Source organism: Acidisoma sp. C75, from assembly GCF_054665095.1.
In genome coordinates, this window is sequence record NZ_BAAFHD010000008.1 from 1 (window position 1) to 56,821 (window position 56,821).

49 protein-coding genes and 1 tRNA gene are annotated in these 56,821 nt (G+C 66.7%); 29 read left to right on the forward strand and 21 right to left on the reverse strand.

The features are described 5' to 3' along the window. Positions 1 to 131 precede the first annotated feature (131 nt). A complete protein-coding gene (locus ACYQ7X_RS11580; protein ID WP_459697187.1) occupies positions 132 to 1,781 on the reverse strand; it encodes a glycosyltransferase in 1,650 nt (549 codons plus the stop codon). 509 nt (positions 1,782 to 2,290) lie between these two features. Here ACYQ7X_RS11580 and ACYQ7X_RS11585 point away from each other — a divergent pair. From ACYQ7X_RS11585 to ACYQ7X_RS11625, 9 genes are read left to right on the forward strand one after another with little or no spacing between them, the layout of a single operon-like run. Further along, on the forward strand, positions 2,291 to 2,998 hold the full coding sequence (locus tag ACYQ7X_RS11585) for a GntR family transcriptional regulator (protein WP_459697188.1): 708 nt from the start codon (positions 2,291 to 2,293) through the stop codon (positions 2,996 to 2,998). Next, positions 2,995 to 4,020, forward strand: a complete 1,026-nt coding sequence (locus ACYQ7X_RS11590) for an ADP-ribosylglycohydrolase family protein (RefSeq protein WP_459697189.1) — start codon at positions 2,995 to 2,997, stop codon at positions 4,018 to 4,020. Before ACYQ7X_RS11585 ends, ACYQ7X_RS11590 begins: the two co-directional genes overlap by 4 nt. Continuing rightward, entirely contained in the window at positions 4,020 to 4,982 is a 963-nt protein-coding gene (locus tag ACYQ7X_RS11595; RefSeq protein WP_459697190.1) for a PfkB family carbohydrate kinase, read from the forward strand. The genes ACYQ7X_RS11590 and ACYQ7X_RS11595 overlap by 1 nt, the downstream gene beginning before the upstream one ends. Positions 4,983 to 4,984: 2 nt before the next feature. Further along, positions 4,985 to 6,064 carry an ABC transporter substrate-binding protein gene (locus ACYQ7X_RS11600; RefSeq protein WP_459697191.1) on the forward strand — a complete coding sequence of 360 codons (1,080 nt, stop codon included), beginning with the start codon at positions 4,985 to 4,987 and terminating at the stop codon, positions 6,062 to 6,064. A gap of 1 nt (position 6,065) precedes the next feature. Beyond that, the gene (locus ACYQ7X_RS11605) at positions 6,066 to 6,935 is read left to right on the forward strand and encodes an ABC transporter permease (RefSeq protein ID WP_459697192.1); all 870 of its coding nucleotides are present in this window, start codon (positions 6,066 to 6,068) and stop codon (positions 6,933 to 6,935) included. Then, positions 6,922 to 7,752 (forward strand): ABC transporter permease, encoded by an 831-nt coding sequence (locus ACYQ7X_RS11610; protein WP_459697193.1) that lies wholly within the window; start codon positions 6,922 to 6,924, stop codon positions 7,750 to 7,752. The genes ACYQ7X_RS11605 and ACYQ7X_RS11610 overlap by 14 nt, the downstream gene beginning before the upstream one ends. After that, the gene (locus ACYQ7X_RS11615) at positions 7,749 to 8,828 is read left to right on the forward strand and encodes an ABC transporter ATP-binding protein (protein WP_459697194.1); all 1,080 of its coding nucleotides are present in this window, start codon (positions 7,749 to 7,751) and stop codon (positions 8,826 to 8,828) included. The genes ACYQ7X_RS11610 and ACYQ7X_RS11615 overlap by 4 nt, the downstream gene beginning before the upstream one ends. Then, entirely contained in the window at positions 8,825 to 10,759 is a 1,935-nt protein-coding gene (locus tag ACYQ7X_RS11620) for an MGH1-like glycoside hydrolase domain-containing protein (protein WP_459697195.1), read from the forward strand. Before ACYQ7X_RS11615 ends, ACYQ7X_RS11620 begins: the two co-directional genes overlap by 4 nt. Positions 10,760 to 10,762: 3 nt before the next feature. Then, positions 10,763 to 11,314 (forward strand): cysteine hydrolase family protein, encoded by a 552-nt coding sequence (locus ACYQ7X_RS11625; RefSeq protein ID WP_459697196.1) that lies wholly within the window; start codon positions 10,763 to 10,765, stop codon positions 11,312 to 11,314. 75 nt (positions 11,315 to 11,389) lie between these two features. Here the strand turns inward: ACYQ7X_RS11625 and ACYQ7X_RS11630 are convergent, their stop codons facing one another. Next, the gene (locus ACYQ7X_RS11630) at positions 11,390 to 12,220 is read right to left on the reverse strand and encodes an amidohydrolase family protein (protein ID WP_459697197.1); all 831 of its coding nucleotides are present in this window, start codon (positions 12,218 to 12,220) and stop codon (positions 11,390 to 11,392) included. Positions 12,221 to 12,225: 5 nt separating this feature from the next. Further along, positions 12,226 to 13,308, reverse strand: coding sequence for an aldo/keto reductase (locus tag ACYQ7X_RS11635; RefSeq protein ID WP_459697198.1), 1,083 nt, complete (start codon positions 13,306 to 13,308; stop codon positions 12,226 to 12,228). 205 nt (positions 13,309 to 13,513) lie between these two features. Between ACYQ7X_RS11635 and ACYQ7X_RS11640 the strand changes: the two genes are divergently transcribed. Continuing rightward, positions 13,514 to 14,443: a 3-hydroxyacyl-CoA dehydrogenase gene (locus ACYQ7X_RS11640; protein ID WP_459697199.1), complete on the forward strand. Its 930-nt coding sequence runs from the start codon at positions 13,514 to 13,516 to the stop codon at positions 14,441 to 14,443. A gap of 120 nt (positions 14,444 to 14,563) precedes the next feature. Continuing rightward, the gene (locus tag ACYQ7X_RS11645) at positions 14,564 to 15,499 is read left to right on the forward strand and encodes an NAD-dependent epimerase/dehydratase family protein (RefSeq protein ID WP_459697200.1); all 936 of its coding nucleotides are present in this window, start codon (positions 14,564 to 14,566) and stop codon (positions 15,497 to 15,499) included. Here ACYQ7X_RS11645 and tssG read toward each other — a convergent pair. The 7 genes from tssG to tssD all read right to left on the reverse strand — a co-directional run bounded on the left by tssG (position 15,487) and on the right by tssD (position 23,142). Beyond that, positions 15,487 to 16,500, reverse strand: coding sequence for a type VI secretion system baseplate subunit TssG (tssG, locus tag ACYQ7X_RS11650; RefSeq protein WP_459697201.1), 1,014 nt, complete (start codon positions 16,498 to 16,500; stop codon positions 15,487 to 15,489). The genes ACYQ7X_RS11645 and tssG overlap by 13 nt on opposite strands. After that, on the reverse strand, positions 16,497 to 18,236 hold the full coding sequence (gene tssF, locus ACYQ7X_RS11655) for a type VI secretion system baseplate subunit TssF (RefSeq protein ID WP_459697202.1): 1,740 nt from the start codon (positions 18,234 to 18,236) through the stop codon (positions 16,497 to 16,499). The genes tssG and tssF overlap by 4 nt, the downstream gene beginning before the upstream one ends. A 3-nt stretch (positions 18,237 to 18,239) precedes the next feature. After that, a complete protein-coding gene (gene tssE, locus ACYQ7X_RS11660) occupies positions 18,240 to 18,671 on the reverse strand; it encodes a type VI secretion system baseplate subunit TssE (protein WP_459697203.1) in 432 nt (143 codons plus the stop codon). Positions 18,672 to 18,694: 23 nt separating this feature from the next. Next, positions 18,695 to 20,179: a type VI secretion system contractile sheath large subunit gene (tssC, locus tag ACYQ7X_RS11665; protein WP_459697204.1), complete on the reverse strand. Its 1,485-nt coding sequence runs from the start codon at positions 20,177 to 20,179 to the stop codon at positions 18,695 to 18,697. A 42-nt stretch (positions 20,180 to 20,221) separates the two neighbouring features. Then, positions 20,222 to 20,728 (reverse strand): type VI secretion system contractile sheath small subunit, encoded by a 507-nt coding sequence (gene tssB / locus ACYQ7X_RS11670; protein ID WP_459697205.1) that lies wholly within the window; start codon positions 20,726 to 20,728, stop codon positions 20,222 to 20,224. 12 nt (positions 20,729 to 20,740) lie between these two features. Further along, a complete protein-coding gene (locus ACYQ7X_RS11675; RefSeq protein ID WP_459697206.1) occupies positions 20,741 to 22,498 on the reverse strand; it encodes a TssA family type VI secretion system protein in 1,758 nt (585 codons plus the stop codon). 140 nt (positions 22,499 to 22,638) lie between these two features. Next, entirely contained in the window at positions 22,639 to 23,142 is a 504-nt protein-coding gene (tssD, locus tag ACYQ7X_RS11680) for a type VI secretion system tube protein TssD (protein WP_459697207.1), read from the reverse strand. Between the two features lie 412 nt (positions 23,143 to 23,554). On the opposite strand from tssD, the gene ACYQ7X_RS11685 reads away from it, so the two are divergent. The 7 genes from ACYQ7X_RS11685 to ACYQ7X_RS11715 all read left to right on the forward strand — a co-directional run bounded on the left by ACYQ7X_RS11685 (position 23,555) and on the right by ACYQ7X_RS11715 (position 33,538). Continuing rightward, on the forward strand, positions 23,555 to 25,207 hold the full coding sequence (locus tag ACYQ7X_RS11685; RefSeq protein WP_459697208.1) for an FHA domain-containing protein: 1,653 nt from the start codon (positions 23,555 to 23,557) through the stop codon (positions 25,205 to 25,207). Continuing rightward, a complete protein-coding gene (tssJ, locus tag ACYQ7X_RS11690) occupies positions 25,204 to 25,662 on the forward strand; it encodes a type VI secretion system lipoprotein TssJ (protein ID WP_459697209.1) in 459 nt (152 codons plus the stop codon). The genes ACYQ7X_RS11685 and tssJ overlap by 4 nt, the downstream gene beginning before the upstream one ends. 90 nt (positions 25,663 to 25,752) lie before the next feature. Then, a complete protein-coding gene (gene tssK / locus ACYQ7X_RS11695; RefSeq protein WP_459697210.1) occupies positions 25,753 to 27,090 on the forward strand; it encodes a type VI secretion system baseplate subunit TssK in 1,338 nt (445 codons plus the stop codon). Beyond that, complete coding sequence (gene icmH, locus ACYQ7X_RS11700; protein ID WP_459697211.1) at positions 27,087 to 27,983, forward strand: type IVB secretion system protein IcmH/DotU; 897 nt, start codon at positions 27,087 to 27,089, stop codon at positions 27,981 to 27,983. Before tssK ends, icmH begins: the two co-directional genes overlap by 4 nt. 37 nt (positions 27,984 to 28,020) lie before the next feature. Further along, complete coding sequence (tssM, locus tag ACYQ7X_RS11705; RefSeq protein WP_459697212.1) at positions 28,021 to 31,692, forward strand: type VI secretion system membrane subunit TssM; 3,672 nt, start codon at positions 28,021 to 28,023, stop codon at positions 31,690 to 31,692. Between the two features lie 57 nt (positions 31,693 to 31,749). Then, positions 31,750 to 32,466, forward strand: a complete 717-nt coding sequence (locus tag ACYQ7X_RS11710; RefSeq protein ID WP_459697213.1) for a PP2C family protein-serine/threonine phosphatase — start codon at positions 31,750 to 31,752, stop codon at positions 32,464 to 32,466. Position 32,467: 1 nt separating this feature from the next. Further along, the gene (locus ACYQ7X_RS11715) at positions 32,468 to 33,538 is read left to right on the forward strand and encodes a serine/threonine-protein kinase (protein ID WP_459697214.1); all 1,071 of its coding nucleotides are present in this window, start codon (positions 32,468 to 32,470) and stop codon (positions 33,536 to 33,538) included. Between the two features lie 5 nt (positions 33,539 to 33,543). Here ACYQ7X_RS11715 and tssH read toward each other — a convergent pair whose 3' ends face one another. Both tssH and ACYQ7X_RS11725 read right to left on the reverse strand, forming a co-directional pair. Continuing rightward, positions 33,544 to 36,270, reverse strand: coding sequence for a type VI secretion system ATPase TssH (gene tssH / locus ACYQ7X_RS11720; protein ID WP_459697215.1), 2,727 nt, complete (start codon positions 36,268 to 36,270; stop codon positions 33,544 to 33,546). A gap of 90 nt (positions 36,271 to 36,360) precedes the next feature. After that, positions 36,361 to 36,753, reverse strand: a complete 393-nt coding sequence (locus ACYQ7X_RS11725; protein WP_459697216.1) for a DUF4280 domain-containing protein — start codon at positions 36,751 to 36,753, stop codon at positions 36,361 to 36,363. 229 nt (positions 36,754 to 36,982) lie between these two features. Between ACYQ7X_RS11725 and ACYQ7X_RS11730 the strand changes: the two genes are divergently transcribed. The 4 genes from ACYQ7X_RS11730 (at position 36,983) to ACYQ7X_RS11745 (ending at position 43,922) form a co-directional block, all read left to right on the forward strand. Beyond that, complete coding sequence (locus ACYQ7X_RS11730) at positions 36,983 to 37,759, forward strand: lytic transglycosylase domain-containing protein (protein WP_459697217.1); 777 nt, start codon at positions 36,983 to 36,985, stop codon at positions 37,757 to 37,759. Between the two features lie 89 nt (positions 37,760 to 37,848). Further along, on the forward strand, positions 37,849 to 40,875 hold the full coding sequence (locus ACYQ7X_RS11735) for a type VI secretion system Vgr family protein (protein ID WP_459697218.1): 3,027 nt from the start codon (positions 37,849 to 37,851) through the stop codon (positions 40,873 to 40,875). A 79-nt stretch (positions 40,876 to 40,954) separates the two neighbouring features. Then, positions 40,955 to 42,166, forward strand: a complete 1,212-nt coding sequence (locus ACYQ7X_RS11740; RefSeq protein WP_459697219.1) for a DUF2169 family type VI secretion system accessory protein — start codon at positions 40,955 to 40,957, stop codon at positions 42,164 to 42,166. 469 nt (positions 42,167 to 42,635) lie between these two features. Beyond that, a complete protein-coding gene (locus ACYQ7X_RS11745) occupies positions 42,636 to 43,922 on the forward strand; it encodes an MFS transporter (protein WP_459697220.1) in 1,287 nt (428 codons plus the stop codon). 90 nt (positions 43,923 to 44,012) lie between these two features. Here the strand turns inward: ACYQ7X_RS11745 and ACYQ7X_RS11750 are convergent, their stop codons facing one another. Next, the gene (locus tag ACYQ7X_RS11750; RefSeq protein ID WP_459697221.1) at positions 44,013 to 44,711 is read right to left on the reverse strand and encodes a pirin family protein; all 699 of its coding nucleotides are present in this window, start codon (positions 44,709 to 44,711) and stop codon (positions 44,013 to 44,015) included. A 122-nt stretch (positions 44,712 to 44,833) separates the two neighbouring features. Between ACYQ7X_RS11750 and ACYQ7X_RS11755 the strand changes: the two genes are divergently transcribed. From ACYQ7X_RS11755 to kch, 3 genes are all read left to right on the forward strand, one after another. Then, positions 44,834 to 45,754: a LysR family transcriptional regulator gene (locus ACYQ7X_RS11755; RefSeq protein WP_459697222.1), complete on the forward strand. Its 921-nt coding sequence runs from the start codon at positions 44,834 to 44,836 to the stop codon at positions 45,752 to 45,754. Between the two features lie 115 nt (positions 45,755 to 45,869). After that, a complete protein-coding gene (gene adhP / locus ACYQ7X_RS11760) occupies positions 45,870 to 46,901 on the forward strand; it encodes an alcohol dehydrogenase AdhP (protein ID WP_459697223.1) in 1,032 nt (343 codons plus the stop codon). A gap of 131 nt (positions 46,902 to 47,032) precedes the next feature. Then, on the forward strand, positions 47,033 to 48,322 hold the full coding sequence (kch, locus tag ACYQ7X_RS11765; RefSeq protein WP_459697224.1) for a voltage-gated potassium channel protein: 1,290 nt from the start codon (positions 47,033 to 47,035) through the stop codon (positions 48,320 to 48,322). A gap of 33 nt (positions 48,323 to 48,355) precedes the next feature. Here kch and ACYQ7X_RS11770 read toward each other — a convergent pair whose 3' ends face one another. The 4 genes from ACYQ7X_RS11770 to ACYQ7X_RS11785 form a co-directional block, all read right to left on the reverse strand. Then, positions 48,356 to 49,369, reverse strand: coding sequence for a zinc-dependent alcohol dehydrogenase family protein (locus tag ACYQ7X_RS11770; protein WP_459697225.1), 1,014 nt, complete (start codon positions 49,367 to 49,369; stop codon positions 48,356 to 48,358). Positions 49,370 to 49,407: 38 nt separating this feature from the next. Beyond that, a complete protein-coding gene (locus ACYQ7X_RS11775) occupies positions 49,408 to 50,883 on the reverse strand; it encodes a protein adenylyltransferase SelO (RefSeq protein WP_459697226.1) in 1,476 nt (491 codons plus the stop codon). Positions 50,884 to 50,912: 29 nt separating this feature from the next. After that, positions 50,913 to 51,767 (reverse strand): class I SAM-dependent methyltransferase, encoded by an 855-nt coding sequence (locus ACYQ7X_RS11780; RefSeq protein ID WP_459697227.1) that lies wholly within the window; start codon positions 51,765 to 51,767, stop codon positions 50,913 to 50,915. Between the two features lie 126 nt (positions 51,768 to 51,893). Next, on the reverse strand, positions 51,894 to 52,478 hold the full coding sequence (locus ACYQ7X_RS11785; protein ID WP_459697228.1) for a TetR/AcrR family transcriptional regulator: 585 nt from the start codon (positions 52,476 to 52,478) through the stop codon (positions 51,894 to 51,896). A gap of 191 nt (positions 52,479 to 52,669) precedes the next feature. Between ACYQ7X_RS11785 and ACYQ7X_RS11790 the strand changes: the two genes are divergently transcribed. From ACYQ7X_RS11790 to ACYQ7X_RS11800, 3 genes are all read left to right on the forward strand, one after another. Further along, positions 52,670 to 53,614, forward strand: a complete 945-nt coding sequence (locus tag ACYQ7X_RS11790; protein WP_459697229.1) for an SDR family NAD(P)-dependent oxidoreductase — start codon at positions 52,670 to 52,672, stop codon at positions 53,612 to 53,614. A gap of 64 nt (positions 53,615 to 53,678) precedes the next feature. Next, positions 53,679 to 54,236 carry a chromate transporter gene (locus ACYQ7X_RS11795; protein ID WP_459697230.1) on the forward strand — a complete coding sequence of 186 codons (558 nt, stop codon included), beginning with the start codon at positions 53,679 to 53,681 and terminating at the stop codon, positions 54,234 to 54,236. Further along, positions 54,233 to 54,754, forward strand: coding sequence for a chromate transporter (locus ACYQ7X_RS11800; RefSeq protein WP_459697231.1), 522 nt, complete (start codon positions 54,233 to 54,235; stop codon positions 54,752 to 54,754). The genes ACYQ7X_RS11795 and ACYQ7X_RS11800 overlap by 4 nt, the downstream gene beginning before the upstream one ends. A gap of 24 nt (positions 54,755 to 54,778) precedes the next feature. On the opposite strand, the gene ACYQ7X_RS11805 is transcribed toward ACYQ7X_RS11800, so the two are convergent. From ACYQ7X_RS11805 to ACYQ7X_RS11815, 3 genes are all read right to left on the reverse strand, one after another. Next, complete coding sequence (locus ACYQ7X_RS11805; RefSeq protein WP_459697232.1) at positions 54,779 to 55,105, reverse strand: NIPSNAP family protein; 327 nt, start codon at positions 55,103 to 55,105, stop codon at positions 54,779 to 54,781. A 75-nt stretch (positions 55,106 to 55,180) separates the two neighbouring features. Then, positions 55,181 to 55,492 (reverse strand): hypothetical protein, encoded by a 312-nt coding sequence (locus ACYQ7X_RS11810; protein WP_459697233.1) that lies wholly within the window; start codon positions 55,490 to 55,492, stop codon positions 55,181 to 55,183. Positions 55,493 to 55,647: 155 nt separating this feature from the next. Next, positions 55,648 to 55,723 (reverse strand) — tRNA-Ala (locus tag ACYQ7X_RS11815). An 81-nt stretch (positions 55,724 to 55,804) separates the two neighbouring features. Between ACYQ7X_RS11815 and ACYQ7X_RS11820 the strand changes: the two genes are divergently transcribed. Then, positions 55,805 to 56,347, forward strand: coding sequence for a hypothetical protein (locus ACYQ7X_RS11820; protein WP_459697234.1), 543 nt, complete (start codon positions 55,805 to 55,807; stop codon positions 56,345 to 56,347). On the opposite strand, the gene ruvX is transcribed toward ACYQ7X_RS11820, so the two are convergent. Further along, the gene (gene ruvX, locus ACYQ7X_RS11825) at positions 56,311 to 56,781 is read right to left on the reverse strand and encodes a Holliday junction resolvase RuvX (protein ID WP_459697235.1); all 471 of its coding nucleotides are present in this window, start codon (positions 56,779 to 56,781) and stop codon (positions 56,311 to 56,313) included. The genes ACYQ7X_RS11820 and ruvX overlap by 37 nt on opposite strands. Positions 56,782 to 56,821: the final 40 nt, after the last annotated feature.

Genomic DNA, 56,821 nt, shown 5'->3' on the forward strand with positions numbered 1-56,821 from the left:
GATGTAAGCCGCGCTCTCCCGCCGCAGCTCCTGCCCAAGCCACACCCCCCTCTGCGCCGCACTCAACTGCCGCGCATATACGCCAGTTTCGACAGGTGCGCGCACATCTTGAGGCACCAAAACGGCATCGCTCATCGATTGTCCGAAGAGGCGAGAGAGAGTGCGAGCATGCCGGTTTCTAGACCGGGCGGAATTTCGGTGATGGGCTGAGTTTCCTCGTCATCTAACGAGACTTCCAAGTGGCTGACGGATGCCGGACGATAGAGGCGCGACAATGTCAGACCCAGTTTCCGCTCGTCCGGGCTGACGCCGACCGATTTGGGTGAGACCGCATCGGTGAGCTCGAAGGAAACCCGCACGGCGCCGCCAGGCGGCGGGCGCAGATCGGCCGGAACGGCAAGAATTCGCTCATCCTCCGATTCGGGATGATCGGGATGAAAATGCCAGGTCGCGACCGGCGTGCCGTCTATCCTGACGAAAACCGGGCTGGTGTCTTCCAGGCTTTTCGTTGCCGGCATGAAGCGGCTGCACTCCATGCCGATCACGCCATCCCAGGCGTTGATGACGGCGGCCGGAAGCCAGAGCGCGATCTCCCCGCCTGCCGACCAGACGCTGCCATATTCGGGCATGTACCAGCCTTGGTCGAGCAGCACCTGACCGAGAGCCGCCTGGCCGAAGGGGATCTGATCGAGGCTGCCGCCGGTGAACTCCTGGAACAAGGCCGCCAGCCGGTCGGCAATCTCAAGCCTCGGAAGATCGCGCTCGTGATCCTGGCGCGCGATCGATGCGTCGTAAGGCGAGGGCAGGAACCTCTCCAGCACCTCAGCCAGATGGTACCGATCGAGCGAAGCGTCGCTGTCCGCTTCGCCATGGGCGACGCGTTCGTAGATTTTCTCCCACTCCCCGGCGAGCGCGCGAAGATCGGTCTTGCCCCTCAGAAGCATCGAAACGAGGCGGGCGTCGTCGGCGGAATAGGCGGCGATGTCGGCCATCAGTTCGGAGAGGGTGACGGATCGGCGCAGGATGCGTCTGGAGAGCGAAGTCTCCGGCCAATGGATGATCTGCGCCGGATCGAGCTTCCCGCCATAGCCATATTCGTCGATGACGATGACGAAGGCGCCGGTGGCGGCGGCTTCGATCGCGCTCCGCGAATGCGCGAAGACGATATCGGCGTCGAGGTAGCGGCTCGGCAGATCTGCCACGACACGACCGACACCGGCGCCGACGATTTCAAGATCGATCCCGCTTTCGCGGCAGGCTTCTTCGACCAGCGGCACATGGTCGATCCGCTTCTTGACGACGAGCAGAGCCTTGAGCGGCCGTTCGACCCAGATCCTGCGCTGGGCGTAAAGATCGAGCGAGACCCCGTTCGGAATAACCGTGATCCGCTTTGGGTCGGCGCCTTCGAAGATCAGACGTTCGCGGCAGGCAGCATCAACCGCGACATATTCGCGGATCCGGCTATGTTTGAATGATTCGTCGAACATGCTGCTCGAATCATGACAGACGAAGATCGCCGGGGCGTGGCGGATGGCGGTGAGTGCGATCGTGAGCGAGATATTGTGATGGCCGTGAATGATATCGGGCGTGAAGCCAATGTTGCGGATCTTGTCCGTCACGGGGATTCCGCTGGCGCGGGCCTCGTGCGCCAGGCCTCCAATCGTCGGGCTGTAGATCGCAACGAAGTGGCCACGCTCGCGCATGGCGCGGGCAAGTTCGAGTGTCGCGACCTCGGTGCCGGTGCGTTCTGAAAAGATAACGTTCGTGAAAAGAATCTGCACTGGTCCGCCCCGAGAAGTTCACCGCTGCAAGGGACGCGCCGCAAGCGGGCGTCTTGGCGCTAGGCTGGCAAGCATGAGGCCGAAGAAGGCCCCGATGATTTGGCCAAGCCGCAAACCGATGCCCGTGACACGCGATGCTTGACTTCCAAATTGCCCGACTTCAGGGTTGCCGCGCCAATGATGCCCAGTCATCCAAACGATTACGCACCCAAGCATTCCCACACTCTTGAACCGAAAAACTCACTGTAAGACCACAAATATTTTGCTCTAGGTGGAACGGGCTATATTCACCACGCGCAAGAATTAAGCCATTTTGCATAGTAACCGCCGACCACTAACGAAATGTGTAAGGCCGCGGTTCGCCGCCGCCTGCTCCGCGAGAGGTTCGCCTTTCTCATGATAAATCCGAGGTAAATGGGCGGCGGCTGTGCGTGCGGGCTGACAGATTGGCCTTGTGCTGGGCAAGACCTCTGGTTAGCATTCGGACAGGAACGTACAGGTTCGGACGGATGGCCGCGAAATACCAGCGGGTGGCGGAGCTTCTGACCCGGGATATCCAGGCTGGCGCCTTTCGCCGTGGTGAGCGCCTGCCGGGTGAGGTTGATCTCGCCCGCAGCTTCGACGTCAGCCGCAGCACCATCCGGCAAGCCCTCTCCAGCCTCCAGGACGCCGGGCTGATCGAGACCTGGGGCGGTGCCGGCTCCTTCGTCTGCTATGACGGCGCCCGGCTCGACGACGCCATCGGCTGGTCGCGCGCGCTCGCCCGCCACGGCGTTCCCGCTGACATCCGCGTGCTGCGCTTCGAAAGGCTCACGGATGCTGCGCTGGCGGCAAGCCTCACCCTTGGCTGCGACGAATTTCTGGCGATCGACCGGGTGCGCCGCACCGCAGACGGCAAGCCGATCTCGCTCGAACGCAGCCGCTTGCCCTGGTGCGCCGCCTATGAGGCGGTGCTATTGCAAGGGCTTCTGGAAGGCTCTCTGCGGCGGACCCTCGAAAGCCTCGAGATCAGGCCGGTCGGCGGCAGCGAGGCGGTGGACCTCGCCCGCCTTTCGGCAGAGGAGGCGGCGGCCCTGGCGCAAGAGCCGGGAGCGCCGTTCCTCGGCACCCTCCGCATTGTGCATGACCGAGCGGGGGCGATCGTGGAACATGTGCGCAGTCTGTTGCACCCGGACCATTTCAGCTTGCGGCTGAGCTTCGGGGCGCCGGCACGATGAGCGGCGCCGCAGAGCCGGGGCGCGGCGACCGGGCGCACGGAGCTTTGCTCGGCCTCGCCCTGGGTGATGCGCTCGGCATGCCGACGCAATATACCGCCCGGGAGGTGATCCGCGCCCGCTGGGGAATTCTCGATTGGTTCGAGCCGGGGCCGCCGGAGAACCCGATCAGCGGCGGCATGCCGGCCGCACGGGTGACAGACGATACCGACCAGGCCGTGATCCTCGGCGAGATGCTGGTGGCGGGTGAGGGCAGGGTGGAGCCGGAAGCCTTCGCTGCCGCTCTTCTTGCCTGGGAAGCGCGGATGGTCGCGGCTGGGTCGCAGGATTTGCTCGGCCCCTCCACGCGCCATGCGCTCAGCCTCGTCGCGCAGGGCAAGCCGACGACCGAGACGGGGCGGACGGGCGCCACCAATGGCGCCGCGATGCGGGTGGCCCCCGTCGGCATCGCCTTTCCGCCCGAGCCGCTTGCGGGTCTGGTCTCGGCGGTGTTCCAATCCGCCCATGTCACCCACAATACGACCATCGCCCTGGCGGGTGCTGCCGCCGTGGCGGCGGCGGTGAGTGCCGGGGTGGAGGGGGCCGATGTGGCGGCAGCGCTCTCTCTGGCGCTGCGCGCGGCGGAGGCCGGGGCTCAGCGCGGCTTCTATTTCGCCGGCGGCGCCGTCGCTGATCGGGGTCGCTGGGCGATGGATCTCGTGCGCGGCAAGGGTGAGGATGAAGCGCTCGATCTCGTCTATCGCCTTGTGGGCACTGGGGTCGCCACCAACGAGGCGGTGCCTGCGGCGCTCGCCCTCTGCGCCCTCGCGCCGGACGATCCCTGGCGGGTCTGCCGCCTCGCGGCGAGCATCGGCGGCGATTGCGACACTGTGGCCGCCATCGCGGGGGCGATCATGGGCGCCTGTCATGGCGCGGCGGCCTTCCCTCCGACGGCGGTGGCCACGCTCGCCGCGGCCAATCCGGAGCTTGATCTGGAGAGGCTCGCCAGCCGGCTGCTCGCCTTGCGCGGCAAGAGCAGGCTCTGATGCGGCGCGCGCCGCGGCTTTTCACCGTCGGCAGCGTGGTTGCGGATATCTGCCTGTCTGTGCCGCATCTTCCCGCCCGCGGCGGGGATGTGCTGGCCTCCGCCGCCCACATCACGGCGGGCGGCGGCTTCAACATTCTCGCCGCCGCCGCGCGCCAGGGCATGGCCGCGGTCTTTGCCGGCCGGCATGGCAGCGGGCCTTATGGCACGGCGATCCGCACGGCCCTGGCGGCCGAGGGGATCGCGGCCTTGCTACCTGAGACAGCGGAGGGTGACAGCGGCTTTTGCCTGGTCCTGGTCGAGCCGGATGGCGAGCGCAGCTTCATTTCGAGCCCCGGTGTCGAATCGCGCCTCGGCGATCGGCGGCTGGAGGATGTGCCGGTCGGGCCTGGGGATACGGTTTTCGCCTCGGGCTACGATCTCGCCTATCCGACGCTCGGTCCCGCGATCGCCCGCTGGCTCGAAGGTCTGCCGCGCAGCATCCGCTTCGTCGCCGATCCGGGGCCGCTCGCGGCGGAGATCGACGCCCTGATCCTCGCCCGCATTCTCGCCCGCGCCGATGTCTGGACAATGAACCGCCGGGAGGCCGCGATCCTGACCGGGAGCGGCGAAGCCTCCACCGCCTTTGCCGCCCTGCGCCCTGCCATGCAGCCGGACGCGCTACTCATCCTGCGGGATGGCGCCGCCGGGGCCTGGATCGGCACCGGCGAGGGCGCCGCTGCCCGCCATATCCCGGCGCCTGAGGTGCCGATGGTCGATTCCACCGGGGCGGGCGATACCCATGCCGGCACCCTCATCGCAGCACTCGCCGAAGGCATGGACGCGGCGGGCGCCACCCTGCGGGCGAATAGTGCGGCCGCCCTCTCCGTTACCCGGCGCGGCCCGGCGACCGCACCATCGCGCCGCGCGCTCGATGCCTATCTCGCTGACACCTGTCCCGAACCTGGAAGAGAGGATGCCTGAGCATGGCCATTGCCCGCCGTTCCCTGCTCGCAGCTGGCGCCGCCCTGGCGCTGCCGGCCGCGGCCCGCGCCGCTCCCGCAAGCTTCCAGGGGCAGACGCTCACCGTCGCCTCCTGGCAGAATTACGGTGCCGATGATCCGGCAACCATCAAGATGTTCGAGGGGATGACGGGCGCGACCGTGCGCCAGGTCTATTTCACCTCGGAGGACGATCTGCTGACCATGCTGCGCCAGGGCGGCCTCGGCAAGATCGATGTCTGCCTGCCCAATCTCGAATATGTCCTGCCGGGCGCGATGCAATCGCTGTTCTTGCCGATCGACACCGCGAAGGTTGCCTCCTGGCCGCATCTGGAGGCGCGCTTCACCAAGGATCCGTCGATCCGCTACGACGGTCATACCTTCGCGGTGCCCTGGGTGCAGGGCGCCACCTCGCTCGCCATCAATCCGGCGGCGGTCGCCGCACCGCCGACCAGTTGGGCGGTGCTCTGGGATCCGGCGAACAAGGGCAAGGTCGGCTTTTTCGATGACCCGACAACCGCGGTGATGACCGCCGCGCTCTATCTCGGCGAAAATCCACAGAACCCCGATCTCGCCAAGATCCGCAAGGCGTTGCTCGACCTGAAGAAGAATGTGAAGCTCTTCTGGTCCTCGGGTGACGATTGGACGAAAGCCTATATCACCGGCGAGATCACCATGGGCAATCTCTGGTCCGGCCTTGCCGGCACCATGAAGGCGAACGGCCATGCGGTGGAGTTCATCCTGCCGAAGGACGGCACCGTGGTCTGGGGCGATACTTGGGCGATCGTCCGCAAGACACCCCATCTCGACCTCGCCTATGCCTGGATCAACTTCCTGACGAGCCCGGCCTATTTCACCCAGTGGATCAGCCATCCCGGCCCCAACCAGGAGCTTGCCGTGCCGGTGAACATGGCCGCCGCCCAGGCCCTGCCGAAGGCCGCGGCCGACAAGCTGATGGCCGGGCCGATCTTGGGCTATAAGGGAAAGATCGCGCTGCAGACGGGGGTTTCGCCCAAGGCGCTCAAGAAATGGACGCAGCTTTGGGAAGACGTGAAGGCGGCCTGAGGTGCGGCCGGCGCTTCAGTTTGCACGCGGCTATGCGGCGCCGCTGCTGGTGCTGCCGGCAGCCCTGGCGCTCGCGCTGATGGTGGTGATCCCGCTCGCCGTACTCGTCTGGTTCAGCCTGGCGCCGGATGGGGCGGGGGCGCCGCTCGGCCTCGACAGCTATGCGCGGATGGTGGAAAGCCCGCTCTATGCGCGCCTCGCGCTCAAGACGCTTTGGACAGCAGGGCTCGCGGCCCTCATCACCGCGGCGATCGCCTGGGCGCCCGCCTGGGCGCTTTCCCGCCTCTCGGCGGGGCGGCGCAACCTCGTCCTCCTCGCCATCATCATCCCCTATCTCACCTCCTATCTTCTGCTCATCTACAGCATCTTCATCGTGCTCAGCGCGTCGAGCCCGATCATGATGCTGGCGCGCGGCCTCGGCCTTGCGGGGCCTGGCGGATCGATCCTCTATACCCAGGCCGCCACCATCGTGATGCTGGTGTACGAGAACCTGCCGCTGATGATCTTCGTGCTGTTCTCAGCCATGCTGCGGGTGGACGGATCCTTGTTGGCGGCCGCCGGCTCGCTTGGCGCCGGCCGCTTCCGCCGCATGGCGCTCATCATCTTTCCGCTGTCGGCGCCCGGGCTCGTCACCGGGCTCATCATGGTCTTCGTGCCGATGGGCGGCGCCTTCGTCGAATCCGAAATTCTCGGCGGGCCGCACGGCCTGCTGCTCGGCAACGTCATCGCCGATCAGATGACGCGGGCGGACGACCCTTCCTTCGGCGCGGCCCTATCCCTGCTCCTGCTGCTCGGGATGCTGATCGTCACCGGCCTGCTGGCGGCGCTGCGGCCGGCAGCCGCCTGGATCGGGAGGCATGCCGGTGGCTGAGCGGCGGCTGCGCGATGCGGAAGCGCTTTCTCCCCTCATGCTCGGCATGCTGTGGCTGGTGCTCGGCATCCTGTTCCTGCCGCTCGCCATCATCATCCTGCTTTCCTTCAATGCCTCGCCCTATGGCACCTTTCCCTTCTCCTTCACGCTGCACTGGTATCGGGCGCTGTTCGCCGGCTCCGGCCTTCTGGCTCCGGCCTGGCTCTCGGTCGAGCTTTCGCTCGCCGTCTCCTGCTCCGCCGCGCTTTTCGGCACCATGGCGGCCGTCTGGCTCGATCGGCGGGCGGCGCGGTTTGGCGCGGCCATGCTGCGCCTCGCGCTGCTCGCGGCCATCACGGTTCCCTGGCTCATCCTCGGCCTCGCGATGCTGCTGGTCGCCAATGCCATCGGTCTCGGCCGCAGCCTCTTCTCGATCTATCTCGGCCTCACCGCGACGACTTTGCCCTATGTGGTCTTCATCGTCGCGGCACGGCTGCACGCGCTCGACCGGGATCTTGACCATGCGGCGCGCTCCCTCGGCGCGAGCCCGCTCGGCAGCTTCCTCCGCGTGAGCCTGCCGCTCTCCCTTCCCTCCATCCTGAGCGGGGCGCTGATGGCCTTCATGGTCTCCTTCAACAGCTTCTTGATCCAGTATTTCCTTGCCCCCTTCGGCGTGCAGACCCTGCCGCTCAAAATCTACACGCTCATCCGCGTCGGCTACCTGCCGGATCTCAATGCGCTGGCAACGCTCATCGTTCTCGCCACCTGCGGGTTGATCGCCATCCTGCATCGGCTCGGCCTGCGCAACGCCGGTCTGCCGGGCGGCGCGGCGCCATGAGCCCGCGCCTCGAAGGCCTTATCGTCGAAGATCTGAGCAAGTCCTTCGGCGCGACGCGCGTGCTGCATGGCGTCAGCCTCGCGGTGCCGAAGGGCCAGTTCCACACCCTGCTCGGCCCCTCCGGCTCGGGCAAGACGACGCTGCTGAGGCTCGTCGCGGGTTTCGCGGCGGCGGATGGCGGGCGCGTCACGCTCGCGGCGCGAGAGATCACGCAGATGCCGCCCGAACAGCGCAATATCGGCGTGGTCTTTCAGAACTACGCGCTCTTCCCGCATATGACGGTGTTCGACAACGTCGCCTTCGGCCTGAGGATGCGCAAGCTGCCGCGCGCCGAGCGGGCCGAGCGGGTGGCCGAGATCCTCCGCCTGGTGCGCATGACGGGGTTTGAGCATCGCAAGCCGGCGGCGCTTTCCGGTGGCCAGCAACAGCGCGTGGCGCTGGCCCGCGCCCTCGTCATCCGTCCCGCGCTCTTGCTGCTCGACGAGCCGCTCTCCGCGCTCGATCGCAAGGTGCGGCAGGAGGTGCGGGAGGAACTCAAACGCATCCAGGCGGAAACGCGGGTGACGACGGTGATGGTGACCCATGACCAGGAAGAGGCGCTCTACCTCGCCGATCGGGTGGTGGTCCTGGATGGCGGGACGATCCGCCAGTCCGGCGCGCCGGCGGCGATCTATCGGCGGCCGGTGGATGATTTCGTGGCGGGCTTCCTCGGCGCCGTGAACCTGCTGCCGGTCACGGTCGCCGCTGGGCGGCTCTGCCTCGCCGGGCGCGAGATCGCGCCGCCGCCCGGGCTCGCCTGCGTAACCGACGGCGCCTTCCATCTTGCTCTGCGGCCGGAGGAGATCACAGCCGCACGGGGGGAGGGGCCGCGCCCGGCCGATGCCGAGGCTGGGCGGCTGCTCGCGGCCGAGTATGGCGGCCCGGTGGTGACGCTGCGGGCGGAATGCGCGGGGCAGACCGTCTCGATCCTGGCGCTATCCCCTGATATCCTTGCCGCCGGCCTCACCGAGCCTGGCATGCCGCTCTGGCTGAGCTTTCGCGGCGGCCAGTTGCTGCCGCGGGAGGCGCGTGCATGACGGTGAGCATCGGCCGGCAGTGGAACACCTGGGATGCGCGCGATCCGCTCAGCCTGGTTCATCTGCCGACCGGCCTCACGCTCCGCTTCTCTCTGTTCAGCAGCGCGGATGGTCGCTACCGGGTGGCGGGCGAAAGCACCGGCCTCAGGCTGCTCGACCATGCGTCCGACGGGAGCTTGATCCGCGCCGAGATCGCTTACGCCGGCAGCCGGCTGGAATTCACCTGTATCAAGCCCGATCCGCATCGTCTGGCCCTCACGCTGCGCTTCCTGGCGCTCGGGGAATGGGGCTTGCGCGTGTGGACGGCGCTGGAAACGGGCTTTCAGCCGATCGAGGGCGGGCCGCCGCCTTGGCGGCCCGATGAGCCCTGGTGCCGGGTTCTGCACGCCGAGCCGATGCCGCCTGAAGCGGCGCCTCGCCTGGTCACCCGCCACCGCTCGCTCTTCTGCTCGATCCGCGCGGGCGTGCCGGCGGTTTATGGCGGGGCCTATCAGCGGATCGAAAGCTTCGCCGAGGATCTTGCGGCACGCGGCTATTACGCGCCGCCCCGGGTAGAGCCTGGGGCGCGCTGGGGCGTGCTGCGCTTCAATGCCCAGATGCATCCCGAGATCCGCATCGCCGCCGCCCTCGGCACGGATGAGGCGGCGGCTGAGGTGGCGAGCACCGCGCTGCTTGCGGCCTGGCCCGCGCCATCTGCCGAGGCCGCGCCGCCGGCGCGCGCCGCGGTGCGCGACATCATCGCCTGGAACACGGTCTGGGACCCGGCCCACCATCGCCCGACGACGGTGCTCACGCGCAACTGGCTGGGCGGCAAATTCGCCGGCTGGGGCGTATGGCTGAACGATATGCTGTTCCATGCCCTGCTCGCGGCGCTTGCCGGTGATCTGACAACCGCGCGCGCCAATCTGGAAGCAGCGCTTGGCTATCAGACCCCGGCCGGTAATCTCGCTTGCCTGCGCACGGCCAATGAGGAATGGATCGACCGCTCGCAATCCCCACTGGCCGCCTATGTGCTCTGGCGCCTCTATCAGCTGAGTGGCGATCGTGGACTGCTCGCCGAGCACTTCCCGACAGTCTTGCGCGCCCATCGCTGGTGGTGGTCGGCGCGCGACGGCGACGGCGACGGCCTGGTGGAATATGGCAGCAGCCCCACCGGCACCGGTGCCTTCGTGCATACCAAGCAGGCGGCGCTGGACGAATCCTTCATGGACAACGCGCCGATCTTCGACAGCGCCCAGTTCGACGCTTCGGCGCACACGCTGAGCATGGCGGAGCCTGGACTCAACGCGCTGCTGGCGCTCGATGCCGAATGCCTCTCCTGGATCGCGGATGTTCTCGATGACAGGCCGACGGCGAAGGCGCTGCGCCGCTCGGCCCGCGTGCTCAATGCCCGCATTCGCGACCGGCTTTGGGATGAAAGCCGCGGCGTCTTCGCCGCCCGTCACTGGTCGGGCGCGTTCGCGGCCTCACTCTCCGTCACCAGCTTCTATCCCCTGCTCTGCGGCGCGGCGTCCCGAGCGCAGAAGGCCGCGCTGATCGGCGGTTACCTCCTCAACCCGGAGAAGTTCTGGGGCGAGCGGGTGCTGCCGTCTTCCGCGCGGGACGATCCGGCGAGCGCCGACAATGTCTATTGGCGCGGGCGCATCTGGCCACCCCATCTCTTCCTGACCTGGGAGGGTCTGCGCCGCGCGGGCGAAGCTGATCTCGCGGCGGAGGTCGCGGCGCGGGCCTATGCGATGTTCGCGCCCGGCTGGGAGGAGGCGCGCATCTGCCGGGAGAATTTCCACCGCACCGATCCGGCGGGGGATGAGAGCGTGGATGCGGACCGCTTCTATAGCTGGGGCGCCCTCATTCCGGCGATGCGCATGGTGGAGGAGGGGGCAGCGGCCGGGGCTTTTCCGCCGCTTCCCGATGGACTTGAAGAGGAGTAGCCGATGCCGCCGCATGATGAATGGCTGATGGTCGTCGATATGCAGCGGGCCTTCGCCGATCCACCCAGCCGCTGGGCCTCGGCGGGCTTTTACGAGGTGCTGCCGCGGGTGGAAAAGCTCATCGCCGCCTATGCTGGCCGCGTGGTGCTGACGCGCTATATCGCACCGCTGCCGCCAATGGGCGCCTGGCAAGCCTATTTCGCCGACTGGCCGGAATTCCTGTTGCCGGAGGGTGACCCCGCCTGGGATCTCAAGCTCGCGGTGACGGATGGGATGGTCGTCCACACGCGGGCGACCTTCAATAAATGGGACGCGGCGCTCGCTGCGCGCCTCGGCCCGGATGTGAGCCTGGCGCTCTGCGGGGTCGCGACCGATTGCTGCGTTCTGGCGACGGCGCTTGCCGCGATCGACGATGGCCGCCCGGTGCGGCTCATCACGGATGCCTGCGCCGGCGGCTCGCCAGAGGCGCATGACCACGCCCTCACGCTGCTCGGCTACGCCGCGCCGCTGCTTCGCTGTGTGACCACGGCCGAGATCCTGGCGGAGGGGGCTTAAGCCTCCCGCCGGCCCAAGTTCGGCAATGAGGCAGGGGCCGAACCGCACCCTCAGCCGTGGGGAAGCGCCTTCGCGCTACCGACCGTCAAGCCCGTAGAAACGCCGCGCATTCCCCTCGAAGATCTTGGCGAGATCCTCGGCGCCATAAACTTCGCCGAGCAGGCTGCGGGCGAGGTCCACAACCTCGGCATGACTCGCGACCAGGGTGCAGACCGGCCAATCGGTGCCGAAAACCAGCCGGTCCGGCCCGAAAGCCTCAGCCGCATGGCGCAGGAAGGGGCGGATGCGGGCGGCGGACCAATCCTTGCCGGCCTCCGTCACCATGCCGGAGATTTTGCACATGAGGCGCGGATACTGGGCGAGCGCCACCATATCCACAGCCCAGCCGCCCAACTCGGGCTGCGTCATATCGGGCTTGGAGAGGTGATCGACGATCCCCCGCAGATCGGGCGCTTCTGCCAGCGCAACACGGAAATGAGCCAGATGCCGCGGGAAGGTGAGAATGTCGAGCGGCACCCCCTGCCGCGCGACCTCGGCCAGATTGCGGCGGAACCGCGCATCGAGGATCGCCTCGGGCGGATGATCCTGCAACATCGGCCGCAGCCCGAGCCATTTCGGCTGGGCGCGGTAATAGGCGAGGCGGGCGGGGAAGTTCTCGGCCGTCATGTCGAGCCACCCGACGACGCCCGCGACGAAATCCGTTCGGCCTGCGAGATCGAGCAGGAAATCGGTCTCCGCCTCGCTCTCGGCCGCTTGCACGATGATGGTCTGGCCGATCCCGGCGGGGCCGAGCAGCGGGCGGAGATCATCCGGCATGAAATCGCGGTAGATCGGCCCGAAATCCGGTGTCAGCCAGCCGTAATCGCCGCGCGCAGGTTGCCAGAAATGCTGATGCGCATCGAGCATGGCGCTCAGCCCGCCTGCGCGGCGGCGAGCGCGCGGTCCATATCCGACCAGATGGCATCAGGCAGTTCGATATCGAACCAGGCGATGTTCTGCAGAAGCTGCGAGCGGCTGCGCGCGCCCACCAGCACAGCGGTGATCGCCGGATGGCGCAGGGGGAAATGGATGGCGGCAGCGCCGAGCGGCACGCCATGATCCTCTGCTACCCCGCGCAGGGCGGCGACGGCAGTCAGGATCTCGGGCGGGGCATCGGCATAGTTGAACTTCTGGTCTGCCTTGGCGGCGGAAGCCAGGATGCCGGAGTTGAAGACGCCGGCGGCGATGATCGCCACCTTGCGCGCAAGGGCGAGTTCCAGGAAGCCGGCCTCGGCCGCGCGATCGAGCAGGCTGTAGCGCCCGGCGAGCAGGCAGCAATCGAGATCGCTCTCCTCAAGCGCGTCGCGGATGACTTCCCATTCATTGACGCCGAGGCCGAAGCCCGCGATATCCCCGGCCGATTTGAGTTCGGTAAGGGCACGAAAGCCGCCGCCTTTCGTCAGCTGCCGCCAATGATGCTCGTGCAACGCACCATGCGTCACGCGGCCGATATCATGCACATAGAGGATATCGAGCTTGGCGAGGCCGAGGCGCTGCTGGCTATCGTCATAGCTGCGCATCACGCCATCATAACTGTAGTCGAACACTTCGCGGAAGGGCAGCGCGTCGTGCCAGCCGGAGTCGAACGGGTTTTTTGGCCCCTCCGGCGGCAGGGTGCGTCCAGCACGTTGCGTCGTCATCAAGCGGCCGACCTTGGTCGACAGCACGAATGAATCGCGCTTCTCGCGCAAGGCTTGGCCGGTGAGATGTTCCGCCCGGCCCATGCCATAGAATGGTGCGGTATCGAAATAACGAAGGCCTTGCTCCCAGGCGCATTCCAGCAGATCGAGCGCCTGTGGGGTGGGCAGCGGCGCGTAGAGCCCGCCCAAGGGCGCGGTGCCGAGGCCGAGCGCGGTGACGGAAAGGCCCGTCTCGCCGAGCGGGCGCAGCGTGGTCGCATCCAGCGCCGGCGCTGCAGCACCCGGTTTCCGCTCAAAGCTCCGATAGTCCGTCATGGCGCGCCTCCCACTCCCATCTTCTCTTCGTCAGCCGGTTCGGTCTGGTCTCCCGGCCGGAGAGGATCGGCCGGAAGCGCCTGACCTGTCCAGCCCGGGGCTCCGCGCGGCCGCCTATCCTGGCATGGGGGTGCAATCCCGCACCGCTTCCGGCAAGCTCGGCCGGCAGAGCGCCGTGTGAATGGCGGGCAGGGAAGGGAGAGCTATGGCAAAAATCGCTGTGATCGGCGCGGGTTTGATCGGCCGCGCCTGGTCTATCGTCTTCACGCGGGGTGGCGATGAGGTTGTGCTCTGGGATCCGCACGGCGCGGCGGTGCCGGCCGCGCTCGATTTCGTCGCCGCGCGTCTGCCCGAGCTTGGCGAGATGGGATTGCTGCAGGGCCAGACGCCGCGGCAGATCCTCGCCCGGCTACACCAGGCGGAGACCCTGGCCGAGGCTCTGGACGGCGCGGTCTATGTGCAGGAATGCGGGCCGGAACAGCTGGGCGAGAAGCAGGAGCTTTTCGCCGAGATGGACAGCCTGGCCGACCCCGAGACCATCCTCGCCAGTTCGACGAGCACCATCCGCGCCAGCCTGTTCAGCGAGGGGCTGCCTGGGCGATCGCGCTGCCTCGTGGCCCATCCGGTCAATCCGCCCTATCTCATTCCGATCGTCGAGCTTGCCCCGGCACCCTGGACGGACCCTGAGGCGGTGGATCGCGCGCGCGGCCTGCTGCAGGAGGCCGGCATGGTCACCGCCACACTCAAGAAGGAGATCGACGGCTTCATCCTCAATCGCCTGCAGGCGGCGCTGCTCTCGGAGGCGCTGTTCCTCGTCGAGCAGGGCTATGCCGATCCAGCCGATATCGATGCCACTGTGGCGGAGGGGCTCGGCCTGCGCTGGTCCTTCATGGGGCCGTTCGAGACGATCGACCTCAACGCCCCTGGCGGCCTCGCCGATTACTGCGCGCGCTACGGCCTGCGCTTCCGGGACATGCTCCGCGCGAGCCAGGAACCTGCCTGGGAGGGTGAGCCGATCGCGCGGCTGCATGCCGCAACCCGGCAGCGGCTGCCGATGGATCGGCATGCGGAACGCCAGGCTTGGCGGGATCAGCGGCTGATGGCGCTGGCGGCCCATAAGGCGGCGCAGGAATAGCCGCGCCACCGCGCAATTCCCTTGCCAAGGGCCGTTCGCTTCTCGAAGCTGGGCCGCTCAGCGGAAGCCCGCTCGCGCTCGTGCTCGCGCTCGGGGGTTCCAGTCAAAAGGAGAGGGGGCGTGGCGGTGGGCGAATACCGGCGGCCAGCAACCGTGATGGTGACGGGCGCGGGCGGGAATTTGGGTGGCAAGGCGGTGGAAGCCCTGGCCGCGGCGCCTTGGTGCCGCCATATCGTCGGCCTCGTGCATGGCGAGGAGGCACCGGTCTTTTCCGAAACGGCGCGGCCCAAGGTGTCGCTCGTGCAGGCGGATCTCAGCCGGCGGGAAAATGGCTGGGAAGAGGCCATGGCCGAGTGCGATGCCGTGCTGCATGCGGCGGCCTTCCGCGCCGTGCCGGAAGCGAGCTGGCAGGATGCCGCCATCGCTTTCGATATGGTCGAGACGGTGGGGCTTGCCGCGCTACGTCTCGGCCTCCGCCGCCTTGTCTTCTTCTCCTCCAATCACGTCATGGGCGGCTATAAGGACGTGCCGCTGGCCGAGCAGCTGCGCCCCGGCAGCCTGACGACGAACCTTCCGCCCGCACCGGGCACCCGCTGGTGGACCGGTACGCGCGATCTCGATTCCACCGCCTATGCCGCGGGCAAGCTTCTGGGCGAGCGGGCGGTTGCCGCGCTCGCCAAGGAATCGGGCGGCGCGCTCACCACCGTTGCCATCCGTATCGGCTGGGCGCAGGCGGGAGAAAACCAGCCGGATACCATCAGCATTGCCGGATCGCCGGAGGGTGCCGCCAGGCCGCCGCGAACCGCGGCGGATGAGCGTGCCCTGGCCTGGTTCCGTAGCATGTGGCTTTCCAACCATGATTTCGCGCGCCTGGTGCGCGGCAGCCTGAGCGCCGATCCTGCGCACTGGCCGGGGCCGGCCATCTTGGTCAACGGCATGTCCCGCAATCGGGATATGGCCTGGAGCTTGGTGGAGGCCGAGACTTGGCTGGACTACGCGCCTGAGGACGATGCTTTCGCGATCCTGGCATCGGCACCGGCGGCTCAGGCTTCGTAGCCCAGAGGAAAACCCGGCCAGTTCGGCTTGCTGGCAGGCGCAGGCCTGTCGAGCCAGCTATTGAGGCCGAGTTGCCCACCATCGCTGGCACCGTCGAATTGCGCGGGCCGCAGCGCTTCGACCGGCAGAAAGGGCACCAGCAGCACATCGAGCGGATCGCGCAGCAGGCGCCGAACGACCTGCTGGACGGCATGGAAGGTCTCGCCACCCGGCAGCAGGTCGCAATAGTGCAGCCAATCCCGGGCCCGCACCCAGATGCGGATGCGGCCGGTGATATCCTCCATGCGGTCTCCCAGCACCACATCCTCGCCAAGCTCGCTCGGCTCGGCCCATCCCAGCCGCCACTGGAACTCGGGCGCGATGGTGAATTCCCGTGCAACGAATTCCTCCACCGCCCACTCGCCTTCCGGAAACTGGCCGGTGAGGACGGCGCGCAGATCGCTTGCCGAGCGCGTCCAGCCGACGAGGTGGCGCACATCGTGCAGCAGGCTGCCCTTGTCGATCCGATCTTCGATATCGTTATGGCCGAGCCCGGCGAGGCAGCGGATGGCGAAGGAGAACTGATCGGAAAGATCGGCCCGGCGTTCCAGATCCACCTGGGCGGTACGCCAGATCCGGTAGAGGAGCGAAATCAAGCGATGGTTGTAGATGTCGAGGAAGTCTCGCATCGTCCCGGTATCATCGCGCTGGATGATCATCTCCGTGACATCGCTCGGCAGTGGCGAGACCGAACCATAGAGGCTGAGCAGGGTCGCCTCCATCTCGACCTTGCGCCAGGGCGAGCCCTCGCCCTCGCCCTCGCTCACGTCCTCGTCAAGCCGGATGGAGCTGATCTCGGAGGAGGGGAAGCCGAGGCCGTATTGGCCGCGGAAGCGAACCGGCTCTTCCGCCACCGGGCCGAGGCTGCCGATCAATCCGCTGCGGCCTGATTCGACTTCGGCGACGCGCACCGCCTGGTAGAAGGAGAACAGCCAGGGGGCGCGGAGCAGCGCCTCCATCATAGCGGCGCGACCGTTCCCATGCGCATCGGCCAATCGAAAATCGTGTTGGATCGGCTGCAGTGCAGCGAGAAACGATGGCAGGTATTGAGATTGGCGAAGAGGCCGAGGAAGCGGTCCATGACCTCACCGAAGAGATAGGCGCGGCCGAGGCCCTCCATATCATCCTCGTTCACGGTCAGGGTGATGTGCCGCCCGCGCACCGGATGGCCGCGGATCACCATGTCGCAGGCTTCGGTGGAGACGGATTGCAGCCCCTGGGTCATCAACTCCTGGCGGCGGCCGGCTTGGCGATCGATAAAGGCGCGGAAGTTGAGATGCTCCAGCAGGTTCCGCAACCCCTCGACATGCGCGATGGGGTAATAGTTGCGCGCCATGATCGAGACGATGGACCAGAGCCCCATGGCATTGAGCGGCGGCACGACATAGGCGGTAACCGGACTGACATTGCGCGGCTTGGCCGAAAGCGGGGCGTTCTGGCCCGGATCGGCAATCTCGCCGAGGCCTAGCAGTTCCGGCAGGCTGCCGTTGCAGCAGGTGAGGCGGGCGAGCGCGAGATCGGCCTTGCCGGTGGCCGTCACCCCCTCGACCTCGCCGAAGGCGATATAGTGCTCGTACTGCCGGCGGGTCACGCTCGGCTTCAGCCGTAGGTAATAGCTCGGGTTGCCGCTGCGCGGGCGGCGATGGAAGGCCTCGAACCGATCATAGGTAATGCGCTCGGCATGGCCCCGGGTCCACCCGACGACGCGCAGGATCTCATAGATATCAACGTGGCGCGGATCGGTGGTGGAGAGGCGGTATTCCGTCAACTGGCGCGAGATGGTGATCGGTTCGGCATCGGCTTCGAAGAGATTGATCGCCGAGACGCAGTTAAGCCGGATCTGGCCGGCATTGAGGCGGGTGAGGGTCTTGAAGGGCTGGTCGAACTCCACCGCGATCGTAAACTCGTCTCCCGCGTAGGTGGTGGCCGGCGGCATGCCCTCCAGGTCGAGGAAGGAGAATTTCTCCGGCACCGAGAGAAATTCCTGCAGGATGCGCAGCGCATCGAAGGTGGTTTCGGTCGTCTGCAGCAGGGCATCGTTGCGGGCGAAGCCGGCGGCGAGGAAGCGGGCCCGCGGCAGTGCGATGCTGCTGCCGTCGCGGCGGATGATGCGCACGGCGCGGACGCTGTTGCGCAGCAGCAAACGCAGCTCTGCCCCGGCGATGGTATCGTTGTGAAAATTGAGGAAGAGGCGCAGCGGCCCGAAATCGACCTCCTCCGGCGTCACCTCGCCGATCGGCGCGATCTTGATGCGCAGCAGGCCAAGGCCAGCGACTTCCTCGATCTCCGCCATGGTGACGGCATAGGGATGCACCCTGAGATCGGTCGTTGTGCGGAAGGAGCACCGCACCCCCTCGACCACCTTGCTGAGGATCTGCACCCCGCGCGGGATCGTCTCCGTGCCGGTGATCGAGCCTTTGACGGGATCGAACTGGATCGTCGTGGTGCAGGGGATCGGCTGTAGCGCCTGCGGCCAGAGGACTGCAAGCAGCGCATGCACGAATTCAGGCAGCCCATCATCGATCTGTTCGCGCAGCCGTCCGGTCAGGAAGGCGAAGGATTCGATCAGCCGCTCGACATCGGGATCCTTGCTCTCGGTCGAGAGAAAGGGCGCCAGATCAGGATTGCGCCGGGCGAATTCCGCTCCGAGTTCGCGCAAATAGGCGATCTCGTCCTGGTAATAGCGATTGAAATTCATGCCTCAGGGTTTCGCATAGAAGCGCCCATCATCGGCGAAGACTGTCTCGAAACGGATGACGTCTCCCTCGCGGTCGGTGAGTTTGGCGGTGATGACGAAGTTCAGCGTCACCACGCCTTGGGAGAGAATCGCATCCGGGTCGCTTACGTAGCGCACATGGCAGAACTGGATGCGCGGCTCGAACATATGGATCTGCTCGGTCAGGATATTCGTGAGCCAAGGCACGGCATCCGGGAAATGCTGGATAATCTGGTTGAAATCCGGGATGCCGTAGTCGGGGCGGGAGAGCGAACTGCCCTGGTTGGTGTTGAAGATCCGGTTGAGGTTGCGCAAGACACTTGCCAGCACGGCGGACGCGCTCGTCTCTCTGCTTGGGGCGTAGCCGCGCTTGCCAAGCAGGAGACGTTCGAAGAGGCTGTCCGTCTGAACGGGCAAGGAAGCGCCGCCCTCTCAGCCGATCATTCCTTGTCGAGCTTGCCGACGAGGCTGAGCGTGAAATCCGCCCCCATATATTTGAAGTGCGGCTGGATGGACATCTTGACGCGATACCAGCCGGCCTCGCCCTCGACATCCTCGACCGTGATCTGCGCCCGGCGCAGCGGCCGCCGCGAGCGGACATCGGCGGAAGGGTTTTCCTGGTCCGAGATATATTGCCGCAGCCAGTTGTTCAGCTCGGTCTCGAGCTCCCCGCGGCTCTTCCAGGAGCCGATATTCTCGCGCTGCAACACTTTGATGTAATGCGCGAGGCGGCTGACGATGAAGAGATAGGGCAGTTCGGTGCCGAGGCGGTAGTTGAGTTCCGCCTGCTTGCCTTCCGGCGTATTGCCGAAGAACTTCGGCTTCTGCACCGAGTTGGCAGAGAAGAAGGCTGCGTTATCGCTATCCTTGCGCATGGTCAGCGCGATGAAGCCCTGCTCGGCCAGTTCGTATTCCCGCCGGTCGGAGACGAGCACCTCGGTCGGGATCTTGGCCTGGGTCTGGCCGAGAGATTCGAAGAGATGCAGCGGCAGATCTTCCACCGTCCCGCCCGATTGCGGCCCGATGATGTTGGGGCACCAGCGGAAATTCGCGAAGCTCGCAGACAGGCGGGAGGCCATCGCGAAGGCGGTGTTGCCCCAGCAGTAGTTCGAGGAATCCTGAGACGCCTCTTCGTTGAACTGGAAGCTCTGCACCGGATTGTTGGTCACGCTATAGGGCAGGCGGAGCAGGAAGCGCGGCAGGGTGAGGCCGACATAGCGGGAATCCTCGGACTCGCGGAAGGAATTCCACTTGGCGTATTTCGGCCCCTCGAAGATCGCTTTGAGATCCTTGAGATTGGGCAGCTGATCGAAGCGGTCCACCCCGAAGAATTCGGGCGAGGCGGCGCTGATGAAGGGGGCATGCGCCATGGTGGCGACGCTCGCCGCATAGCGCAGCAGCTTCACGTCGTTGGCGTTTGGGCCGAAATCGTAGTTCGCGATGATCGCGCCGATGGGCTGGCCGCCGAACTGGCCATATTCATCCGTATAGACGGATTTATAGAGGCCGGAGCGGACCACCTCGGGGCTGTCCTCGAAATCCTCGAGCAGCTCTTCCTTGCTGACATTGAGCATCTCGAGCTTGATGTTCTGGCGGAAATCCGTGCGGTCCACCAGAAACTTCACGCCGCGCCAGGCGGATTCGAGCTTCTGGAAGGACTCCTCGTGGAGGATGGCATTGATCTGGGCCGAAAGCTTGCGGTCGATCTCCGCCACCATCTGATCGACGACGGTGCTGTTGACCTTCTCACCGGCTGCCTCGGGCTTGAGCAGCGCACCGATGAAGGCGCCGATCCCCTGCTTCGCCGCCTCGTAGCCTTCGTCGTTGGGCTGAATCCGGGTCTGCTGAAGGATTGAATCGAGAAGCGATTCGGATTCCTGCGTCGTCGTTGCGGATTCAGCAGGTGATGTTGCGGACTGTGACAAGGGATGTCCTTTCGCGCCGATCAGGAGGCTTTGATATCAGGCTTACTCGCTGGGCTTGCCGGCCTGGAGCTCGTCGAGCAGCTTCTTGCGGGTCTCTTCGTCGTCGAGCATGGCCTGCACGGCCTTGCGGAAGGTCGGCATATTGCCGAGCGGCCCCTTAAGAGAAAGCAGCGCGCTGCGCAGTTCGACGAGCTTCTTGAGCTCCGGCACCTGGGCCGCGATGGAGTCGGGCGAGAAGTCCTTGAGGGTCGAGATATTGAGCGAGACGTTCAGCTTCGCGTCCGGGTCGTTCTCGGCGCCATCGGTCAGGCGATCGGGCACGCTCATCTCGAGCTTGAGGTTCTGGCTCCGCATCACGTCGCTGAAGTTGTCCTTGTCGATATTGACGCGCTGGCGCTCGCCAACCGGGGTCTCATCCTTCTCGGTCTTGAAATCACCGACGATGAGCATCTTCAGCGGCAGTTCGACATCTTCCTTGGCATCGCCGGTGGCGGGCTTGTAACGAATATTGATCCGCTCTTTCGGGGCGATCGACGAATCCTGAGCCATGGGGCAGGTTCCTTACGAGGTGGGAAGCGTACTCTTCAAGGCATCTCGGGCGCGGCCGATAGCGAGCGCGCTGAGTTCTATAGACCATTCGGAGAGCAAGGTCTGCCTCTCCGCAAGAGGAAAAGCGTAAGCGGCTTCCTGGAGCATCAGGCAAAGGATGGCCTGTTCCAGGATATCCGCGGCAAAATCCGGGTTCCATTCAGCAAGGCGATGATCGCGCACGAGGGCGGTCAGCCGCCGGGCGAGCGCCAGGCCGAAAACCGCATCCTTGCTACGCACGGCAAGCCTCAGCGCTTCGAAAAGCCAGCGGGCACGTGCTTCCCCCTGGCTGCCCTCGGCACCTTTGGCAAGAACCTGATACGCCTCGTCTGGTTTCGAAAGGCTAAGCAATTCCTGCGCGCGCGCTGCCGCCTGCTTCCAGGGCAGATCGAGCCCACCACTGCCGCCGCCACCGCCGCCCTCGCCACCGCTCGCCGCTTGCGCATCGAGCCAGGCACGGGCGGCATCGCTCATGAACGGCGTGCCGTCTGCATAGGACAGCTTGTCCAAGCCTTGCAGCGGGGCCAGCGCCAGGGCCACGGAACGGCCGTGGCTCGCGGCGGTCTCCGCCATATCCGGGCCGAGTGCCGCGAGCGCCTGTGAGATGAGATACTGGCCCTCAAGCCAGAAGAGGCCTTCGCCAGAGCAATATTGCGTGGCCACCGTAATGAAGGCGCGAGGGTCAGAGCGGCGGCTCAGCAGGTCGTTGACCTGCTCCTCGCGCGGTCGGGGCAGTTCCGTCTGCCCACCCCGGTTGGGCGGCAGCGCGGTGACAAAGAGCCAAGTCGCTTCGGCGAGCAGAACCCAGCCGCGGTGATCGCGCAAATCCGCGGCCAACAGCGAGAGGGCGAAGCTGCGCAGCCAATCCCGCCCGGCGAAGACCGCGCGTTCGAGATCGGGCGAGGCGGCGGGGGTAGCGGGCAGCGCGATGGCTGGTGCCGCCGGCGGCGGGGCGGCAGCGGGCGGGGCGACGGAGGTTGCCGCTTGGGCCGCTTGTGCGCCGGTCGCGTTTTGCGCTGCAGCAGAAGCGGTGCCGGCATCGGCCGCGGCCGTCGCGGCCGTCGCGGCCGTGCCGGCCGCTGTGGTGGCCGCCGCGCTGGCCGCCGCCGCGGCGCTTTCCGCTGCGGCCGCTTCGGCTGCGGCTTTTGCGGCGAGAGCCGCGGCTTCCGCCTCCGCCCGTTCGGCCAGGCTGCGGAGCGGCCGGGTCAGTTCCCCAAGGCTTGGCGCCGCCGGGCCGAGCTTCTCCTCCAGCACTGCGTCGATCGCAGACAGCGCATCCCGCGCGCGGATGGCATCGGGCGTTGCCGGCAGATCAGCAAGCTCGCTCGCGAGCGTCGGGCCGAGGCGGCCGACGAGCCATTCGAAGATCGAAACGCGGCCACGAATGCGCCGTGCCGGAGGCTCCGCCGTCTCCCAGTAAAGGGTGACGATATCGCTCAGGATAACGAGGCCGGTCGTGAGGCCGGGCAGGGCGCTGCGGCGCCAGAGGGCGAAGGCGAGATAGGCTGCGACCAGAAGATCCTTCGACTGCGTCTCGAGGATCTTCGTCGAACGCTCGATGATGATGGTCCAATCCACCGCCATCGGGCCAGAGCGTTCCAGAATATGGATCTGCGCTTCGAGTTCCTCGAACCCAGGCTGGTCGCGCACGGAAACGCCCGCAGGCGCATCGCCCGGGATCGGCGTCTGGCCAAGCAGGAGGCGCGGATCAGCTGAAGCATCAAGCGGCATGGGTGGCGGACTTTAATCTCGGCGCCCGGCGCCTGGAAGAGGTTTCTTCAAGGTCGCCACCCACTTGCTCCCCCTCCGGTTGCGGGGAAGCGGACAGCAAAAAGGCCGCGCCGAAGCGCGGCCCACTTGTTCGCGAAGGCTTAGCTGACCGGCTTGCGCCAGTTGTCGCCGGCCGAGGTGCCGCCGGAGGTGTGGTTCCACTCCACTTCGGCATAGGTGAAGGTGATCTCGTGCTCATGGCCAAGCGGCTTGTTGTCTTCCATGAGGACGTGGCTGAAGCCGAACTCGGAGCCGATGATCACGCAGTCGGTATACTTGATGTTGCCGTAGTTCTCCTGCTGGCCGGCCGCATTGGTGCGATACAGCAACACCTCGATCGTGCAGCTCTCGCCGGTCGCGGTCGCCTGGCAGACCAGCGGCCAGGCCTTGGAAATCGGGGCGACGACCTTCACCGGCATGTGCTGGCGCTGGCCGGCGGGCTGCTGGCTCAGCGGATCGGTCGGCACCGTCAGGCCGGACTCATAGCGCAGAACCTGCACGGTGTCCGGATTGACCGACTGGTAGAAGCCACCCACGCTGGTCGCGGTATTCGCTTCCTTCGTGATGTTGCCTTGGGTCTTACCATTGATCGACATATAGGCCATTGTGGGCATTTCTATTCTCCTGTCACAAGTATTGTTGGCGCCTTGCTTCTAGCTCTGTCGTTCTCTGCGCCTGAGAAACAACTAGCCCAAATCTCCCAAAAGAAAAACGAAGGGGGGATTACAAAATAGGCAATGTTCCGGGTGCGCATGGAATGCGTGTCACCCATCCGTAGCCCTGTCTGGACAAATTGAAAATGATTATTTTGTGGCACCGAGGTGCTGCGGTGCGGCTGCCGCGACAGGCGCTCCCGTGGCGTCGTAAGGCGCCGCCACGGTCTTGCCGCGGGGGCTTCGCAAGGCTCCGATCATCCTCTATTGAGAAGCAAGTGGTTGAAGGAGCAGGCTTCGCGCCCCGGGGCTCTCCATGCGGCCGGGATGCGCAAGGTGGGGGCGGACATGAGGGAGTGCGGCTTTGTCTGAGACAGGCGCCTTCGTTGTCCTGCGAGCGGGCGGGCAAGGCGGCCAGGCCGTTCGGTTTGGCCCCTCCGGCGGGCTTATCGGTCGTGGCGCGCATTGTGCGCTCGTTTTAGACGATCCTGAACGAATTACATCGAAGGAACATGCCCGCCTCTCTTTCGAACAGGGCGTATTCTATATCACGGTTCTCGGGCGTAACGGGCTACAATTGGGTGGGCAGACCTTGCCGCCCGATCCGGCGGCGCGGCAGTCGCTCAAGCTCAAGGATCATCTGCGCATCGGGCGCCAGGATATCGTTGTGGAGGAAATATCGGCCGTGCTTCCCGCTTCAGGAGCGCCCAATCCGCCCGCCGCCCAGGATCATCCCCCGGTCTCAGCGCCGCCGCTGCCACCGCTCAGCCCGCCCGCCCGCCCGGGTGCTTCTGTTGATCAGGCATCCTCAACCCCATGGACGGCCGGCCGGGATGCGCTTTCCGATGAGTGGGAGGCGCGTCTCGGGGGCTTGCTGACGCCGGGCGGCGGAGCCCCCGGGGGGGCTTTGCCCGCAGCCCCGCCGGCATCCTCGGCCACTCCGCTGCCGCAGCAGGGGGGCGTGTCAGCCGGGGCCAGGCCCTATGATCCGGCACCGCCGCCGCCCGGCCCGCAATCGGCAGACTTGCCGCCCCCGATCGTCGTCTTGGGTGATCGCGATCCGAATCAGACGCGGCCGCTCTCCGGGCGCTCTGCGGAGTTTGATCCGGTAACGGATCTCGGCGAGGACGGGCCGCTGATGGCGCTGCTCAGCGGCCGTCCGTACCAACCGCCGCAGACCGATTTTCAGGCGCCGACGGACCCGCTCGTTGCCTCGGCGCCCCCATCCGCCCCGCCGATGGCACCGATGCCGGCCGCGCCGAGCGAAGCGACGGCAGAGCCGCAATTTTCGCGAGCGCAATCTTCGCCGCCGCCGCCGTCGCCGCCTGACATTGCGCCCGGCGATTGGCCTTGGGCCGCCGCCGCCGCGCCAGCCTCCGAGCCGAGCCGGCCCGCCGGGGCTGGGGGTGCGATCGCGTCGGCCGCCTACCAGGCACCTTACCAGCCGGCCTCGCCCAGCCTCGGCGAACGTACGGCGGCTCTGCCGGCCTGGGTGGAGCCTGCCTCCCCTTCCGAGGCCGGCATCCCGCCCGATGCCGCCTTCCTGCGCGGCATCGGCATCGGCCTGCCGCAGCGCGATGCCGCCATGCCGGCAGCGACCGCCTATGATCTCGGCCGGGCGCTCTCCGCGCTCTGCGACTATCTCGTCGAAGTCAGCCACGAGGGTGCGCAAGGGCCCAGCAGCGTCTTCGGCGAACTCCCGACCGGCGGCCTCGCGCTTAGCGAACTCGTCGCTGCGGCCGATTATCGCCCCGGTGCGATCGAGCATGCCGTTCGGCAGGTGATCCGGCGGCTACGCCAGCAGCGTGGCGTGGCGCGGGGCAGCACGCGCGCGGTGGTGGTGGACCCCCGGGTGATGGACCCCGCCAGGCTGATGCTGCGCTGGAAGCTTGATCCTCGCCATCGGGCGACACCGGCGCGCGCCTGGGCGCTCTACGAAGCCAATTTCGATGCCCTTCTGGATGAAGCGCAGGACGCGGCACGGCCCGATCAGCCGGCGGGCGGAGGAAGCCGATGAAGGCTTACGGCCGCCGCACTGCGCTGCTTGTCTCCCTCACCGCGCTCAGTGGCTGCTTTGGCCCGTCGCCCACGACGCTCAACCTCACGGTCGATGCCGACCCTCAGCTTAACCCGAGCAATTCCAATGCCCCGTCGCCGATGGTGTTGAAATTCTTCGAACTGACCGATCCGGATGCCTTTGAAGCGGCAACCTTCAACCAGCTGTTCTATTCGGCAAACGACACGCTCAAGAGTGATCTGCTCAACACCTTCTCCCTCCAGCTGGTGCCGGGGCAGAAGAAGGCGACCATCCGGCGGAACCTGACGAGCCAGACCGCCTATCTCGGCATTGTCGCGGGCTATCGCCAGATCAATAATGCAAGCTGGCGGCTGACACGGAAGATTAATATGCGCGGCTCCAACCGTATTCGCCTGGTGGCAGGGCGCCTCGCGCTAAGTTATGGCCATGGGTAGGGGGACGGAGCTTGCATTTGGGCGAGACGGTGAGAAAGCCTGCGCGGCCGGCGTGCGCCGCTTTGGCGTATGCATCGTGAAGCGGCCGCGATGAGCGATACCCTGACAGGCCGGCCGCTTTGGCGGCAGGGGATGTTCATGCGCCCGCAGCACTTCCAGCAACTGGGGCGCTACGTGGATAGCCAGATCCATGCCCGCGCCTCTGTCCTGCAACCGGCTGGCTGGGGATTGCAGACGCTCACGCTCGATACGAGTGCGCTCGCGCTCGGCAAATTCGTCATTCAAGCCTGCCGCGCGATCATGCCCGATGGCTTGGTGCTCACGCTGCCGCAGGGTGTGGCGGGCGCCAATGTGCTGACGGTGCCGAACGGTACGCGGGACAAGCTGGTCCTGATCGGCGTGCCGCTGAGCGTGGGCGACGGGATGGAGGTCGCTGCCGGAGATAGCCGTATCCGCTTCACCGAAGTCACGCTGGCGGCGCGGGACGTCACGCAGTCGAATTCGGAGCGGCAGGATCTCACCATCGCCGTGCCCAATGCCCAGCTCTTCCTCGAAGGCGATCAGCCGGCGAATTTCGTGACCATGCCGATCGCCCGCATCGCCGATTGCCATGAAGGCATCCGGCTCGACCGGGACTATATCCCTCCCGTACTCGACATGCATGCGAGCACCGCCCTGATCGGTTTTCTGAACGAGTTGGAGAGCCTGCTCAAATCCAAAAGCCGCGCCCTGTCGGGGGAGAGCGATCCGCTCCGCTCCCAGAACTATACGGCTGCCCTCATCGACTTCCTGATGTTGCAAACCTGCAACCGCTACCTGCCGCTGCTCGACCACTACGGCCGCTTCCCCGGCACGCATCCAGAGACCTTCTACCGTGATCTGTTGCAGATGGCGGGGGATTTCAGCGCCTTCCTCGCACCCGCCCGCCAGCCGCCCGATTTCGCGCCCTACGACCATCTTGGCCTGATGGCCTGCCTGCAGCCGCTGCTGCGCATGATCCGCTCGGCCCTCCTCAGCCTCGAAACCCAGGGCGCGATCGCGCTGCCCTTGCAGGCGAGCAAGTTCGGCATCTGGGTCTCCCCCATCACCGACCGCTCCCTGCTCGATGATGCCCGCTTCATCCTGTCGGTCGGCGCGGATGTGCATCCCGAAGTTCTGCGCAGCCGCGCACCCAGCCAGTTCAAGGTGGGGCCGATCGAGCAGATCCGGGAACTGACGCAGTTGCAGTTGCCCGGCATCAAGCTGCTGCCGCTGCCGGTCGTGCCGCGGGAATTGCCCTACCGGGCCGATGCCGTCTATCTCCAGCTGGAGAAATCCGGCCAGTCCTGGCCGCAACTGCGGAGTTCCGCCGCCTTCGCCCTGCATGTCAGCGGTGATTATCCCGGGCTTCGAATGGAGTTCTGGGCGATCAGGGATGGAGCCAAATGAGCAGGCCGCCGACCGCCCAGCCGCTCGATGACGACCCGACGATCATCTGGCGGCCCGATCCCGTCAGCAATGCGGCCCCCCAGGCGGAGCTTGGCGAGGATGTCGGTCGCGTGCTGCCTTCCGTTCTCGGCGATGCGCCGATCACCCAGGCGGCGATGCCGCTGCTCGCCTCCATCCTCGCCTTCCGCCGGCTGAACGCGACGCCAGACATCAGCGTGCTGCGCCACAACATGATCGCCGCGATCCGCGCCTTCGAGCAGCAGGCGGCGGAAAAGCAAGCCAAGACCGACGATATCGTCGCCGCGCGCTATCTTCTCTGCTGCGCGCTCGATGAAACGATCGCGACCGCGGCAGCGGTGGGCGAGAAGGATTGGAGCAAGATGAGTCTGCTCGTCTCCTTCCATAACGAGAGCTGGGGCGGGGACAAGGCCTTCATCCTCATCGACCGCCTGCGGCAAGACCCCGAGCGCTATGCCGACCTTCTGCAACTCGCGCTCTTCATTCTCTCGCTCGGCTTCGAGGGGCGCTACCACGTCATTAACAACGGTCGGCTGCAACTCGAAGAGCTGCGCTCCGATATCGCCCGCCAGATCGAGCGGCCGCGCAGCCTGCGCAACCAGGCCCGCCACCTCTCCGCCCGACCGGTGACGGCGCAGGCGCAAAGTGCCTTCTACGTGCCGCCCTGGGTCAGCTTCACCATCGCCGGCGTGCTCATCGTCATTTCAGTCGGGCTCTGGTCGGCGACCCTTGATCAGCGCGCTAATTCCTCCATCCTGCTGATGGAAGAGATCCAGCGCACCTTCCCCCTCAAGGCCGATCAGGGGCCGCAGCCCGACGCCGCCTCCGTGCCGGTGGTGCCCGGCGCGCCGCAAAGCCCCGATGTCGCGCCGTGATCGTGCAGCTTAGCCTCCGCCCCGGAGCGTTCGCCTGATGAACCCGCTTCGCCAGATCCTCTCCATCCGGACCGTGATCATCCTGCTGCTGCTCGCAGCCCTTTTGGTGACACTGTGGTGGCTCGGGCCGAAGCTCGATATGGGCGGCTTCGTGCCTTTCGGGTTGCTGCTGACACGGGTGCTGATCACCGTTCTTCTCGTGACCCTCACGATCCTGGTGATCTTCCAGGGCTCGCTGCGCCTGCTCTGGGCGGCCTGGAAACGGCGGCGGGATCTCGCCCGCGCCGAGCGGCTCGGCAAGCGTGATCAGCAGGCGATCACCGAATTCGATCCTGACTTGCGGGATTCCTTCCTGCGCCGGGCGGAGGAGGTGAACCGCCTGAGTTTCGGCCAGGGGCGGGAGCGGCTACGCGGGTCGGACCTGCCTTGGTATGCGGTGATCGGCACACATGCCTCCGGCAAATCGAGCATGCTGCGGCAAAGCGGGCTCGATTTCGTCATCCAGCCCGAGGACATGACGGTCTCCGAACTCCGCACGGTGGATCGGTGTAGTTGGTGGGTTTCGGAAGACGGGGTCTTCCTGGAACTCGCCGGCGGCTATCTCGCCCCGCCGGAATCGCCCGAGCATCTGCTTGGCTGGACCAGCCTTATGTCGCTCATCAAGGAGCAGCATCCCCGCCGTCCCCTCCGCGGGGTGATCCTCGCGCTCAGCATGGAGGAGATGCTGGCGTTGAGCCTGCGGGAGCGGCGCGGCCTCGCAACTACGCTGCGGGCGCGGCTGCAGGAGATGTTCCATCGCCTCGGGACCCGCCTGCCGGTCTATATCGTCGTGACCAAGACCGACGCCGTTTCGGGTTTCGCCGAGAGCATGAGCGCGCTGTCCGACGAGGATCGCGCCGCCGCCTGGGGCGGTGTGCTGCCCACGGATATCGAGTTTCAGGATATCGAGGCCGTGCGCACGATGGACAGTGCCTTCGGCCAGATCGTGAGCGATGTGGGTGACCGGCGGAACGAGCGGCTGCGGGTGGAGCATGATGTCAGCCGCCGCCTCCGCATCTTCGAATTCCCCGAGCAGCTGCGCTATATCCTGCCACGCTTCTCGGATCTGTTCCGGGAGATCTTCCGCGCCTCCCGCTTCGAGGCGGCGCCGCTGTGCCGCGGCGTATTTCTGACGAGCGCGCTGCAGGCGCCGCAGGCGGTCGATATGGCGACCGGGCGGCTGACCGCCGGCCTCGGTGTCGCGGCGCCCGCCGTCGTTGCGGCACAGAGCGGGGATGCGAGCTTCTTCCTTGCCCGCTTCATTCGGGATTTCATCCTGCCGGAAAGCGGCTTGGCGAGCTTCGACCGTCAGTTGGAGAAGCGGCGCACCCGACGCAGCCTCATCGGCATGGGCGCTGCGGCCCTGCTGCTCGTGCTCGTCGGCATCCTGCAGAATTGGGGGGCGGATGTCATCGAAAGCCGCATGGTCAAAGTGCGGAACGATTCCCTGACCTTGCTCAGCGCGCGCAACTCCCTCTCGCAGAACGCTTCGTGGGAGAGCGAGGTCTTCGTCCTCAACCTCGGCCGCGCGATCACCGAGGATTACCAGGGCTGGGCCGGTACCGTCATCTCCTTCGCTGAGAGCCTGTCGCACGGTTTCGGACACCATTCGGTGAGCAACGCCGGGCGGGCGATGTACGAGCGCCTGCTCAAACACGTCTTTCTGCCGCGGATCGTCTACGACATGGAGACGACCATGAACGCGGCGATCCTGAGCGGGGACAGCGCCTCCCTGCTCTCGACGCTTACCGCCTATCTGATGCTGAACGATCCGAACCATTTCAACGCCCAGACGGTGCGCAACTGGACCTTGGCCGATTGGCAGCGGGATTATTATCTCTCGTCCGATACCAAGGCCGCGCTCGGCCAGCATCTCGATGAATTGCTGAAATACCTGCCGCGCAATATCCAGCTCGACCAGGGGCTGATCGCAGCCGCCCGGCAGCAGCTCACCGAATTGCCCACGGCGGCAAGCGTCTATGCCCAGCTGCAGGTTCAGGCAGCCGCAGACCCGAGCCTGCCGCCCTTCCAGCGGGCGGTGGCGCTGGGGCCTGGGGCGGCGCTTTCGCTTTCCGCCAGCGGGGCGGCCGGGCTCAATATCCAAGTGCCGGGCTTCTATACCCGGCAGGGCTTCGATACCTATATCCTGCGCAAGCTGCCGCAACAGGCGGCCGCGCTCTCACGCGATAGCTGGGTACTCGGGCCTTCCCCCCTCTCGGCCAGCGGCATCGGGCCCAATCTGCTCGACCAGGTGGCGAGCCTCTATGCCGCGGACTATATTCGGCAATGGGATGGCGTCATCGCCGGTCTGCAACTGCGCCAGGCGCCGGATCTGATGACGGCGATCGATTCCCTCAGCACGCTTTCGGGGCCGGATTCGCCGCTTTCCAAGCTCGTCAATGCGGTTGCCAACAACACCAATCTTGTCCAGCCAGCGGCGAGTTCTGGCGGTTCGTTGTTGAGTGCGGCCAGCAGCCTCGTCGGCGGTGGCCAGGCTGGCGCCGCGGCCGCTGGTGGCGGCAGTGCCGGCGGGGCGGCGGCGGGCGGCACGGCCACGGCCGCCAAGACCCTCGGCACCGCCGCGGCCAATGCGCTCGGCTCATCCACGAGTGTCTTCACAACCTGGCCCGGTGCGGCAATTCAAACGCATTTCGCGCCGATCATCGCGCTCTCCGGCAATCAGGCGGGGGGGACGGCTGGTGCCGCGGCGGCCGCACCCGCCGGGGCGGGGGCTGGGGCCGCGCCTGGAGGAGCGCCCATGGATCAGGTGCGCAGCCTCATCGCCGGCGCCTACAGCCTCTTGCAGGGTGTGGCCGCCGCGCCCAACCCGCAATTCGCCGCCTATAATCTGCTCAAGGCGCAGACCAGCGGCGCCGTCGGCAACGCGCTCTCGGTCATCCTCACCCAGGCGCCCGCCTATCCGGCGCCGATCAGCACGATCGTGCGGCAGGTGGCCGATTCGACCTCGGCAATCCTCGCCGACCTCACGGGCCAATATATCAGCATGAGTTGGCGCCAGGCGGATGGCGGCACCTGCGCCGCGCGGCTCGCCGGACGCTATCCCTTCGATAGCCGTTCCTCCGCCGATGTCGCGCTGCAGGACTTCCAGAACTTCTTCAAGCCCGGCGGCACGATGGACACGTTCTACACCACGGTGCTGCAGCCGCTCGGCATCGGTTCCGGCATCGGCGGCAGTGCCTCGCTGCTCATCAGCGCCGGCACGCTCGCCTCCTTCCAGCAGGCGCAGCGCATCCGCGCCGCCTTCTTCCAGAACGGCCAGTTCGGCATGAGCTTCACGGTCACGCCGCATCACCTCGATCCGGATGCCTTCAACGATACGATCACCTATGGCGGCAATAGCTACGTCTATCAGCACCAGCCGCCGCCGACCTGGAACCTCACCTGGCCGGTGACCAATGGCGATCCTGGCCTCGACTTTTCGGTGACGAGCGTGAAAGGCAATACCGACACCACTTCCTTCCAGGGCGATTGGGGCTTGTTCCGCTTCGTCTATGGCAATCTGGCGCGCGGTTTCGGCAGTAGCAGTTCGCAGAAGATCGCCATGACGCTCGATACGCTGAAGGCGAGCTATGTGCTCAGCACCGGCAGCCTGCAAAGCGCTTTCGACCCGACGACGGTGGTCGGCTTCACCTGCCCGCGGTTCAACTGAGGCCGGCGGATCGCCATGAGCGGCGCGCGGCTCTCCTGGCGGTCCGCTTGCCTTTCGATGTCAGGCCGTCGCTCGAAAAGCCGCGGCAATGAGGACGCCTATCTCGACTGGCCGGCGATCGCCGCCTGGGCGGTGGCCGACGGGATGGGCGGCCATGCGCGGGGCGGCGAGGCGAGCCGCCTGGCGATTGAGGCGATCGGCGGCGCCATCCGCACGCCGGAGTTGGAGCCGGAGCCGGGTGCGCGGGGTGATCGGCGACAGCAGATCTTACGCAAGCTCGCGGGGGTGAACCGCAGCCTCGTGGCGCTCGGCGCCGGATTGCAGCCGCCCGGCATCGTCGGATGTACGGTCGCCGGGCTCGTCATCGAGGGGGCGGAGGCCCGGCTTTTCTGGGTCGGGGATTCGCGCGCCTATCTCCTGCGGGATCGGGCGCTGCATCAGCTCACCGAGGATCACGCCCGCCTCGTGCCATGGGTGGACCCGGCCGAGCCCGAGGCGCCGCCCCGGCCGCGGCAAATGCTCACGCAGGCGATTGGCGCGCAGCCCGGCCTCAGCATCGCCACCAAGGAGCTCGCCCTCACGCCCGGGGATCGCCTGCTCCTCTGCACCGATGGCTTCTACAAGCATTTCTCCGAGGAGGAGATCGCGCGGCATCTCAGCCGGCCGGTGGAGCGGATCGTCGAAGCCGTGTGGCAGGATATCGCCCGGCGGGGCGCGTCGGACGATACCACCTTTATCGCGATCGAGCCGCGTGCGGCCGGGCGCGCCGCCTGAGATGGCGACCGACACTGCCCCGCGCGCAGAGCCGGGAGAGGCGCTCGCCGCGCGCATCCTCGCTCTCCTCGGCGGCACCGCCGAGGCCGGTGCGACGGCCGGTGCCGGTGCCATCGATCCCGCGCAGGCGGCGCGGCTGGCCGGGGCGGTCTCCATCCTGCTTGAGCGGCGGGAAATGCCGCTCCCGCTTGCGCTCGATCTGCTGCGGGCGCTGGCGCCGCGGCTGCCGGGCCTGCCAGTCGGCCCCTACCTGCGGGAGGCCGCCCTGCCGGCGCGGCTCAGCCCCCGCTTCATCCTGACAGAGGCGCTGGGCGCAGGCGGGCGGGGGGCGGTCTTCAAAGCCCTCGATCTCGTGCGGCTGGAAGCCGGGGCGCCCGCCGCCGTCGCCATCAAGCTCGGCGATGCGGGGACCGAGCAGACCGTGCGCCGTCTCTTCGCCGAATGGCGGCAGGCGCAGGCGCTCGCGCATCCGGCGATCCTCGCTATCCATGATGTGGCGCGGGAAGGGCGGCATGTCTTCGCGGTGATGGATTATGTGCCGGGTGCCAGCCTCAAGGCGCTCATCGCGCAGCGCGCGACCGAAGACCGCCGCCTGAGCACCGGGATCATCGAGCAGATCGGCGAGGCGCTCGCCTTTGTTCACGCTCAGCACCGCATCCATGGCGACGTAAAGCCGGCGAATGTGCTGGTGGCGGAGGATGGGCGGGCGAAGCTTATCGACCTCAGCGCCGTCGCGGTTCTGCCGCATCTCTTCGAAGGGCGCTGGATGCCGGGGAGCGAGGAGGAGCCGATCGAGGTTACCCCCCGCTATGCGAGCCCCGAGCGCCTCGCCGGCCAAGGCGCCGACCCGACGGACGATATCTTCTCCTTCGCCGTCATGATCTGCGAGATGCTCGGGCGCTATCCCTTCGCGGGCGTGGAGGCGGCAGGCGCGGCGCCGCAGGAGCCGCAGTTGCCCGACGGTCTCTCCCGCGCTGCGCGCCGCGCGCTGCACAAAGCGCTCAGCCCCTGGCGGCGCGAGCGCTGGCAGGAGATGGACGCCTTCCTGCGCGCGCTTCGCCTGCCGCTCTGAAGGGGTCAGCGGACCTCGTAGGTGAACATCCCGTCTTCCCCGACGCCCACCGAAACCGCGCTGATCGCCTGGCCATCGGCAAGCCGCGCCAGCACCTCGGAGGAGAGTTCGGGCAGCACGGTGCGGGAGAGGATCTTCTCGATATTGCGCGCGCCGGAGGAGCTTTCGGTGCAGCGCGAAACGATGAGATCCACCACCTCAGGCTCGAATTCGAAGCGAGCCTTATAGGCTGCCGCGACGCGCTTGCGGATGCGGCCGAGCTGAAGCGCCGCGATCTTGGCGATATTTTCGGACGAAAGCGGGAAGTAGGGCACCAGCGTCACCCGGCCGAGGAAGGCCGGCTTGAAGTAGTTCATCAGTTCCGGCTGCAGCAGTTCCGCCAGCTGCCCGGCGCTCGGCAGGTTCTCGGGGTCGGCGAAAGCACGGGTGATGAGATCGGTGCCGGCATTCGAGGTCATGATGATGACGGTGTTCTTGAAGTCGATATCCCGGCCTTCGCCATCCTTCATGTTGCCCTTGTCGAAGACCTGGAAAAACACATCCTGCACGCCGGGATGCGCTTTCTCCATCTCGTCCAGGAGGATGACGGAATAGGGCCGACGGCGCACGGCCTCCGTCAGCACGCCGCCTTCGCCGTAGCCGACATAGCCGGGCGGGCTGCCCATCAGCAGGCTGACCTTATGCTCCTCCTTGAACTCGGTCATGTTGATCGTCGTCACATTCTGGTCGCCGCCGTAAAGCAGATCGGCGAGCGCGAGCGCGGTCTCGGTCTTGCCGACGCCTGAGGTGCCCACCATGAGGAAGACGCCAATTGGCTTGCGCGGATCGGTCAACTGGGCGCGGGAGGTCCGGATCGCCTCCGAGACAGCCGAGAGCGCGTGAGGCTGGCCGATGATCCGCTGGCCAAGGCTATCCTCCAGCCTGAGGATGGTGGCGATCTCGTCAGACCGCATGCGCCCGGCGGGGATACCGGTCCAGTTCTCGACGATGGCGGCGACTGCCTGGCCATCGACGATCGGGAAGACAAGCGGGTTTTCGCCCTGGAGTGCGGCCAGTTCACGGCTCGCTTCGATGAGCGCGGCATGCGGATCTTCTGGCGCGGCCTCGGTCTCAGCGCTCGCTTCGGGCTCGGCGCCGGTCGCCGGCTCTTCGCCATCCTGTTCGGTCGGCGGCGCCTCAGCCTGCGGCGCCTCAGCCGGGGGCGCCTCTATCCGCTCGCGCAGTTGCCCGATCGTCTCGACGAGCTTCTTCTCCTGCTCCCATCGCGTGCGCAGGCCTCCCAGCGCGGTCTCCGCCACGTCGCGCTCGGCCTTGAGGCCATCGATCCGGGCGGCATGGTCATGCCCGATGGCGCCCTCCCGGTTCAGCATGGCGATTTCGGTATCGATGAGACGGATGCGGCGCTCGAGGTCTTCGATCGACGGCGGAATCGTCGATTGGCTCATGGCGACGCGCGCGCAAGCGGTATCGAGCAGCGAGACCGACTTGTCCGGCAACTGCCGGCTCGGGATATAGCGGGCGGAGAGCTTGACGGAGGCTTCAACTGCCTCGTCAAAGATACGCACCTTGTGGTGCTTTTCGAGGGGCGCCACCATGCTGCGCATCATGGCGATGGCGACCGGCTCGGTCGGCTCTTCGACCTTGATGACCTGGAAGCGCCGGGCGAGCGCCGGATCCTTCTCGAAATACTTCTTGTATTCGGCCCAGGTGGTGGCCGCGATGGTGCGCAACTCGCCGCGGGCGAGGGCGGGCTTGAGCAAATTGGCGGCATCCCCCTGGCCTGCGCTGCCGCCGGCGCCGATCAAGGTATGCGCCTCGTCGATGAAGATGATGATCGGCTTCGGCGAAGCGTTGACCTCTTCGATCACCGATTTCAGCCGATTTTCGAACTCGCCCTTCACCCCGGCGCCCGCTTGCAGCAGGCCGAGGTCGAGGGTGAGAAGTTCCACGTCCCGCAAGAGCGGCGGCACGTCGCCGGTCGCGAGGCGCACCGCGAAGCCTTCGACGACGGCGGTCTTGCCGACCCCGGCCTCGCCGGTGAGGATGGGGTTGTTCTGCCGCCGCCGCGTGAGGATATCGACCATTTGGCGGATTTCGAGATCGCGGCCGAGCACGGGGTCGATCTTGCCGGCGCGCGCCCGCGCGGTGAGGTTGATCGTATATTGGCCGAGTGCGCCGCTGGTGCCGGGGGCTGGGCCGCCGGCAGGCCCACCGGTCGCCGCGCGCGGCGCCTCGCTGCCGGTATCGAGCGGCATTTCCATGCTGAGCTTAAGGGTCTCGGCGAAGTCCCGCTTGATCGCGTCCGGCTCCACCCGCTCCAGCGCCTTGATGCCTTCCCGCGCACGGCGGGCAAGCGCCGGCTCGCTGAGCAGTGCCCAGAGTAGATGGCCGGAGCGGATTTGGCCCGCGCCCGTTTCGAGCGAGGCGAAGAGCCAGGCCTGCTGCATGATGGTGACGAGATCGGGCGAGAGGGCGGGCGCCCGCGCATTGCCGGTGCGCAGCCCATCCAGCGTGCGGAGCAACTGCTTTTCGAACTCGCCCTGCGCCACTTCGAAATGGCGCAACAGGAGCGGGATGTCGGTGTCGGCGGCATCCACGAGCTTGAGCAGCCAGTGCTCGATTTCGACATTGTAGTGGCTGCGCGACAGGGTGAGGCCCGCAGCAGCCTCCAGCGCGCGCCGGCAATAGGGGTTGAGCTTGCCGACGAGAGATTTCAGATCGAAGGAGGCCATGAGGAAAACTCGTTTTCAGGAGGGCGAAAAAGGCACGGAATACGGCGCGGGTGAGCGGCGGGGGTGGCGGCTATTCCGCCCGTACGAGCCTTAGGAATCCGTCATCGGCAAGCCCATTGTGGAAACGACCGAGATAGAGCCGCCCCAGCTGCACTGGCATTTGCTGTCCTTGGTGGCGGCCGGAATGGAATTGATGGTGGTGTTGTTCGCCCCCGGCGCCCATGGCCCCACGATCGCCGGCAGGCAGGGCATCGGCGTATGCACACCCATGGCCGCGGCAGTGGCGGTGATCACGGTCGGGTTGATGCTCGAATTGCACATCCCGAAGGTCGGGATATTCACGAGCGGCGCGTTCATCATGATTGTAGCGACCGGCATGGTCGTGGCGCTCGCCGTGCTCGGCGGCCCGAGCAGCGTGGAGATGCCGGGGGGGAGCGCCTGATCGCATTTCACTACGCTGCCAAGCGTCAGGACCGGGGGCATAGAGCTTCCTCCTTCTTGCGGCGCCGTGGCGCGCTTGCGGCTAAAGCGTAACGATGGTGAGCGAGAAGGCAAGCGGAGGTTTGACGAAAGCTGCGGCAATGGGTGACCGATCCGCCTCACGTCAGCGCGCCGCGCGCCCGATCCTGCCGGCCTTTTACGGAAGATTGACACCTCCCAGGGCAGAGGGAATTGTGGGGCCTGGAGAATGAGCCCGGGGAGAGGGGGAGGGATGCCGTTTCTTGCCAGCCTTGCCGCTTGCCCTCCGGGGCCGTTTCCCGAGCCGACGGTCGCAGCCATCATCGCCGTCGAGAGTGGTGGGGATCCGTGGGCGGTGCATGTCAATGGTCTCGCTGCGGCGGTGCCGCATCCGCCTAACGCCTCTGCGGCGACGGCCGAGGCGCTGCACTGGATCGCCGCGGGCTATACCGTCGATCTCGGACTGATGCAGGTCAATTCCGCCAATCTCGCGGCGCTCGGCGTCACGGTCGCGGATATGTTCGAGCCTTGCCGCAATATCGCGGCCGGCGCCTTCATCCTGTTCGGCGATTATGCCGCCGCGTTGAAGGCCGGAAAGACCGGCCAGGATGCGGCAGCGGCGGCGCTTTCCGCTTACAACACCGGGAATTTCGTCGCCGGCATCGATAATGGCTATGTCACCCATTACGATCTCTCCGGCGGTATCGGGGCGCTCGCCGCACTTCCCGGCGGCAGCCGCGATATTCATTATAGTTTCAACGTCAATTTCGCCGATTGGGATTCGCTGCTCGCCGTGTATCAGGCGGCTAAGCTCTCCACCCTCCAGCACATCCGGCTCAGCCGCCGAGATTTCGAGACGCCTGCGGTCGTTCCGCCGCAGGCCGCCGCCATCTCGCTCCGCCACATGGAGCGCTTCCTGCGGCTCGAAGTCCGCCGGGGCCGGACGCCGCGCGCCACCCCAGCGGCGCGCAGCGAGGCATTGGCGGGCAGCGTGCCGCTGCACGCGCGGGATTTCCGACCCTCTTCCTGAGAGTTAGCCCATGCTGGCGGCTTGGCCTTTTCGGTGCGAGCGCGTTAACTGCGTGGAGCCCTCGGCCTACTTCGCTCTCGGAGCCTTCCATGCGCCACGTGACATTTCGCCTGCGGATGAAGGCGCTGCCGCTTGCGCGCACCTCCGTCACCCGTATCGAAGGGGTCGAGCGGATGACGCGGCCCTATCGTTTCGATATCGATGTCGCCTGCCCGGACCCGGACCTTGATCTCGATGCGCTGATCGCTGAACCCGCCATGCTGGCGCTGCACCAGGGCGGGCGCGAGCGCAAGCTGCACGGGGTCATCCTCGAATGCACCGAGGCGGGCCGCGCCGCCGGGGATCGCTATGCCTATCGGCTGAGCCTCGTCCCGCGGCTCGCGCTGCTCTCGCTCTCCCGCCGCAGCCGCACTTTCGGGACCACGCGCAAGATGTCGGTGATCGACGTCATCACTGCGGTGCTGACCGCCTCGGATGGCCTCGGCTTCGCCAAGAGCGATTTCACCTTCCGGCTGCTGCACGCGGAGCGCTACGCCGAGCGGGACTTCTGGGCACAGTATGAGGAGACCGATTTCGATTTCCTCCACCGCCTGCTGGAACACTGGGGCCTTTTCTACTCCTTCGAGCAGGAGGATGGGTTCGAGCGTGTGGTCTTCACCGATTCGAGCGTGCTGGCGAGCCATGCGGAGGCCGAGCGGATCGTCGCCTTCGATGATCACGCCTGGTCGAAACCGCCCGCCCAGCCGGTGGTGCGCCGCCTGGAACGGCGGCTGCGCGCAGTGCCGGCCCGCGTCGAATTGCGGGATTACAATCCGCAGACGCCGAAAGCTCCGCCGAGCGGCGCCGCGGCCGTGGAGCGTGGCACCCGCGGCGTCTGCCAGGAATATGCCGCGCACATCACCTCCGATGCGGAGGGGGCGCTCTTCGCGGAGGCGCGGGCCGAGGAGATCGCCGCGACGCGTGACATCTTCGACATGACGAGTACCTCGCCCTTCCTCACCCCCGGCAATACCTTCCGCCTCACCCAGCATTTCCGCCGGTCTCTTAACCAGAGCTATTTCGTGACCGAGGTGCGCCACCGGGGCGAGCAGCGGCTCTCCGGCGGCTATGGTCTGGAGGCTGAGGCCGATCACGCGGGCTATCAGGCGCATCTTACCGCCATTCCCGCGGCCAGCCCCTATCGCAGCCCGCGGGAGATCCGTCGGCCGGTCATGCCGGGGCTGATGCCGGCGATGGTGGAAGCGCCGGAGAAGGAGCGAGCCCGCGCCGCACTCGACGAGCAAGGGCGCTACCGGGTGAAGATTGATTTCGATACCGCCGATGCGCCTGTGTTTCAGCGATCGACGCCGCTCCGCATGGCGCAGCCCTATGCCGGGCCGAACCGGGGCATGCACTTCCCGCTGCTGGCGGGGACGGAAGTGGCGCTCGGCTGGGTGGGCGGCGATCCGGACCGGCCGCTCATCCTTGGCGCCGTGCCGAATGCGCAGACGATGAGCCCGACGGTCAAGGCAAACAGAACAGAGAACCGCATCGAAACCCCGAGCGGCATGCTCTTCGTGATGGATGACGGGCCGGTGCCGATTGAGAAAGAGGCGCCGGAAGAGAAGGGTGCTGCCGTGGCGCGGCCGGCGTTCGCTGGTGTTGCTGCCGCCGTGGCTGCCGGCGATCCACCATCGGGCATCCCGCTCAACCAGGGGGATGGCACCATCCTCAACACCCGCGCTGCCTATTCTGCGCTGGTGGTGCCGGCAGCGGGCGAGACCGCGCTGCCGCATTATGGGCGGTCCGGGGATATTGCGGCGGAAGAGCCCTACGAGAAAAAAATCATCGCTGACCCGACCTTCATGGCAGGGCAGGTCGAGTTCCGGCCGGCGGAACTGACATCATCCGCCTATGCGGGGCAGTTCAGCTACACGCCTTATCATATGACGACCACGATCGGCCAGAACGAGACCCATGTGGTGGGCGGCAGCCAGCGTGTGCAGGTGTGCGGGGATGCGACGCTCAATGTCTCTGGCGGTTCTTACATCGTAACATATCAGGATTCCGCATCCTTCCTCGACAATGTGGTGAGTGCCCGGCCGTGGCGCTCCATCTCGGCCGATAGTCGGTTCTACTCGGCGACGATGTATTTCGCACCGCGCGTGGTTTACACCGATACGATGAACGTCAGTGTCTATTCCGGTCTCTCGCTAGGCTACGCCTGCGGCATCGAGTTACGGGTTGATAGCAATTTTGGTGGCATCTTCCGCCATCGGGTGGGCGCCAATGTCTCGGTTTCCGGATCCCCACATGTCTTCGCGGGCGATAAGACCAAAAAATACGGCTCCAGCTACAGCCTGTCCTGTTCGGGTTACGCATACAAGGACATCTCAACGCTCGACAAGAAGCACTCAATTTTTGCCTATGAGAAAGAAGGCATCGTGCTCGGCTATCGTGGGGACAATTTTACCGGGAAACTGACCGGCGGTATTTTCCAGGCAAAAGCGGGCAAGTCAGCGGTTTGGACCGGTGTTGCCAACGCAGTCACTCAACTCGCACAAGGTCTCGTGGTGGCCGAAACGCCCCTTGGCTTGTTAGGAACCAAACCGAAGATCGCCGGGCAGATTGGATTCGCCGCCCTGGAGTTGGGGGCGGTCTTGCCAATGGGCTATAGCTACCTCAACGCGCTTTGGACGGTATCGGATTACTTTAATGGGGCCGTTGGAAAGACTGTGCTGCGCAATCAAAATGATCTTCGTGCGAATCCTTTGAACGAGGCGACGGTCACGATTGACAGTAGCGGTATTACGCTTCTGAATGGCACCAGTTCGATCGTCCTCAAGCCCGATGGGATCGAGATTTCTGCTGAAAAACTCTCGATCGGTATCAAGAACAAGGGCAGCGGAACTTCCGCCGGCGCTATGAGTTTCGATAGTAGCGGGATAGCAACGCAAGCCAAGCAAGTGACGGTGAGGTCGGAGGGCGGCATGAACCTTGAGGCAGGTGAAAAATTCGGCGTGCTTGCCAGAGGCATGAACATATCGGCACCGACGAAGATAGCCAGCACGCTCACAGCCAGTGGGGTTGTGAAGTCAGGGGTAAGGGTGGAAGCCCCGCGCGGCAAGTTCGGCTGATATGCAGTATTTCGCGCCAAGCCGCCTCAGCGCCAATCATCTCGTCACCCGTATGCGGAAGGAGGATTACCTCCTGACCGTGATCATCGTGACCCGTCTGCGGATCGAGCCAGAGGGGATTTCCCGGCCGGTGGAGGAAGAGGCGCAGCCCGGGCTGCGTACGCCGCAATTTTTCGATGATGGCGAGGGCCCGAGCCCGCTTTTCGGTGGAGACTACGCGCCCTTCAAGCCGCGCACCGATGTCACGCTGATGGGATCGGCCCATGCCCCCGGGGGCGGCCGCGCGCGGCAACTGCGCGTTACGTTCGGTGTTGGAGATTGGCGTAAGCAACTCGACGTTTTTGGTGATCGTGTCCTGCGGCGGGATGGGGATATCGACCTGTCGGAGCCAGAACTCTTCTCCTGCATGCCTCTCCGGCTCGATAACGCTTTCGGGGGATTATCCTCTGCCTACAACCCTTGGGGGAAGGGCTTTGGCGAGTTCTCCGCGGAAAGTGCTGATGATTTTCCCGTTTGTAACATTCATCCGGAGGGAAAAGCGCAGCTTCGCTGGGATGAGGATGGCCTGCCCGCAGGCTTCGGGCCGCTGCCGGAGGATATGCAGCCTCGCCTGCGCTTGCGTGGCACCTATGACGAGCGTTGGCTGCGCAAGCGAAATCCGCTGCCGCCGCTCGATTTCGATTGGGCATTTTACAACTGCGCTCCCGCCGATCAACAGTTCTCGCCCTACCTCTCTGGCAATGAGGTGCTCTTTTTCGAAAATCTTCATCCCAGATGGCCGCACTTGACGACGCGGCTATGGGGGCAGCGCCTGCGGGTGCTCTTGCGGCGGGGAGCACGCGACGCCGCCCAAGGCCTCGAATATCTGGAAGTCAGGGCGCCGCTTGACAGCGTGCACGTCGATACGGAGGCGATGACCGTTGATCTCGCCTGGCGGGCCGTCGTGAGCACTGGGCATCCCGAGGCGCGGGAATTCACCGACTGCTATATCGCGACCGAGGCGGTCGAGGCAGAGGCGGCCCCGCTTGGCGATCACGTCGCGGCCTTTGAAGCGCGTTTGGCTGGGATGCCACCGGTGGAGCCGCCGCCGCCGCCACCACCGCCGCAGGTGGGTGGCGACCAGGAGGAGCGTGATGCCGAGGCGATGCAGATGATGCAGGACGCGGTGGAGGGGTTGGAACTTCCGCAATCTCTCAAAGAGTCCGTCAGGAATGCGAAGACGCCCGGCGAGATCAGGATGATCATCCAGAAAGCTCTTGAAGAGGCAGAGAAGACGATCGGGCGCGGTTGAGGAGTGGGTGGCCCGGTCGGCAGCAGGCCTTCGATCGTCTCCCGCGCGTCGTGCCGTAGGCAACCCCGCGCCGGCGATGCGAGCGGGACCGCAGGCGATCGCTGTGACCGAGGCGGTGTCCGGCCAGGCCCCTCAGGCGGGGAGCAGGCTGCAAAGCTGAGCGGGCAGGGCGCAATCTGCCGATCCTGGCGGAGGCGCATGCCCGCCGAGCAGATTGTCTTTGAACTGCAACCCGCCCGGCTGGGCAATTTCGCTATGCAGCGCGCGACTGCGGGCGGAGCCAGCCGGATAGCGTCATTCGGCGCCGCATTATGCCCGCAAGGTCGTCAACTTGGAGCGATGGCCCTTCAGCGATGAACAGGTCAGACGCTCCCGGCAGCGGGAGCAGTGGCGGATGTCTGCAACTTTCTCTTCCCTCGATGAGCAGCGCTTTAAAACTTTCCATTGGCGCGCAGTGTTCACGACAGGTATGGGCGTATTCACTGATGGGTATGATCTTTCATCCATCGGCGTTGTCCTGCCATTGGTGCTGGCATCCTTCGGGATCGCCCATATCGGCAGCCTTGGCAGCGCGATGCTGGCCGGTTCCGCGCTCGTCGGCGCGGCAGTTGGCGCCTTGATCTTTGGCGTGCTCGGCCAGCGCGGCCGCAAGCGGTTCTACGGGTTTGACGTGCTGCTCATGGCGGTCGCCGCGCTCGCGCAGATCGCCGCGCCGAATCTCGCCTGGCTCATCGCCATCCGCTTCGTGCTCGGCATCGGCGTCGGGGCCGACTATGTTCTTTCGCCGACGATCATGGCGGAGCATTCCAACCGCGCCGATCGCGGCCGGGCGCTCGGCATCGGTTTCTGCCTGCTCTGGTGGCTCGGCGCCGCCTCCGCCGGGCTGCTCGCCCTCATCCTGCACCTGGCCGGAGTATCGGGCGATCTCACCTGGCGCATCGTGCTCGCCGCCGGTGCCGTTCCCGCCCTCTCGGTTCTCTATCTGCGCCGGAAGATGCCCGAGACCACGCGCTATCTCGCCCGCATCGCGGGGGATGAAAGCGCCGCCCAGACAGTCTCCGAAATGGTGACAGGCAGGCCGCAAGCCTTGCCCCCGCAGGATCGGCGTCCCTTCGGCGAGGTTCTGCGCCAGCATGCGCGGATGATCTTCTCGGTCGCGCTGCTGTGGTTCATCTTCGATATCGTCATCTATTCCACGGTACTCTTCGGCCCCTCGCTCATCGCCAAGGGGCTTGGGCTTTCGCCGGCCGAATTCACGCTGCTGATGGATTTCGTCTTCATCATGCCGGCAATTCTCATCGGCAGCCTGCTTCTGCTGGATCGCTTCGGCCGCAAGCCGGTGCAGGTCGGCGGTTTCGCCGGCGCCGGGGTCTTGCTTGTGATCTTCGCGCTGCTGCGGCAGGACATCCTGCATGACGCAACGCTTGGTCTGGTGCTTTTCGGCCTCTTCAACGTCATGATCATGGGGCCGTCGATGGTGAGCGGTGCCGCGATGCTCGGCACAGAACTGGCGCCCACCCGCATCCGTACGGTCGCCCAGAGCATCACCGTGGTCGGCGGCCGCTTGGGCGCCTCCCTCAGCGCCTTCGTCTTTCCGCTGGTCTTCGCCAAGCTTGGTGAGGCCGCGGCGATCGCGACCCTTGCCGGTGTTTCCCTGTTAGGCGCGGTGCTGACCCAGATGCTCGTGCCCGAAACCGCCGGCCGCTCGCTCGAAGAGCTGAACGGCGATCACGCAGTCGCCGAGGCGGCGGAGTAGCGCGCCGCCCACGCCCGGATCCGCGCCACCCCGCGGGCAACGCGCCCCGCGGGGTAGCCACACACCCGATTTCCGCTTCGGCTCGGCCGCTCAGAGCGTATCCACCAGCACGATCTCGGCATCCTCGATCCCCTCGATCGCGAGCAGGCTTTCGCCCGCCACCGCCGCGCCATCCCGGGCGGAGAGCGTGGCCCCGTTGACGCGCACGGAGCCGCGAGCAAGCACCAGATAGGCGTGCCGCGCCGGGTCGAGCGGAAGGGAGACCGCTTCGCCGGCCTTGACGGTCGCGCCCAGAACCCGCGCATCGGCACGGATCGGCAGGGCGTCGGCATCATCGGCATGGCCGCTCGCGAGCGTCACGAACCGGCCCGAGCGGGCATCCTTGGGGAAGGGCCGCGCGCCCCAGGAGGGGGTGCCGCCGCGTGTCTCGGGCATGATCCAGATCTGGAAGATGCGCGTCGTCTCATCCTCCTCGTTCCATTCGGAATGGCGGATGCCGCTGCCGGCCGACATCACCTGCACATCGCCGGCCTCGGTGCGCCCGGCATTGCCCAAGCTGTCGCGGTGGCTGATCGCGCCTTCCCGCACATAGGTGATGATTTCCATATCCGCGTGCGGATGCGGCGGGAAACCGGATTTGGGGGCAATCTCGTCATCGTTCCACACCCGGAGCGTGCCCCATCCCATGCGCGCCGGGTCGTAGTAGTTGGCGAAGGAGAAATGATGCCGGGCGTTGAGCCAGCCGTGATTCTCGCCACCCAGTTCTTTGAAAGGTCGCACGTCGATCATCGGAAAACCTCCTTGCGGCGGGCCGCACCCGGCCCTGCCATGGCGGGAAGATGGGCCTCGACGATCTCGCAGAAAACAGAAAAGATGGAACGGCATTCTTTCCATTTGAAGGGGAATTCCCGGTGCCTCTGCCAGATCTCGAAGCCTGGGCGATCTTCGCCAAAGTCGCCGAACTTGGCTCCTTCACCGCCGCTGCCCGCGATCTCGGGGTGACGGGGCCTACGGTCTCGAAGGCGATCGCCCGGCTCGAGGATCGTTTCGGGGAGCGGCTGCTCCATCGCACCTCCCGCCGTGTCGGGTTGACGGAGAGCGGCCGGGTGCTCGCTGTCCGCGCGGCGCAGATCCTGGCCGAGGGCGAAGCGGTGGAGGCCGAGGCGCAGGCGAAATCCGCCCGTCCGCGCGGGCGGCTGAGGCTCGCCGCCCCCATGTCCTTCGGGGTGCGGCATGTGGCGCCGGCGCTGCCCGAGTTCCTGGCGCGCTATCCGGAGGTCGCGGTCGATCTCCAGTTCGAGGATCGGATCGTCGATCTCGTCGCGGGAGGGATCGATGTCGCGCTCCGGATCGCGCGGCTGCCCGATTCCGGATTGATCGCCCGCAAGCTCTGCCCCGTGCGCCGCCACCTCGTCGGCGCCCCCAGCTACTTCCGCCGCCATGGCACGCCCCGCCGCCCGCGCGATCTCGGGGCCCATGCCTGCTTCGGCTACAGCAATCTGCCGAGCGGGCATCTCTGGCATTTCCGCGATGCCACGGGGCTTGAGGAATCGGCCGCCGTCATCCCCCGCCTGTCAGCCAATAACGCCGAGGCGCTGATGGCCGCGCTGGAGGCGGGAGAGGGAATCGCGCTGCAGCCGGATTTCATCGTCTGGGAAGCTCTCGCCGCCGGCCGGCTGGTGGCGGTGATGGAGGAATGGCAGAGCCCGGACCTCGCCCTGCACCTCGTCACCCCATCGGGCGGGCCGCGGCCGATGCGCACGCAGGTGATGGTCGATTTCCTGGTCTCGCGCCTGGCGAGCGGGGTCACTCCATGGACGCAAGGGCGCTGAGTGCGGCTTTTTCGGGGAAGCGGCGTCGCTTTGATCCGCGTCAAGGCTGAGTGAATGGCGAGCGCCGAGAGTGCGGCCGCGACGCGAACTCCGAAATGCGAAGGATCGGTGAAAAATGGCCAAGATGATGAAGGCGGCGGTCGTGCGGGCGTTCGGCGCGCCGCTGGTGATCGAGGATGTGCCGGTGCCGGCTCCAGGCCGGGGGGAATTGCTCGTCAAGGTTATGGCCTGTGGGGTCTGCCACACCGATCTGCATGCCGCGGAGGGCGATTGGCCGGTCAAGCCGCGGCCGCCCTTCATCCCGGGCCATGAGGTGGCGGGCGTGGTGGCGGCCGTCGGGCCAGATGTCAGCGGGTTTCGCCCAGGCGATGCGGTCGGCATCGCCTGGCTGCATGATGCCTGCCTTTCTTGCGAATACTGCGAAACCGGCCGGGAGACGCTTTGCGAGCATCAGCATAATACCGGCTATAGCTGTGACGGTGGCTTTGCCGAATATGCCATCGCCTCCGCCGCCTTCGCCGCGCGCTTGCCGGCGGGGGTCGATTTTGCGGCGATCGCGCCGATCCTCTGTGCGGGGGTGACGACCTATAAGGGCCTCAAGGAGACCGAGGTGCGGCCCGGCCAATGGGTGGCGATTGCAGGCGTCGGCGGCCTCGGCCATGTCGCGATCCAATATGCCAAGGCGATGGGCCTGCACGTCGCGGCGCTGGACGTGACGGAGGAGAAGCTTGCCCTCGCGCGTGAGAGCGGCGCCGATATCGCGGTCAATGCGCTCGATGCCAATGCGCCGGCCGCGGTGATCGCGGCCACGGGCGGTGGCGCGCATGGCGTGCTGGTGACGGCCGTATCGCGGCCGGCCTTCGCCCAGGCTCTCGGCCTGGTGCGCCGTGGCGGCACGGTGGTGCTGGTCGGGCTGCCGCCGGGAGACTTCCCGACGCCGATCTTCGATGTCGTCCTCAAGCGCATCACGGTCCGCGGCTCGATCGTCGGCACCCGCCGGGATCTCGAAGAGGCGATCGCCTTCGCGGCCGAGGGCAAGGTCCACGCGACCATCCAGACGGCGCCACTCGCCGAGATCAATACGATCTTCGAGCGTATGCGGGCAGGCCAGATCGAAGGCCGCATGGTGCTGACCTTCGGCGCCTGAGCCGCGATTGGCCCCGAGCCCCCTGGAAGGGCGGATCGGGGCAACCGCGGCGGCGGCCTGCAGATCGACGCGCGGAATTGTGAGTCGGCCGCGCGCTCGCCAAGCTGCGCCGCCTCGGCTAGTCAGGGCAGATGCCGGTTCATCCCGCTTCCGTCAGGCGGCCAAGCTTTTCCTTCCTGCGTCGCGCCTGGCGCCGGGCCTATCGCCGGGGCCATCTCGCGCTTTGGTTTCCGCATGTGCCACTTGCCCTCGCAGTCGGGGCTGCGGGCGCCCTGCTGCTGATGCCGGCGGTGAGCCGCTATACCTCCGAATATCTGCATCTGCAGTTCCAGGGGCTGACGGATTCGCTCCATCCCCTGGCCGCGCGGGTGCCGGAACTCATCCTGCGCGGCGTGCCGAGCACCATCATCGGCGTGCTGCAGCTGCTCATCGCCATCGGCCTGCTGCTCCGCTCCCGCTTCGCCTGGGTCATCGCGATGCTGATGACGCTCGCGCAGCTCACCATGGAAATCGGCTATAGCCATCAGCCGCTCTATGCTCCAGGCGTGCTCTACGTGGCGGCCTTGCTGCTGGCCCTGTTTCTGGGCGGCACCGCCTTCACCCGCTCATCGCTGGCCGCCAGCACGCTGTTCGCCTTCGCCGCGACCATGCTGGTGCTGCTCTATGGCGTGCTCGGCTCGCTCGTCATGGGGCAGGGCTTCGCGCCGCCGATCAATGATCTGCAGGAGGCCGTCTATTTCACCGTGGTGACGATGAGCACCGTGGGCTACGGCGACGTGCTGCCCAAATCAGATAACGCGCGGCTCTTCGTGGTGTCCCTCATCGTCGTCGGCATCACCGTCTTCGTCACCTCGCTTTCCGCCCTCGTCGGGCCTTTGGTGCAGGGGCGGTTATCCCATATCCTGGAATCGCGGGGAGCGAAGAAGATGCAGCGCATCGATCACTACATCATCGCCGGTACCAGCGCGCTCGCCCGCAACACCGCGCGCGAATTGCTCAGCCGGGGGCGCGGGGTCGTCGTTATCGCAGCGGAGGAGGGCGCGCATGTCGATGGCGCGGAGATGGAATACGGCGACGCGACCGATCTCGACACGCTGCGCCGCGCGGGGGCAGAGCGGGCGCATGCCGTGCTCGCGCTCTCCGAGGATGACGCCGAGAACGCCTTCGTCATCCTCGCACTCAAGGATCTGGAGACGCCAGCCCGCACGATCGCCGCGGTCAATGCGCGCAAGAACATGGACCGCGTCCGCCGTGTGCAGCCGGACATGATCATGGCGCCCAATGTTTTCGGTGGGGAGGTGCTCGCCATGGCGCTGACGGAGGAAAAGATCGATGGCGAGCGCCTGATGGAGCGTTACCTCGATGTCAGGGCAGCGGGCGGCGGAGTCGCGGGCCGGGCCCGGCCGGATGAGACCACCTGACCGGGATCTGCTCTCAGGCCTCCGCCGCGACACTCACCATTCAGCGACGATCTTGCCGAAATGGCTGCCGCCCTCCTGGTGGCGGAAGGCCGCGGCGAGGTCCGCGAGCGGGAAGGAGCGGTCGATCACCGGCCGGGTGCCGGTCTGCTCCAGCGCGCGCACATAGTCGATCTGCTGCTGCCGGCTGCCGACGATGAGCCCCTGCAGGCGCGCCTGACGCGCCATCAGATAGGCGGTCGGCACTTGGCCTTCGACCCCCGTCAACACGCCGATGAGCGAGATATGGCCGCCGATGCGCACCGCCGCGATCGACTGGGCGAGCGTGCCGGGGCCGCCGACCTCGATCACGTGATCGGCGCCGAGACCATCAGTGAGATCCTTCACCGCCGCCGCCCAGTCGGGTGTGGTGCGGTAGTTGATCGTGGCATCGGCGCCGAGGGCGCGGGCGCGTTCGAGCTTCTCATCCGAAGAGGAGGTGATGATGACGCGTGCACCCATCATCCGGCCGATCTGCAATGCGGCGATCGACACGCCCCCGGTGCCGAGCGCGAGGATGGTCTGCCCTGGCGCAAGGCTGCCATCGCCGACGAGGGCGCGCCAGGCGGTGAGCCCGGCAGTGGTGATCGTCGCCGCTTCGGCATGGCTCCAGCCGCGCGGCGCATGGGTGAAGGCGCTGGCCGGCCGCACCGCATACTCGGCCGCGAAGCCATCGATGCCGTCTCCCGGCGTGCCGGCGAAATTGCCTGCCGACTCGTGCGGAGCGCCATCCTGCCAGTGCGGGAAGAAGACCGAGACGACACGATCCCCAGGCTTGAACTCCGTCACGCCGTCCCCCACGGCCTCGACGACACCGGCGCCATCCGACATGAGAATCCGGCCGTCCTCGGTCGGCATCACGCCCTTGGCGACCATGAGGTCGTGGTAGTTGAGCGAGGTCGCGTGCAGGGCGACGCGGATTTCGCCCGCGCGCGGCGCGCCCGGATCGGGCAGGTCGCGCAGGGTGATGCGATCAAGCCCGCCGGGGGCCGGAAGGATCTGTACTTTCATGCGATGTCTCCTGAACGTCGAAGGGATCGGCGGTAGCGTCAGGTGCCGCAGAAGGTTTGCAGCACCCGCTCCTCGGGTGCCGGCGGGAGGGCATAGGCCTCCCGGCCGGGCTGATCCGCGTAGGGCTGGCTGAGGACGCCGAGGAAGTCCGCAAAAGGCGCGAAATCCCCGGCCTCGGTGGCGGACGCGATCACCCGTTCCATGATGTGGTTGCGGGGAATGAAGGCGGGGTTGGCGGCGCGCATCGTCTCTGCCCTCGCTTCGCGGGAGGCGCGATCGGAGGCCAGCGCCTGCCGCCAGCGGGCGAGCCAGGCATCCGGCGGCGGCGCGCCCGGATGCGCGAAGAGCGCGCGGAACGCCGCCTCGCCGGCCGATACCTGGGCGGCCGCCAGGGCGCGGAAGGTCAAGGTGAAATCGGCCTCATGCTCTGCCATCAGGGTAAGCAACGCATGCGCGATGTCACGGCTCTCCGGCCCGGGGGCGAGGCCGATCTTGACCGCGAGCCCCTCATCATACGCTGCCTGGAAGGTGGTGGCGTAGGGCTCCAGCGCTTCCTGGGCGATCGCCGTGGCGCGCTCCTGATCCTCGTCGAGCAGCGGCAGCAAGGCTTCGGCGAGGCGGGTGAGGTTCCACAGGCCGATATTCGGCTGGTTGCCGTAGGCGTAGCGCCCGTAATGGTCGATTGAACTCAGCACGCGGCGGCTGTCATAGCCGTCCATGAAGGCGCAGGGCCCGAAATCGATGGTCTCGCCGGAGATCGTCATATTGTCTGTGTTCATCACGCCGTGGATGAAGCCGATATGCAGCCAGCGGGCGATGAGCCGGCTTTGCGCGTGCGCCACCGCCGTGATCAGCGCGGCATAGCGCCCCGGCGCCTCGGTGAGGTGCGGATAGTGCCGGGCGATCGCGTAATCGGCGAGGATGCGCAAGCCTTCACGATCCCCGCGCGCCGCGAAATACTGGAAGGTGCCGACGCGCAGATGGCTCGCGGCGATGCGGGTGAAGATGGCGCCGGGGAGCGGCCGCTCCCGCCGCACCGTCTCCCCGGTCAGCACGGCTGCGAGCGCCCGCGTCGTCGGCAGGCCGAGGGCGGCCATCGCTTCGCTCACCACATATTCCCGCAAAACGGGGCCGAGCGCCGCCCGCCCATCCCCCCGGCGGGAGAAGGGCGTGGGGCCGGAGCCTTTGAGCTGGATGTCCCGCCGGCCGTGGCGGCCCACCACTTCGCCAAGGAGGATCGCCCGCCCGTCACCGAGCTGCGGCGAAAAGCCGCCGAACTGATGGCCGGCATAGGCCTGCGCCAGCGGCTCGGACCCTTCCGCCACCGTATTGCCCGCAAGCATCGCGATCCCTTCGGGGGAAGCGAGCGCCGCGGGATCGATGCCAAGCTCCTCGGCCAGCGGCGCATTCACCTTGATGAGCGACGGGCGCGCCACCGGGGCGGGCGCCATGCGCACATAGAAGCGCTCCGGCAAGCGGGCGAAGCTGTTGTCGAAGGGGATAGCGAGCGGCATGAGCGGGATTTCCTCCGCGGCTGCCGTGCCTAGTCCCTCTTGGCGCGCACGAGCCAGACCGCTGCCGGCATCAGCACGCCAGCCTCCGTCACATAGGGTGCGAGCGCCGCCCGCACAACGCCCAGTACTTGCTCGCGATAGCTGGGATGGTCACGCAGCGCGCGGGCGAGGGGGCCGATGCGGGTGGAGAGCAGGAGAGTCTCGTCCAGACTGCCGCTGCCGATCGCGGTGTCATGCGGTGCGATGTCGATCTCGGCGAAGCCCGCCGCGCTCAGAATGCGCCGCACGCGCTCGGGGTCGGCGAAGGCGAAGGGGCCGGGCGCGAGCGGATCGGGCTCCGGCAGCGGCGGCAGCAAGGGCCGCGCCGCATCGAGCGGCGTGGTGAGCCACGGATTCTCAGCCGGTTTGCGCCAGCAGACGAAGGCGAGCCGGCCGCCGGGCTTGAGGGTACGGCGGAGGTTGGCGAAGGCGATCTCCGGTGCTTCGAAGAACATGACGCCGAAGCGGGACGACAGCGCATCGAATCGCGCCTCGCCGAAATCCGCTGTCTGCGCATCGGCAAGCTGAAAGCTGGGTGGCGCCGAGAGGGCCGCGGCACGCCTGCGCGCCACATCCAGCATCGGCTGCGAGATATCGGCACCGAGGACGCGGCCGGCCGGGCCCACGGCTTGGGCGAGCGACAGGCTCGTCGCCCCGCAGCCGCAGCCGATATCGAGGATCGCCTCGCCGGGGCGCGGGGCGAGCGCCGCGATCATCGCATCGCCGAGCGGGGCGAGCTGCCGATCCATCTGCTCCTGCATCGCCGCCCAGGCATCGCCGCCGGCCTCGTTCCAGAAGGCGATCTGGTCGGCGTTGGCGGGGGCCGCCTCCTCCATGTCCGGCATCTCGGCTTCCTTCTGTGGGTGATGGGGTGCGAGGTCGCGAGGATCGCCCCATGCGGGAGAGACGTCAACGCCGCGGGCCGGAGGGCGCGCCGGGCGAGTAGGTTCAGGCCATGGCGGGAAGGCGGGTCAGGGGCGCCGAAGCCCTGCCATCAGGAGATCGACCAGCCGCTCCGAGGTCGCGAGCCAGTCCGCCCCGATATTCGTATAGGCGAAGCCGACCAGGGCATGCAGCAGGTCCATCGGCTCGGTATCGGCGCGGATGACGCCGGATGCCGTGGCGCGGCCGACAAGCTCCGTCATCGCGCCGAGAATGAGCGGGCCGGAGGCGGCATAAAGCTCCGCCGTGCCGCCGACCAGCGTGTTGAGAGCCGAAGCCAGCACTTTCTTTGTCGCGACATATTCGAGGAAGAGACGCATCCACCGGTGCAGGGCTTCGTCCGGCGGATACTCGGCCAACAACTGCCGCGCGGCCTCGGCAAGCTGTTCCACCGCGCGGCGATAGACCTCCGCGAGGATCGCATCCCGATTGGGGAAATTGCGATAGAGCGTGCCGATACCGACGCCGGCGCGGCGGGCGATCTCGTCCAGGCTCGCCTCCGCGCCCAGTTCGGCGAAGGCGTCCTTGGCGGCTTCCAGCAGCCGTTCCCGATTGCGCAGGCCATCGGCGCGCGGCTTGCGCGGTGAGGCGGAAGGATGGGGCGGGCCGCTCACGATCGGCGATCCCTTGCTAAGTGGAGGTATCCTCCGTATATAACCGGAGATATCCTCCGTTTGCGAGCGCCGCCCGATCGGGCCGGTCTGCGCAAGCCGCAGGGCCCGCCTGCCGCTCGTTCCGCGGGTGCGGCCTGGGCCGGAGGATGCGTCAACCGGGTCTGGCGGAGACCGGACAATAGGAGGCTTTCATGGCAGCAAGACAGTTCGGCGCCACATCCACCACGGATGAGGTGCTGGCGGGCACCGATCTCACCGGCAAGCGGGCGCTGGTAACCGGCGTCTCCGCCGGGCTCGGCATCGAGACGGCACGGGCCTTGGCCGCGCATGGCGCGACCGTGATCGGCACAGTGCGCGATCTGGAGAAGGGAAGGCGGGCGACCGCGGAGATCCCCGGCATTTCGCTGATCGAGATGGACCTTGCCGCGCTCGCCAGCGTGCGCGCCGCGGCGCATCGGCTGGTCGCGGAAGGCAGGCCGCTCGACCTCGTCATCGCCAATGCCGGGGTTATGGCCTGCCCCAAGAGCTATACGGCGGACGGGTTCGAGATGCAGTTCGGAACCAATCATCTCGGCCATTTCGTTTTCATCAATCGCATCGCCTCTCTGCTGCAGCCGGGCGCGCGCGTCGTCAACCTCGCTTCCTCCGGCCATCGCTTCGCGGATGTCGATCTCGAAGATCCGAATTTCGAGCGCACGGAGTATACGCCCTTCGTCGCCTATGGCCGCTCCAAGACCGCGAATATCCTCTTTGCTGTCGAGTTCGACCGTCGGCACAAGGCACGTGGTGTGCGGGCCGTCGCCGTCCATCCCGGCGGCATCCAGACCGAACTCGGACGGCATCTGGGCGAGGGTGAGATCGAGCGGCTGATGCGGCAGCTCAACGAGACCAATGCGGCCGCGGGGCTTCCACCCTTCGCGTGGAAGACGATCCCGCAGGGTGCGGCGACCTCGGTTTGGGCGGGCGTCGTCGCCCCAGCCGATGAAGTGGGCGGCCTCTATTGCGAGGATTGCCATATCGCCGAGCCCGAGAACAGCGATACGGCCATGCGTGGCGTGCGCGCCTATGCGCTTGATCCGGCAAACGCTCGCGCCCTTTGGGAGAAGAGCGAGGCGATGGTCGGCGAAGGCTACTGAGCCTGCGCCCCGCTGCGGCCGGCGGCGGCTTGGCACCCGCGTCGGGCCGGGATAGAGCGGAGCGATGTCGGATCAACACGGGCCGCCGCTTCGCCTGACACCCCAGGCGCTTTTCGCCGCCTTCTTCCGGGCGGGGTTGATGGGCTTCGGCGGCGTGCTGCCGATGGCCCGCCGGGTGCTGGTGGAGGAGCGGCGCTGGCTGAGTGCGGAGGACTTCACCGAGCTTCTTGCCCTCTGCCAGTTTCTGCCAGGGGCGAACGTCGCCAATCTCTCGGTCATCCTCGGCTCCCGCACCTGCGGGCTGGTGGGGAGCGCGGCGGCCCTGCTCGGCCTTCTCGGCGCACCGATCGTTATCGTGCTCGTCCTTGCCGCGCTCTACGCCCGCTTCGGCGCCATACCTGCGGTCTCGCATCTTGTGACGGGACTTTCGGCCGGCGCGGCGGGGCTGATGCTGGCGACGGCGGTGAAGATCGCGCGGCCGCTTCGCACATCCGCCGCCGGGCTGCTGGTGGCGGGAACGACCTTCGCCGCCCTCGGCCTGCTGCGCTTGCCGTTCATCGCGAGCCTCGCGGTGCTGGCGCCGGCAAGCATTCTCCTCGTCTGGGCGATACGGCGGCGGTGACGGCGCTTCTCACCCTCATCCTCGTTTTCGGGGAGCTCTCCCTGCTCGCTTTCGGCGGCGCATCCTCGGCCTTGCCGGAAATGCAGCGACTGGTGGTGCGCCAGGAGCATTGGATGAGCGCCGAGGAATTTCTCCGCCTCTACGCCCTGGCGCAGGCAGCCCCGGGGCCGAATGTGCTGGCCGTCACCCTCTTCGGCTGGAAGGTCGCAGGAATCGGTGGCGCGCTGGCCGCGACCGCGGCCTTCCTGCTGCCGGCTCTCATCCTCGCCTATTGGATGGGACGGGCCTGGGCGCGCTTCCGGGATAAAGAGTGGCGCATTCTGGTGCAGGCGGGGCTCGTGCCGGTGACTGTCGGGCTCATGCTTGCCTCCGCCTATCTGCTGCTGCGGGCCGCCGCGATCGATCAGCGGATGCTGGCCCTCGCCCTCGCGGTGGCGCTGCTCTGCCTCGTCACGCGGCGGCATCCGCTGTGGTATCTCGGCGCCGCCGCTCTGCTCGGCCTGCTCGGCTTCACCTGAGGCCCAGCACTCACGGGCCTTGCGTCAACGCAGCGTCGAAAAGCTCGTCGGCGCCAGGATCTGGTTCGAGATGGAGGCGACGATGGGGTTGTCCTTCTCCGTCTCCATCCGCTTGGCGACCCATTCCGGATCGCTCGCGAAGGCGTTCCACTTCTGCTCGCGCTCGGCCAGGCTCTCCCAGGCGAGGAGATAGGTGAGGGAGTGGTTGCTGTCGCCGATCATCGTGGTCCAGAAGCCGGCCTGGCGGATTCCATAGCGCGCGAAGAAGCCGAGCGTGATGGTCTCGAACCTGTTGAGCAGCGCGGGCAGGCGCCCCGGCAGGCAGTGATAGACGCGCATTTCGTAGAGCATGGCGAAGATCTCTCGATCGGGAGTGTCAGGGGATAGGCGCGGCAGCCCGGGGAGGCGAGGGCTCGGGCGGTGCCGTCAGTTGGGGGCGCCGCTGCCGGTTGGCGAGGCGAGCAGCAGCGCGCCATCGAGGGCCGCCCGCAAGGCGCGCGCCGCCACCTCGTTCATCCGCAGATAGGCGATGACCACCTGATCGGCGGCGACATTGTTGTCGGGCAGCGGGATATCGCGACTCGCCGTCAGCGTTACCTTGATGATGCCATTGACCGTGCCGAAGGCCGGCACGTTCTCGAAATAGAGAAGCGGCGCATTGGCGTTGCTTACGCCCGGGGCGGTGCCGAGGCGGGTATGCATCGGCTCGACGGTGGGGGGATGGTCCTTGTCGGCCATGGGTTCTGCTCGTCCTTTTGTCAGATCGGACGAGCATAGGCAGCGCCGCGCCGCGAAGTCGAGTTTCTCTTCTGCAACGCGGCGGCAGGAAAATCTGTATCCATCGAGCTGCTGGTCGCGGCGCGGTGCATGGATGAAATTTACCGGGGGGGGGGTGGTGGAGCCAAGGGGAGTCGAACCCCTGACCTCCTGAATGCCATTCAGGCGCTCTCCCAACTGAGCTATGGCCCCGCCGTGCGGTGAACGGCATATAGACGGGCCTTCGGGCAGCGATCAAGCCCCCGTTTTCCGAAACCTCTCGCAGCGAAACGCATGGCAGACACCTCTTTGCCTCCCTGGTCGGCCTCTGCCGCCGCTGAGGCTTTCGCCGCCAGCAACCTCTTCGCCTTCCTGCTATGGGACCGCGCGCTCCACCCGGCCGAGGCGCTGGTGGCGGGGGAGCAGGGCTGGGCGCCCGAAGCCTGGTATGAGGCGCTCGCCAAAGCCGTTGCCGCTCACCCTGCCATCGCCGCCCAGCGCATCGCGGCTTTCGCCGGGCGGGCGGGCGCACCCTGGCCCGATCTTCTCGGCCTGCTGCTCCTCGCCGATCTCCGCCCCGATGACCGGATCTGGTGCGAAGGCCCGCCGCCGCCATGGCATGGCTTGGCGCTCAGCCTCGCCGCCGGGCCGGCTGCCGGGCGCAGCAGCGCCAGCCTTCTCATCGCGCCGCATCTGCCCAGCGAAAGCTGGCCGGCGCTGCGGCGGATCATCCTCACGGGGGCGGGGCCAGCCGGGCCGCTTCCTCCCTGGATGACCGTCTCCCGCGCCGCGGACTGGCCTCAACCGCCCGGCATGCGCGAATCGAGTGCCGATTGAAGAATCCGCGCCGCGGCCATCCGGTCCACCACCGCTGCGCGGCGCTTGCGGCTGAGATCGGCCTCACCGATCAGCACCGCATGCACCTCGGCCGTCGTCAGCGTCTCGTCCCACAGCGCGGCGGGCAGGCCGAGCGCATCGGAGATCGCCCACGCCCAGTCCCGCGCCGCTTGCGCCGCCCGCCCCATCTGGCCTTCGGGCCCGAGCGGCAGGCCGATGACAAGCCCGCCCACGCCTTCACGGGCCACCACGCGGCCAAGTTGCTCGGCGATGCCGGAGATCTTGCCGCGCGTGATGCTGCCGAAGGGGCTGGCGACGCGGAGCCGAACATCCGACAGCGCGACCCCGATCGTTCTCGCGCCAGGGTCGAGCCCGAGCAGCCGCTCCTCCGGGTCCAGCGCTTCGCATAGGTCGTGAAAGTTGATGACTGCCATGGCGGCCTTTATGGTCCGCGCCCGTTCATCCTCCAAGGAC

Bases quoted from the DNA above. Each gene is read 5' to 3' on its own strand.
- ACYQ7X_RS11585 (WP_459697188.1), top strand. From the start codon at position 2,291: ATGGCCGCGAAATACCAGCGGGTGGCGGAGCTTCTGACCCGGGATATC.
- ACYQ7X_RS11590 (WP_459697189.1), top strand. From the start codon at position 2,995: ATGAGCGGCGCCGCAGAGCCGGGGCGCGGCGACCGGGCGCACGGAGCT.
- ACYQ7X_RS11595 (WP_459697190.1), top strand. From the start codon at position 4,020: ATGCGGCGCGCGCCGCGGCTTTTCACCGTCGGCAGCGTGGTTGCGGAT.
- ACYQ7X_RS11600 (WP_459697191.1), top strand. From the start codon at position 4,985: ATGGCCATTGCCCGCCGTTCCCTGCTCGCAGCTGGCGCCGCCCTGGCG.
- ACYQ7X_RS11610 (WP_459697193.1), top strand. From the start codon at position 6,922: ATGCCGGTGGCTGAGCGGCGGCTGCGCGATGCGGAAGCGCTTTCTCCC.
- ACYQ7X_RS11615 (WP_459697194.1), top strand. From the start codon at position 7,749: ATGAGCCCGCGCCTCGAAGGCCTTATCGTCGAAGATCTGAGCAAGTCC.
- ACYQ7X_RS11620 (WP_459697195.1), top strand. From the start codon at position 8,825: ATGACGGTGAGCATCGGCCGGCAGTGGAACACCTGGGATGCGCGCGAT.
- ACYQ7X_RS11625 (WP_459697196.1), top strand. From the start codon at position 10,763: ATGCCGCCGCATGATGAATGGCTGATGGTCGTCGATATGCAGCGGGCC.
- ACYQ7X_RS11630 (WP_459697197.1), bottom strand. From the start codon at position 12,220: ATGCTCGATGCGCATCAGCATTTCTGGCAACCTGCGCGCGGCGATTAC.
- ACYQ7X_RS11635 (WP_459697198.1), bottom strand. From the start codon at position 13,308: ATGACGGACTATCGGAGCTTTGAGCGGAAACCGGGTGCTGCAGCGCCG.
- ACYQ7X_RS11640 (WP_459697199.1), top strand. From the start codon at position 13,514: ATGGCAAAAATCGCTGTGATCGGCGCGGGTTTGATCGGCCGCGCCTGG.
- tssG (WP_459697201.1), bottom strand. From the start codon at position 16,500: ATGATGGAGGCGCTGCTCCGCGCCCCCTGGCTGTTCTCCTTCTACCAG.
- tssF (WP_459697202.1), bottom strand. From the start codon at position 18,236: ATGAATTTCAATCGCTATTACCAGGACGAGATCGCCTATTTGCGCGAA.
- tssB (WP_459697205.1), bottom strand. From the start codon at position 20,728: ATGGCTCAGGATTCGTCGATCGCCCCGAAAGAGCGGATCAATATTCGT.
- ACYQ7X_RS11675 (WP_459697206.1), bottom strand. From the start codon at position 22,498: ATGCCGCTTGATGCTTCAGCTGATCCGCGCCTCCTGCTTGGCCAGACG.
- tssD (WP_459697207.1), bottom strand. From the start codon at position 23,142: ATGGCCTATATGTCGATCAATGGTAAGACCCAAGGCAACATCACGAAG.
- tssJ (WP_459697209.1), top strand. From the start codon at position 25,204: ATGAAGGCTTACGGCCGCCGCACTGCGCTGCTTGTCTCCCTCACCGCG.
- tssK (WP_459697210.1), top strand. From the start codon at position 25,753: ATGAGCGATACCCTGACAGGCCGGCCGCTTTGGCGGCAGGGGATGTTC.
- icmH (WP_459697211.1), top strand. From the start codon at position 27,087: ATGAGCAGGCCGCCGACCGCCCAGCCGCTCGATGACGACCCGACGATC.
- tssM (WP_459697212.1), top strand. From the start codon at position 28,021: ATGAACCCGCTTCGCCAGATCCTCTCCATCCGGACCGTGATCATCCTG.
- ACYQ7X_RS11710 (WP_459697213.1), top strand. From the start codon at position 31,750: ATGTCAGGCCGTCGCTCGAAAAGCCGCGGCAATGAGGACGCCTATCTC.
- ACYQ7X_RS11715 (WP_459697214.1), top strand. From the start codon at position 32,468: ATGGCGACCGACACTGCCCCGCGCGCAGAGCCGGGAGAGGCGCTCGCC.
- tssH (WP_459697215.1), bottom strand. From the start codon at position 36,270: ATGGCCTCCTTCGATCTGAAATCTCTCGTCGGCAAGCTCAACCCCTAT.
- ACYQ7X_RS11725 (WP_459697216.1), bottom strand. From the start codon at position 36,753: ATGCCCCCGGTCCTGACGCTTGGCAGCGTAGTGAAATGCGATCAGGCG.
- ACYQ7X_RS11730 (WP_459697217.1), top strand. From the start codon at position 36,983: ATGCCGTTTCTTGCCAGCCTTGCCGCTTGCCCTCCGGGGCCGTTTCCC.
- ACYQ7X_RS11735 (WP_459697218.1), top strand. From the start codon at position 37,849: ATGCGCCACGTGACATTTCGCCTGCGGATGAAGGCGCTGCCGCTTGCG.
- ACYQ7X_RS11745 (WP_459697220.1), top strand. From the start codon at position 42,636: ATGGGCGTATTCACTGATGGGTATGATCTTTCATCCATCGGCGTTGTC.
- ACYQ7X_RS11750 (WP_459697221.1), bottom strand. From the start codon at position 44,711: ATGATCGACGTGCGACCTTTCAAAGAACTGGGTGGCGAGAATCACGGC.
- adhP (WP_459697223.1), top strand. From the start codon at position 45,870: ATGGCCAAGATGATGAAGGCGGCGGTCGTGCGGGCGTTCGGCGCGCCG.
- kch (WP_459697224.1), top strand. From the start codon at position 47,033: ATGCCGGTTCATCCCGCTTCCGTCAGGCGGCCAAGCTTTTCCTTCCTG.
- ACYQ7X_RS11770 (WP_459697225.1), bottom strand. From the start codon at position 49,369: ATGAAAGTACAGATCCTTCCGGCCCCCGGCGGGCTTGATCGCATCACC.
- ACYQ7X_RS11775 (WP_459697226.1), bottom strand. From the start codon at position 50,883: ATGCCGCTCGCTATCCCCTTCGACAACAGCTTCGCCCGCTTGCCGGAG.
- ACYQ7X_RS11780 (WP_459697227.1), bottom strand. From the start codon at position 51,767: ATGCCGGACATGGAGGAGGCGGCCCCCGCCAACGCCGACCAGATCGCC.
- ACYQ7X_RS11790 (WP_459697229.1), top strand. From the start codon at position 52,670: ATGGCAGCAAGACAGTTCGGCGCCACATCCACCACGGATGAGGTGCTG.
- ACYQ7X_RS11795 (WP_459697230.1), top strand. From the start codon at position 53,679: ATGTCGGATCAACACGGGCCGCCGCTTCGCCTGACACCCCAGGCGCTT.
- ACYQ7X_RS11805 (WP_459697232.1), bottom strand. From the start codon at position 55,105: ATGCTCTACGAAATGCGCGTCTATCACTGCCTGCCGGGGCGCCTGCCC.
- ACYQ7X_RS11810 (WP_459697233.1), bottom strand. From the start codon at position 55,492: ATGGCCGACAAGGACCATCCCCCCACCGTCGAGCCGATGCATACCCGC.
- ACYQ7X_RS11820 (WP_459697234.1), top strand. From the start codon at position 55,805: ATGGCAGACACCTCTTTGCCTCCCTGGTCGGCCTCTGCCGCCGCTGAG.
- ruvX (WP_459697235.1), bottom strand. From the start codon at position 56,781: ATGGCAGTCATCAACTTTCACGACCTATGCGAAGCGCTGGACCCGGAG.